The following is a 57,671-nucleotide window of genomic DNA, read 5'->3' on the forward strand; positions in this document are numbered from 1 at the left end:
TAGTTGGTTTTTCTTTTGCTGTATCCGGAATTATAAGACCTGATGCAGTTTTTGTTTCAGCTTCTACAAATGATACAAGAACTCTGTCGTCCATTGGTTTAACTTTCATGGTTTCTCCTATATTTATTTTATGTTTAACAAATTATTAATTTTTGGTTTATCAAACCCAACAATTGGTTTATTGTTTATCAAAATAACCGGAACACCAGTTGTTCCAGCGCGTCTTTGCATATCCAACGCAGCTTTTTGATCTTTTGAAACATCAATTTCTGTAAATCTTATGTTTTTTTCTCTAAAATATCTTTTTGCGGAAACACAAAAACTACAAGTTGGCGTTGTGAACATAATAACTTTTGGTTGTGCAGTTGTACTCATTTTTTCTCCGTCAATTATAGAAAATCAATATAATTTGATGAAGAATTCCGTAAAAAGTTTCAGAAATATAAATTTGTAAGTCAAAATTTACACAAAAAAATATAAAAAAATAGTTAATTTTATTTGATTCAATAACACTTTAGTTATTTATGAAAAATAAAATTTCAATATCAGTAATAATAATCTTCACACTTTTTAATTTTATTAATTGCAAAGAAAATAATATGGAAAAATTAGAAACGATTTTGGATACAATTAAAAATACATATGCTCCTGATAAAAGAACGGCAATTTTTAATATTCAATCGGAATTTAAAGATGGAAAAATTTTTATTACCGGTGAAACAGATAAAGATGAAGCTAAGAATGAACTAATTTATCAACTAAAAATTAATGAACTTGATGCAGAAATTGATTTAAATGTTTTACCGGATGAAAATCTCGGTGATAAAAAATTTGGAATAATTAATTTATCTGTTGCAAATCTTAGAACAAATCCAAATCATTCAGCGGAATTAGCTACCCAAAGTTTGTTGGGAACTATTGTAAATGTTCTAAAAAAAGAAAATGATTGGCATTTAATTCAGACTCCGGATAAATATATTTCTTGGATTGATGAAGATGGAATATTTTTAGTAAATGAAACCGAAGTTGATATTTGGAAAAAAAGTGAAAAATTTATTGTTAATAAAAATTATTCCGTAGTTTATCAAAATCCTTCTTCAGAAAGTGAAATGATTTCTGATTTAGTTTTGGGTAATATTCTAAAATCTGTTGAAGTGAAAAAAGATTTTGTAAAAGTTGAATTTCCGGATTTGCGTCAAGGTTTTATAAATACTGAAGATATTCAAAATTTTGAAATTTGGAAAAAAGATACAATTTCAACAAGTGAAAAAATAATTTCTTCAACAAAAACTTTTATTGGAATTCCATATTTGTGGGGTGGAACTTCATCAAAAGGTTTGGATTGCAGTGGATTTACAAAGACAATTTATTTTATGAACGGAATAATTTTACCAAGAGATGCTTCTCAGCAAGTAAATGTTGGAAAATTGATAAGCTTAGAAAACAATTTTGAAAATTTACTTCCGGGAGATTTATTATTTTTTGGAAGAAAAGAAACGCAAACAGAAAAAGAAAAAATTACTCACGTTGCATTATATATTGGGGAAGGAAAATATATTCACGCTTCCGGAAGAGTTAGATATAATAGTCTTTTTAAAGATTCGGAAGATTTTAATGAATATCGGTTTAATACTTTTATCAGAGCAAAAAGAATTCTTGGGAATTTTGATTCCAACGAAAATTTGGTAAAGAATAATTTATTTTATAAATAAAATTTTGATTAATATAATTTGCTTTTAAAATTTATAATTTGTCATTCTGAGGAGTCCGTTTTTATTGACGACGAAAGAATCTCATAATTTAATAAAGAGATTTCTCATCTAAAAAAACAGATTCAAAATGACAAATTTAAGTTTTACGTAATCTAATTTATACATTAAAAATGAAACTTACATTTAAACCTTATACTTTAGAACTTAAGCACACTTTTACTATTTCTACAAATTCAAGAACTACAACTCCGGTTGTGCTTACACAAATTGAATATGAAGGAATTATTGGATTTGGCGAAGCATCGATGCCGCCGTATTTGGGTGAATCGCATGAAACAGTTTTAAAATTTTTATCAAAAGTAAATTTGGAACAATTTAAAGATCCATTTTTAGCTGATGATATTTTAACATATGTTGATAATTTAGAAGAAAAAAATACTGCCGCAAAAGCTTCTGTGGATATTGCGCTGCATGATTTAATTGGAAAATTATTAAATAAACCTTTTTATAAAATTTGGGGATTTAATAAATCAACAACTCCTTTTACAACTTTTACAATTGGAATTGATACCGATGAAATTATTAAGCAAAAAGTTAAAGAAGCAAATGAATATAAACTTCTAAAAGTAAAATTGGGAACATCAAACGATAAAAGAATAATTAATGCAATTCGTTCTGAAACAAATAAAATTTTAGCTGTAGATATAAACCAAGGTTGGACCGATAAAGAATTTGCATTGGATATGATTTATTGGATGAATGAAAATAACGTTAAAATGATTGAACAGCCGATGCCAAAAGAAAAAATTGATGATATTGCTTGGTTAACAGAAAAAAGTCCGCTGCCAATTTTTGCAGATGAAGGAGTTCAAAGATTAAAAGATGTTGCCTCGGCAAAAGGTGTTTATTCCGGAATAAACATAAAATTAATGAAATGTACCGGAATGAGAGAAGCACATAAAATGTTGAATTTGGCAAAATCATTAAATTTACAAGTTATGATCGGATGTATGACAGAAACTTCTTGCGCAATTTCTGCTGCCGCACAATTATCCCCGCACGTTGATTGGGCAGATTTGGATGGAAATCTTCTTATTAAAAATGATCCTTATGAAGGAATTAAAATTATTGATGGCAAAATTTCTTTGAATGAAAATCCCGGAATTGGTTTAAAATTATCTTAGTTAAATTAATTTAGAAATAAATTATTTTAGAGTTTTTTCAACAAAACCTTTCCAAATAAACAAAGAAACTAATTTTAATTAATATAAATTTGCCGTTATTATTGTAATTAGCTCAAAATGAAATTTTTAATTAAAATTTTGTGATTAGTAACACAAAAAATCTGCATTTATTATCATTTCTTAGTGTTCATAAATTTATTATTATGTTAAAGTTATTTGTTGACAAATTCTTATGCAGAAATTTTCTAAAATATTAACCGGTTTTTCATTCTTAGACCAAAAATGGGGCGGAATTTATCCCGGCGGAAATTATTTAATTATTGGATCTAAAAATGCCGGCAAAACTTTGCTTGCTTTAAAAATGATTGAGAATTTCGTTTCAACAAATTTAACCACTGTATTAATAAGTAATCAAAGAATAAAAAATTTAGAAATTCAAGCTTCATCGCTTTATTTTAATATTGAAGAACCAATTAAAACCGGAAAATTATTATTCCACAAAAATGAAGAAATTTTTAAATCGTTGGAATCATTTAAAAGTTTTTTAAATGAAAAAAATCCGTCAGTAATTTTTGTTGATCAATTATTGCAAAATTCATTTTTCAGTTCTGCTGAAAAATATCTTCAAGTTATAGAATTGTTGGAAGAAAAAAACATCACAATTTTTTCAATAAATTCTTTACCTCAAGATGAAAATTCAAAAAATCTTATAAAAGAAATTATTCAATATTCTACCGGAATAATCCAACTTCAAAGAAGTTCGGAAAAAAGAATTTATTCGGGACAAATTACAATTAAACCCAATATTGGTCATATTGAAGGCGAGTTTGAAACAAATTATAAAGTTGTACCGATTAAAGGATTTGTAACTCTTGCTGATAACGAAAATGATTTGTTGAAATTACTTTCCAAAGTAAATTCTGAGTATGACATTTTATCTCAAAATCAAAAATTTGATTACACAATTATTTATGATTTTGAAGAATTCAAACTTTTAACGGAAAGTAGAAAATCTTACGCACAAAAAACAAATTCGCAAGTAAATATTATTATTTATAAAATTAAGAACGAGATTGTTGGCGCAATTGAGTTATGCAGAATTATTCAAAAAGCATTAAATACCGGCGATAAAATAAGTTATAAAAATAGTACGGTTTTTATTTTACCGCAGAATAATGAAGCTGAAGTTGTTGAAAAGTTATTAAAAAATCTTGATAAAAATATTGCGGATTCGTTTAAACATATTCCTGGCATAGAATTTTTAATTACAAAGCGAAAGGAATTTTTAACTCAAACGTTTAATTTAGATTAAAAATATGACCATAACTGAACAAATATTGAATCTTCTTGAAATAAATGAAAATGCTCCGGCTTTGGTTCTTAACCAATTTGCAGATGTTGTTGCAAAAAATGATGTTTGGTCAAAATATTTTGGCAAAGCAGAAACTGGAAAAAGCTTTTATAATATTTTTGATAAAAATACTTCGCTTTTGATTAAAAGTAGTTTGATTGATTCTAAAACTTTTCTAAAAGTTAAAACAAGAGAAATTCAATATTTAGCTTCCGGAGAAATTAAATATTTTCAATTGGTAATTTCACCGTTCAAAATTCAGAATAATTTATATTTCTACTTTTTAATTTATGATGAAAATCATAAAAATGATTTTATTGTTTATCCCACAATTGATGATTTCAGCTATCATAAAAAATATGAATACATTTTCAATTTGTTAAAAACAGCGGATCCGGAAAATCAAATTATAAATAATCTAAAATATTATACTGAAATTGAGAAAGAACCGATTGCATTAAAGGATTTTTCAAATTTTATTTTGATGAACCAAAGTTTTAAATCATTTATGCTTCCGGAAGAAAGTAACCAAGAAATTCCACTTAATGTTAGAATTAAAACAAGCGAACTTTTGCTTATAATTTATTCTCTCGAAAAAGAAATTTTTGATCCGCAAAATCATTTTATCATTGAAAATACTTTTCCAAATTCGGTAAACATTGCAGAAAGTAACAAAATTTTGGTATTTCCATTTATACGAAAAAATGAAACTCTTATAATTGGCAAGCTGGATTTGCAAGCAAAATTCGGAATAGTACCAAAAACGGAAAATCTTAAAAAAGAAGATCAGCAAATTATTAGCGAGCTGCCGACAATTATTTATGATCCGAATAATTTTGAAATTTTAGATACAAATAAACAGTGCGCAGATATTTACGGATATGATTTAGATGAATTGAAATCGATGAATTTAATTGAATTATTTCTTCCGGAAGACATGCAGAAATTATTAAATCCGGAAGTAGATTTAAATAAAATTGAATATAAACAGCTCAAAAAAGACGGAAATGAAATTCGCATAAATGTAAAAAGAGAAAATGTAGTTTGGGCAAATAGAAATGTAATTTTGGAAACAATTCAAATTATAGAAAAAAATACAAATGTAATTTTGGATGAAAAAATTACCGAATTACAAAAGGATGAAGTAGTTAAAGATATTATTGGAAATGGAATTAATGAAGTAATTTCAGAAGAAACAATTTCGAATATTGAAAATTTTGAAACAGTAAAAATTGAAGAAGAAAAAATTCCCGAAGAAATTTTAGAAAATAAAATTATCGATGAAAAAATTGAAGAAATATCAAATGGAATTTCATCTGAAGTAAATAAAATTTCTGAAGAAATAAAAGTTGATGAGAAATTTTCAGAATCAAAACTTAGTATTGAGCAGAAAGAAATTTTAAAAGATAAAAAAGAAATATCGCCGTTTTTATCATTTCTGTTTCACGAATTGCTGACTCCCGTAAATGTAATTTTAGGATTTGTGCAAGAAATTATTGACAGCGTGGATAATCTTTCGGAAGAGCAGGAAGAATCGGCAAAAATAATAAAAGAAAATCAGCAGCTTCTTCTTCAAACAATGAATTCCGCAGTTCAATATGCAAAATTAGAAGAAAACCTTTTGCCAATTAAAGTTGAAGAATTTGATCTCAAAAATTATATTGTTGATATTGAAGAAAGTGTTTCGAGAATTGCAGATAAACAAAATGTGAAATTAAATTTTACGCATTCCTTTGAAAAATTATTAATTAAAAACGATAAACAAAAACTTTTAGCATCAATAAGTTATTTTCTAAAACTCATTTTAACTCTAACCGAAACTAAAGAAATATTTATTTCATTTTATTCAACTGAAGATAGTTTGATAATTTCTGCAAAAGATAAACTTTCCGGAATTTCTAATAATTTGCTGAATAATATTTTAGAACTTTATAATTCGCCGAAAAGTTTTGAGAATAATAATTTTGGATTATCATCAATTGCATTGCGGCTTTCACAAAAATTGAATGATGTAATTTTTGCAAAAGTTACAAATTTAACAACAGATAAAGAGAATACTGCTGCGTTAATAATTCCAAGCAATATTGAAAATAGTAAAAATATTCTTCATGAAATAAATTTTGTAAACCCAATTTTAAATGAAGAAGTTGAATCTTTGAAAGAAATTACGATTGATAAATTAGATAACGATATTGATGAAATTGTAGAAGCAGAAAATGAATTGCATGAGTTTTCAAATGATATGTTTGATGAAGAAAATGAATTATCTGAATTTACTGATGAAATTATTCATGAAGAAAATGACGAAATAAAACTTGAAGACTCGGAAATTATTTTGGAAAATGAAAAAAATAATTCTGCAAATTCTGAAATGAAATATGAAGAAACCAAAATTATTTTTGAAGAACCCGAAATTGCAAATGAAATTGATGAAAGAATAATTGAAGATTTTAGCGAAGAAGAAATTTTAGAAAATGAAATTGAAACTGTAAATGAAGAGAAACCAATTAACAAATTTAAAATTTCTGATATTTCTTGTCTGTTTATTGATGATTCAATCGATTCGCAATTATTATTTAAATCACAATTACATGATTTAAAACATTTGAGTATGGCATCAAATTTAATTGATGCATTACCGCTTTTAGAAAAATTCACATTTGATATAATTTTGGTTGATATAAATCTTAATCATAAGTTTAATGGTTTTGATGCGCTGAAAATTATTCGTCAATTTAATGATTTTAAAACCACACCAATTGCCGCACTTACCGCATATCCATTTGAAGGCGATAGAGAAAAATTCTTAATGTTCGGATTTACAGATTATTTTGTAAAACCATTGTTAAGAGATAATCTGCTAAATTCTTTCGAAAAAATTCTTTCGTAAAGATTTAGAAAACTTTCTTTCAAATTCCGCAAAAAAATAAAAATGTTGCTCAAATTTTTATTCTTGACAATCTATTATTGTGTTAGTAAATTATGCCATACAACTGTATGGTATTTATTTCGCATACAAAAAAGATTAAGAATAAGATTAAGAGCAAGAGTAAGATTGATTCTAATATTTATATAAAATTTTAGTTTTTCGGAAGTTTCTCAAAATATTTTTTTTCACTTTCTTAATTTCTTAATCATAATCTTACTCCTAATCTTACTCATTTTTGTGACTAACCAGCCGAAGGTGTGCTTATGCCAAAAGAATTAACAAAAACTCAGCAAAAAATTTTAGAATTTTTAACGGAATCCAAACTAAAAGGATTTATGCCTACTCTTGCAGAAATTGCAAAAAAGTTTGGATATAACAATCGCTCAACTGTTCAGCAGCATTTGCAAGCAATTGAGAAAAAAGGTTATATAAAAAGGAATTCAAAATTATCAAGAAGTATTGAACTTTTGCTGGAAGATAAATTTTTTATTCCCAAGCCAATTCTTGGTGAAGTTGCCGCGGGAAATCCGTTAACAATTTATCCCGATGCAATTGATACAATTGAACTTCCTACAATTGTGCATATGCCGAATGATTCATTTTTGCTTCGTGTAAAGGGAGACAGTTTAAAAGATGCGTACATTTTCAGCGGAGATGTGATAATTGTAAATCCGAATTTAGAACCAGTAAACGGAAAAATTGTTGTTGCAATTTTAGATGATGCTGCAGTAGTAAAAAGGTTTTTTAAGAAATCAAATTCAATTGAGCTGCATTCGGAAAATCCGAAATATCAGCCAATAATAATTAAAAAGAATTATGTTAATTTTAAATTAGTTGGAATTGTTGTGGGAATTTACAGAAACATGGAAACAATGGTGGGATGAAAAGAGAAAAGCCTTAACCACAAAGAACACAAAGAAAGGCGCACAAAAGTCACAAAGGAAAGAAAAATGAATGAAGATCAATTATCGAATGTTGTAATAGGTTTAGCAATAAATGTTCATAAAAATTTAGGACCCGGATTATTAGAATCGGCATATGAAGAATGTTTGTTTTATGAATTAAATAAAAATGGATTGTTTGTTGAAAAACAAAAACCAATGCCATTGATTTATGAAGAAGTTAAATTGGATTGTGGTTATAGAATTGATTTAATGATTGAAAGAAAATTAATTTTAGAAATTAAATCAGTTGAAGCATTGAATGATGTGCATTTAGCTCAGATATTAACTTATTTAAAATTAGCTGAATGCAAGCTTGGTTTATTGATTAATTTCAATGTAAAATATTTGAAAGATGGAATCAAAAGAGTTATTCTTTGAGTTCTTTGTGAAAAAAAACTTTGTGTTCTTTGTGGTTAAAAGGAGTAAAATGAAAACTAAATTTGTTACATATATTAAATCCCCAATTGGACAAATAAAACTTTCCGCTGAAGAAAATTTTATTACTTCCATTCTTTTCGTTTTTGACGATACAGAAATGGAAGCGGAAAATGTAAATCCGGTTTTAACCCAATGCAAAAAAGAACTTGCCGAATATTTTATTGGAAAAAGAAATGAATTTACCATTCCAATAAAACAAGAAGGAACAGAATTCCAACAAAAAGTTTGGAACGAATTACTCAAAATCCCTTATGCAAAAACTGTATCATATAATTTTATTGCAGAATCTCTGGGTGATAAAAAATCAATTAGAGCAGTTGGCGTAACAAACGGAAAAAATCAAATATCAATTATAGTTCCGTGTCATAGAGTAATTGGTAGCGATGGAAGTCTTACCGGTTATGCCGGCGGATTGTGGAGAAAAAAATGGCTGCTTAATCACGAAAAAGAATTTTCCGGCGAAGAAAAACAAATGGAGATGTTTTAAAAAACTTAACCACAAAGAACACTAAGAAAAAGATTCACAAAGAATATTAACTTTGTGTTCTTTGTGAATAATCTTTGTGTACTTTGTGGTTTATCTTTTCATTCATTTATTTGAGATCAAATGTATATCCAAACAGAAATAAATCTTAAACCTAAAAATCGCGGATTTCATATCATCACTCGCGAAGTAGAAAATGCAATTCCAGAAATGAAAAATATCAAAACTGGGCTTGCAAATATTTTTATTCAGCACACATCCGCATCATTAACAATAAACGAAAATGTATCGCCGGATGTTCGCAGAGATATGGAAAAATATTTTAATAATATTGTTTCGGAAAATATTTCTTATTTTGAACATACTTATGAAGGCACAGATGATATGCCGGCTCATATAAAATCTTCATTGCTTGGACCATCGCTTACAATTCCAATAAAAGATGGGAAATTTAATCTGGGCACTTGGCAAGGAATTTATCTTTGTGAGCACAGAGATTACGGCGGCTCAAGAAAAATTGTAATTACTTTAATGGGAGAATAATTCCCATCGATTTTGTTATAAAATTGTGATACTTTTATTTTAATTGTCTTCAAAAAAGAAAGTATTTATAAAATGAAAAAAATATTATCAATTTTTATCACAGTATTTTTATTTGCTAATGTTAACAAATCTTTTGCTCAATGTTCAGATGCCGGAGTTTGTCAACTTGGTTTTGAGCATGAAGAATCTAATAAAAATTATAATGTTGGAGTATCTTACTCTTTTGGATCAAGCGGTAAAGATGATGATGTAAAATTTCATTCCGCCAAGTTAAACTTTTTCTATCAACCATTTCGCAATACAAAATTAACAGTAATACTACCTTATAATATGCAATCCGGACCATTAGGTGATGTAAGTGGAATAGGCGATTTAATTTTAAGTTTTACCCAAAATATTTTTAGTGATAGAATCCAATCAGCTTCTTTTACCTTTGGCGGAAAAATTGCAACCGGTGACGATAATCAAAAAAAAATACCTCAGATTTATCAAAGTGGATTAGGTACTAATGATTTGTTACTTGGATTAAACTACTCAAATAGAAATGTTATGTTGGGAGTAGGCTATCAAGTTGCCGGAAATAGAAATGATAATTCCGTTACACGCTTAGAACGCGGTGATGATTTTATTGCAAGAGGAAGTTACATTTTTGAGGTTGATAAATTTAATATTTCTCCGCAATTATTATTGATTAAGAGAATTGGTAAATCAAGTGTTTTAGATTTAACAGTTGCTGAAGAAAAATTTATTGAAGTAGAAGATAGCGATCAACTTCAAATAAACTTTCTTGTAAATGCCGATTATGAAATTAATAAAGATATGATTATAACAGCAGAAATTGCATTCCCATTCCTAAAAAGAGAAATAAATGTTGATGGATTGACTCGGGCATTTTCTGCTGGTGTTGGTATAAATTATTCGTTTTGAATGAACCCCAATTTACAAAACTTCATGTAAATTAATTTTCTCTCATAGGGGGAACATTTTGTTAAAATTTTATAGCAATAGTTTAACACAATAAATCACATTATAATTACACCGTAAAATAACTAAACTCAACTTAAAATCTTTTAAAGGAGGATTTACCATGAAAGAAGGATTAATTGAACAACTTAAAACTCAAGAAACATTTTTTATGAACACAATAAGCTGTTTAACTGAAGCAGACTCCAGTTTTAAACCAAAAGAAGAAATGTACACCGTTGCTCAGCATATTGGTCATGCCGCAGAAACAATTGATTGGTTTTTGGAAGGTGCATTTGGTGAAAAAGGATTTAATATGAGCTTTGATGGTTATGAAGAAAGAATGAAAAAATATATTTCGTTTGAAAAATGTATTCAGCAGTTAAAAGATGCTACAGCTAATGGAATCGAAAAAATAAAATTAGCTCCGGAGACAGAATTAATGGCTCCGATTACAGCAGCGATAATGACCGGTGCACCTAAAATGGCTGTTGTTGGCGCAATTGGGGATCACACTGCACACCACAGAGGAGCATTGGCAGTTTATGCAAGATTATTAGGCAAAAAACCTCAAATGCCTTATGGAGAGATGTAATATTTTTATCTGGGTTAATCATAACATTCTGTGTCATCTGTGTTTTATACAGTAAATTTACTTTATGCAAACTCCAAAACTCTATGTTGGTACAGCCGGCTGGTCTTATAAAGATTGGGTTCCAAATTTTTATCCTTTCGATCAATCAAAAGATATTAGCTGGCTTACTTATTATTCGCGTTACTTTAATATGGTGGAAGTTAACTCAACATACTACACATATTTGGCACTGGAAATTTTGACATGCTTCCCCAAAAGAGATCCAGTTGGTCAAAAGGAGAAAAAATATGGGAAAGGTTAAATTTACAACAGAACAAATCATAAACAAACTGCGAGAAGCAGAAGTAATGCATACGGAAGGAAAGAGTATAGATCTGATATGCAAACAATTAGGAATATATGAACAGACATATTACAGATGGCGGAAAGAATATGGAAGCATACGAATAGATTAAGCAAAAAAATGAAAGTATTGGAACAAGAGAATTTAAGATTAAAGAAGATTCGGGGAACTCATAGGGAGATTAAAACCGGAAGATGAAGAATTAAGACGATTAAGAAGAGAGTTGACAGACGTAAAAGAGGAGCGGGACATATTAAAAAAAGTTGTAGGCATCTTCTCAAAACGCGAGTCATGAAATATAAATTTATTATGGAAAACAGAAAAGAATACAGACTTGGGAAGATGTGTAAAGTATTAAATGTATCAAGGAGTGGGTATCATAATTATGTAAAACGAAGGTTGGGTCGACGGGAAAAAGAAGATAGTGTCTTGCTCATGGAGATAAAAGAGATCCACAGAAATTCTCGAGGATTGTATGGAAGTCCGAGAATATATCAAGATCTGCGAAGACGAGGGCTAAAAATCAATAAAAAAAGAGTAGTAAGAATAATGCAAACAAACGGAATAAGAGCCAAAACAAAGAAAAAGTATAAAGTAACAACAAATTCGAATCACAGTTACCCGGTAGCGAAAAATTTAATTGGACAAGATTTCCGAACCACTGGATCAAACAAGATTTGGGTTTCAGATATAACATACATATGGACTAAAGAAGGATGGTTATATTTGGCATGTATACTTGATTTATTTTCACGAATGATAGTCGGCTGGCATATAGATCAAAGACAGAACAGTTTATTAGTAACAACGGCAATTAGAAATGCATTAGTGCAAAGAGGAAAAAATCCCGGAATAATATTTCATTGGGAACAAGGAAGTCAATATGCATCAAAAGAGGTAAGGGATTTACTGGCTGCCAATGGAATAATTCAGTCAATGAGTAGAAAAGGAAATTGTTATGATAATGCTGTAATGGAAAGTTTTTTTCATACATTAAAAACAGAGTTGATTGGTTTTGAGAACTTTCAAACCAGAGAAGAAGCAAAAATGAAAATATTTGATTATATAGAAATATATTACAACAGGCAGAGAATTCATTCTTCAATTGATTATTTTACTCCTGTTGAATATGATAATAACTTAAATTCTAAATTAGTGGTAGTGTAAAAAGTTTTGTGTAAATGGTTAATAAAGAGGTTTAATTAAATGCTGTGAAGCGTAGCGGAACAGCATTTAATTATGCAAAAAAATCACTAACTTATTAACCAAATCCGAAAGGAGATTACACAATGGAGCTCACCGAAAAAATGATCGAGCAACTAAAAGCCGATCTTACCAAAGCAAAAACATACGATGATTTAATGGGTAAAGACGGAGCTATTAAAAAACTATTAGCTGGAACTTTAGAACAAATGTTAGAAAGTGAACTAACCGAACACTTAGGATATGAAAATATTCACCAGTTGGCAAAAACAATGGTAATTATAGAAATGGGAAAACACATAAATCACTCAAGAATGATCCGTTAGCTAACGGACGGTGAAATTGAGATTTCTGTCCCCAGAGACCGCAATGGTGAATTTGATCCAATAATTGTAAAAAGTATGAAAAAACAATTGGGCCAATAGAGAATAAAATCATATCCATGTATGCAAAAGGAATGACAACTCGAGACATACAAACACATATTACAGAACTTTACGGAATAGATATTAGCCCTACTTTAGTTTCGAATATTACAGATAAAATAGTTGTACTTGCCGAACAATGGCAAAATAGAATTCTTGAGAAAATATATCCTATAGTTTTCTTCGACGCTATCCATTACAAAGTAAGAGATGAATCAAAGAAAGTAGTATCAAAGGCTGCATATACCTGTTTAGCGGTTGATATAGAAGGACACAAAGATCTACTTGGATTATGGGTCGGTGAAGCAGAAGGATCAAACTTCTGGCTTAATGTTTTAACAGAACTAAAGAATCGAGGTGTTGAAGATATTTTCATTGCATCAATTGATGGATTGAAAGGATTCCCCGAAGCAATAAATTCTGTTTTCCCAAAAGCTGAAATCCAGCTTTGTGTTATTCACCAAATTAGAAATACCCTAAAATATGTTGCTTCAAAAGACCAAAAGAAATTTATGAATCAACTAAAAGAAGTTTATAAAGCTCCAACTGAAGAAGCTGCTTTATTAAATCTTGACTCTTTGGAAGAAAACTGGACAAATAAATATTCTCTTGCTATCAGATCTTGGAGAAATAATTGGAATAATCTTGCTACATTTTTCAAATATCCCCAAGAAATTAGAACGGTCATTTATACCACGAATGCAGTGGAATCTGTGCATCGTCAATTTAGAAAAGTAACTAAAAACAGAGCTCTTTTCCCAAACGATGATGCTCTTAAAAAAATGTTATATTTGGCTTACAGAGATTTATCTAAAAAATGGACGATGCCTCCGTTAGCTAACGGATCATAATTGGGCGCTTATTCTTTCTAATTTTTCTGTTTATTTTAAGGATAGATTTCAGGAATTTTAATCATGATAAATCCCATTTACACAAATTATTTTACAGACTCAATTAATTCGGAGTTTTTTATTTCTACAATATTAAAAATTATTTCTTCTCAGTTTCTCCTGGCATTTTTCTGCGTTCATGAACTTTATCGATAATTTTATAATCAACCGCTTCAGAAGCTGACATATAATAATCTCTATCGCAATCTTTCATTATTTGGTCCGTTGTTTTGCCGGTATGATTTGCAAGAATTTTATAAAGTTTATCTCTTGTTTTAATCATTTCTTTAGCGTGAATTTCAATATCTGTAGTTTGACCTTGTAAACCTCCAATCCACGGTTGATGAATCATAATTTTTGAATGAGGAAGTGCAAATCTTTTATTTGCTGCTCCTCCGGAAAGTAAAACAGCTCCCATACTTGCTGCCATTCCAACACAATTCGTTGAAACATCCGGTTTAATAAATTGCATTGTATCATAAATTGCTAAGCCGGCAGAAACACTTCCGCCCGGAGAATTTATATATAAATTTATATCTTTTTCGTGATCTTCAGCCTCAAGAAAAAGTAACTGAGCGATAACAACACTTGCAATATGATCGTCAATTGCTTCGCCTAAGAAAATTATTCTTTCGCGCAATAAACGAGAAAAAATATCCATTCCGCGTTCACCACGACCTGATTGCTCAATAACATAAGGAATTAAAGTATTATAAATTTTATCTGACATTTGATTTCCTAAATTTTAGTTTAGCAATATTTCAGAAATTAGTTATGAAAATTATTTCTTATCTTCGTCTGGATTTTCTTTTTCTTTAGTTTTTGTTTCTTTCTTGCTCTTTGCTTCTTTTGCTTTAGTTTCCGGATCAACTTCTTTTGCTTTGTTATTTTCTCTTATAAACTTAAGAATTTTTTCTTCAACTAAAGATTCACTTCTGTTAGAGTCTTTATAATATTTCAATAATTTTTCTACCGGTATATTTATTTTCTCTGATTCTTCTTTTGCCAATTCTTCTAATTCGGCATCTGTAACTTCAATTTTTTCTTTTTCGGCAATATTTTCTAAAATAATTTGCCACTTGGCATTCCATTCTGCTCTTGGTTGCAAATTCGTTTTTAATGTTTGATCATTTGGAATTGGTGATTTATATTGTTTTGCATTTTGTTTCTCAGTTTCCACCAATCTATTTAGAATTGTTTCAACATAATTTTTTGAAGGTTCAAAATCATTATTTTTCACAATTTGATCAAGTAAAGTATTTTCATAAATTCTTTCAGATTGATCTTTGTAATAATTTTCATAATTCGATTTTGTAAAAGCTTTCAATTCATCTAAAGTTTTTGCATTCTTACCGGATAATTCTTCAATTAGTGTTTCAGTAATTTCCGGAGCAACTAATTTTTCAATCTTTTTTATTACGGCTGTATAGTTAAATTCTTCAATATGCTTATGGTCGCCGTGCATATGTTCATCAACAAAAGAAAAACTAAATTCTTCACCGGCTTTTTTATTTTGTGCGTTTTTTGAAATATTCTCATTAACTTTTTTATCACTTAAATCAATTACAATATTTGCACTTTTGTTTCCTTCTATATCTTTTCCTTCAGAATCAACTCTTTGTAAATCAACTGTAATTTTATAATTGTTATCTGTAATTTCTTCGGCTAATTCATAAGTTGCTTTAGATTTTAATAAATTAGTTACTTCTGCTTCAATATCTTCATCACGAACTTTAAATATTGGTTTTTCAATTTCTAATCCGGTATAATTTTTAAGATCCAAAGTTGGTTTAACTTCGTATTTAACTTTGAAATTAAGATACTCATTCATCTCAAAATTTAACGATGTCATTTGAGGCATACTTAGCGGTTTTAGATTTTGATCTTTTACAATATCCCAGAATTTTTTGTTGGCAATTTCTTCACTGGCTTTGTATTCTATTGCATCGCCGTAAACTTTTTTTAGCATTGAAAGTGGAACTTTACCTTTTCTAAAACCGGGCATTACAATACTTTTTCGTTCTTTGTTATAAGCTTCTTCCAACTCAACTTTAATTTCTGAATAATTTAAATTTACTTCAAGCTCATGCTCAGTATTGTTTAAAACATTAACTTTTGCTTCCAAAAAATACCTCAAATAATTGTTTAAAAAGGAGGAAAATTGGTACGAGAGGGGGGACTCGAACCCCCACACCGTGAGATACTAGATCCTAAGTCTAGCGCGTCTGCCAATTCCGCCACTCTCGCAAAAAATAAAGCGTAAATTTACAGTAATTTTAAGTGATTTACAAATCTAATACATATTAAATAGATTTAGTATTTAACTAAATTCTTTAGTTTTTATTGCGAATATTAAAGTATAAATAAAATTTTATTGCAATAAAAAATTTCTTCTATTATTTAATAGAGACAATAAAAACAAGTGTTATACGTCCCTTGTTAAAATTTATTTGGAAAATTTAAAATAAAAATATGTTTGAATTAGCCCCCAATCCATATTCAGACCCAATCAAGAAATTCCATTCTGAATTGAAAGGAATTCAATGGAAACCACCTTTTATACTTCAAACAATTCAAGCAATTATAAGTTCAATAATTTTAGTTGTATTATCATTATTTTATATTACAGTTGGAGTTGTTGCGCAAATAAGTACTACTTTTTGGGATTTAATCTTAGGATTAGGCGAAAAAATGAGTTTTTCGCAGCCAATTGAAAGTACTGCTTATGCAATTGCTTTGGCCTTATATTTCATTTTATTTTTGCCTTTTTTCATACTTCAATCTCCAATTTGGATGTGCGGTTGGTTAGCAACTAAAATTGGATTAAAACCATTTATTGCAATTGTTTTTATTTTTACAGTTGCAACAACAATATATTTTTACACACCGGAAACAGCCACTCAATCTTATGCAAAAATTATTGAGTTTCAAGATTCAATTAGAAAAGAATATTTTGCTCAAGATTCGGTTAATGTTATAGCAACCGAGGAAATTGCAGAAGAACCGGAAGAACTTCCTAAAAAAATAAGTAAGAAAAAACTTAATTCAAGAAAAAGAAAATAGTTTACAATTATAAACTATTTGCCATTGTTAGTAATTCAAAATCGAATTATATTACGATATAAGTTTTGTTATTTTAAAATGTGCGGTTAGCAAAAATTATTCTTTAGAATAAATTCATTTCCTAATTTGGAGGTGGTTATGCGCATTGAAACTACTCGAGATATTTTAGATCATTCCAAAAAATTTCATCAAATAATTGCCGATTATTACAGAAAACTAAACCAAAGTGAAGATAAGGAAAGAGTAAAACTTTTATTAAATTATCTTGAAGAAAGAGAAACTCAAATTGAAAAAACGATTTCAGAATTGGAAAACTCGGCATCGTCAAACATACTTAATTCATGGTTTCCGCATAGTCAGTGTAAAACAAAGCTAGAGGTTTTATCAACTTTGGTGAGCGAAGAAAAAATTTCTGTTGATGAATTAATTGACCTTTTTGTTTATTTAGATAACTGCTTGATCGAATTATATACCAAACTTGTTGATAATGCAGAAAATGTGGATGTTCAAGAATTCTTTAAAAGTTTAAGTAAATTAGAAGAAAATCACAAAATAAAATCTTTAAAAAGTGCTTCTCAATTTGAAGATATATAGATTTCAAAATTTACAATACTAAAAGTAATTTATTTTCTATTTTGTATAGAACTTCTATATTTAGCACATCAAAATAAATATTAAGGTTATTCATGGATAAGTTTGTAATTCAAGGCGGAAATCCATTAAAAGGATCGGTTGAAGTTAGCGGAGCAAAAAATTCAGCTTTAGCTTTAATGCCTGCTGTTTTATTAAACAATGGCGTAAATAAGATTACAAATGTTCCGGAAGTGAATGATATTTTCACAATGTCAAAACTCCTAAACCAACTAGGAGTAAAATCAGAATTTAATAATCAAGAATTAATATTAGATTCTAAGAATATAATTTCTCAAACTGCACCATACGAACATGTCAAAAAAATGCGTGCATCAGTATATGTTTTAGGTCCGCTTTTAGCAAAATACGGATACGCTAAAGTTTCTTTACCTGGAGGCTGTGCTTGGGGTCCAAGACCAATTAATTTACATTTAGAAGCCATGAAAAAGTTAGGAGCCGAAATTGAATTAGATGAAGGTTATATTATTGCAAAAACAAAAAAACTTATTGGAGCAAGATTGAATTTTGATATTTCCTCAGTGGGAGCAACCGGAAATGCTCTTATGGCAGCGGTTTTAGCGCAAGGGGAGACGATAATTACAAATGCTGCTGCAGAACCGGAAATAACTCAATTAGCACAATTTCTTGTTTCAATGGGCGCAAGAATAGAAGGAATTGGTTCTAATATTTTGGAGATTGAAGGAGTTAATAGTCTTTCTCCGGCAAATGTTTATAATATTCCAGATAGAATTGAAGCCGGAACTTTGTTAATTGCCGCTGCGATGACGAAAGGAAAAATTGAACTTACAAATTCCAACTCAAAACATCTTAATTTAGTTATACAAAAACTTGAAGATTCCGGTGTTAAATTATCTTATAATAATAATTTAATGACTTTAGATGCAAGTAATATTGAAACAAAAAGTATTGATGTTACGACCGGAGTTTATCCCGGATTTCCAACAGATATGCAAGCTCAGTGGACTTCTTATATGGCCATTGTAAATGGTTCTTGCAAAATTACAGATACAATTTATTTGGATAGATTCAAACATATTCCTGAACTTAACAGATTAGGTGCAGATATTGAAATTTTAGGAAACAGCGCAATTGTTAATGGTGTGAAAAAATTAAAAGGTGCAACTGTAATGTCGACTGATTTAAGAGCGAGTGCTTCGTTAGTTTTAGCCGGATTAGTAGCTGAAGGAACAACTGAAGTTTTAAGAATTTACCATTTGGATCGCGGTTATCAAAGAATTGAAGAAAAGTTAAAAAAACTGGGAGCACAAATAGAAAGAGTTAAAACTAAAGAATTTTAACAATGAATATTTCTGATAAATAGTTGAGCAAAATTACCAAATCCATAATACCAATAAGTTCTATATTCTTAATTGTTGTAATCAATTTAATTTTTACAAAGTTTCCGTTATTAAATTTGCTTGGTTACGAATCAAGCGCAGTTAACGGAATTATTTTCTATTTCATTTCTGGAATTTATCAATTCTATTTAAGTATAAATTTTGCAAATTTTTCAATTCCAAAAATTTCTAAACCAAAATATTTTTATCCAATCATAATCATTTTGCCATTAATAATTTTAATTATTTCAACAATTTTATGTCAAAAGTGTCCAATTTCTAATGGAATTTATTTCTATCTAATTTTGGCAATTCCCTCAATTCTTGTTGGAGCAGCAATTGCAGAGTTAGCAATTTATATCTCAAACAAATTTAAGTTTATCATTTTCGCAATAATTTCTATCATTTTGCTATTAGGATTTATTCCGGAATTATATTTCAATCCCCAAATTTATTTTTTTAATCCTATTTTTGGTTATTATCCCGGTGTAATTTACGATCAAAATATTCAGATTTCCGATAAACTTATTTTGTATCGATCAATCACAATTATTGTTTCTTTAACAATTTTAATAGTTTTGAAATTTAAAGATAACTTTAATTATAAATCGCAACTATATGTAATAATTATAATTATGCTGTTATATTTAACTTCAGATTTTACAAAACCTTTTTTCAAATTTTCAACAAACTTAAGCAGAATTGAAAATGAATTACAAGGTAAATTCGAAAATGATAATCTTCTAATTTTTTTTCCAAAAAGTATAAATGATAAAGAGAAAAAAATTCTAATTGCAGAACACTTTTATTTTTTAGAAAAAAATAATCGTTTATTAGGAATTAACTTTGACGAAAAAGTAACTTCAATAATATTTAAATCGGGAGCACAGAAAAAGAAACTTTTCGGATCACAATTCGCAGATGTAACAAAACCTTGGCTAAATCAATTTTATATTAATTTTGATAATTACAAAAATAGTTTAAACCATGAATTGCTTCACGTATTTTCTAAAAAATTTGGTAAAGGATTTTTTAATCTTCCAACTAATTATAATCCCGGTTTAATTGAAGGTTTTGCAACTGCATTTGATAATAATTTTGATGAATTTGATATCGATTATTTTGCGTTTTTAGGTTATAATAATAATTATAAAATTTCTTTAGAAAATTTGTTTACAAATTTCAGCTTTTTCAGCAATGTTTCTTCGCTTTCATATATTTATGCCGGATCATTTATAAAATTTTTATCGAAAAAATATTCGACTGAAAAAGTTTTAGAATTTTATGCAAACCCGGATTTTGAATTTGTATTCAAAAAAAATATTCAAACTTTGGAAAACGAATATTTTAATTATTTGGAAAATCTAAATTTTGATGTGAATATTCACAAAGCAAATTTATATTTCGGAAGAATTCCGTTGGTTAAACAATTTTGTGCGCGAGCAATGGAAAAAGATCTGCAAAATGCTTGGGAATATTTTCATTCAAATAATTTCGAAGAATCGGAAAAATTATTTCGTGAAATTTTTAATTACTCCGATTCTTATGCTGCGCTTAATGGAATTGTACAAAACAAAATTAAATCTCAAAACTTCGCTTCGGCAATTCAACTTTTAGAAAATGAAAAACCAAATTTTCAAAAATCATCTTACTATTATAATATTGAGTATTTATTGGCATTTTTATATGGAAAAACAAAAAATATAAATTCTGCAATTGCAAATTATGATAGTTTAATTTTACAAAATGTTAGTGAATTTTATACAAATAGTTCAGTAGTTTATAAAACAATTGCGAAAAATGATTCTTCAGTTTTTAATAAATTTCTTGATGAAGAATTTTCGCGAAAGAAAATTATTAAAAGTTTTTTAAGTAAAAATGATGATAAAATTTATCAATATTATATTGATAGATATTTGTTAGAAAATATTGATACTTTGGATAATTCCGAATTAGAAAATGAAATGAGCGAAATTGAAAAATCTTTGAAAAGATTTAAACCAAGTTCCGATTTGTATTTTCTAATATCAAAGTATTTTTATAAAAATTTAAACTTTCATAAAGCAATTGAATATTCTAACTTGGCTTTAATAAATGCAAAAAAAGAAAAAAAGGAAATATTAGAAATATTTATACATAAGATGAATTGGATGAAAAATAATATTTATATTTTAGAAAGTTATGAATTTTAGAGAATTTTTAAATACTAAGGATTTTTTCAAAATTATTTCCGAACTGGCTTCAGATCAAAATGTAAAAGTTTTTATTGTTGGCGGTTTTGTAAGAGATTTAATTTTAAATAGAGAAAAACATGAAATTGATTTTCTCGTTATTGGCGATGGAGTTTTATTTGCTGAAAAATTAGCGGAAAAACTTGGTGAGAAAAATGTAAATATTTTCAAAAATTTTGGAACCGCACATTTCAAATATCAAAATATTGATTTTGAATTTGTAGGAGCACGTAAAGAATCTTATAAAAAAGAAAGCAGAAATCCGCTTGTGGAAATTGGAACTTTTGAAGATGATATTAATAGAAGAGATTTTACAATAAACACTTTGGCAATTTCGCTAAATGAAGAAAATTTTGGTGAAATGATTGATAAATTTAACGGAATTGAAGATATTAAAAATAAAATTATCAAAACTCCGATTGATCCAAAAATTACGTTTGATGATGATCCTTTAAGAATTATGCGCGCATTTCGTTTTGCGGCTCAACTAAATTTTGAAGTCGATGAAAAAATTTTAATTGCCGCAGAAGAATTATCTGAAAGATTAAAAATTGTTTCGCAAGAAAGAATTACTGATGAATTTTTTAAAATTTTGGAATCCGAAAAACCTTCAATAGGATTAAAACTTATGCAAAACACAAAAGTTATGCACGTAGTTTTTCCTCAAATTGCAAATTTAGCCGGAGTTGATCAGAGAAAAGATTTTCATCACAAAGATGTATTTCTTCATACTTGTCAAGTTGTAGATAATATTTCTAAAAATACAAATGATGTTTGGTTAAGATTTGCGGCTTTGGTTCACGATATTGCAAAACCTCAAACCAAAAAATTTATTGAAGAAATCGGTTGGACTTTCCACGGGCATGAGGAACTTGGTGCGCGAATGATGAAATCAATTTTCAAACAATTAAAACTTCCTTTACACAAACTAAATTATGTTGAAAAACTTGTGCGTTTACATTTACGACCAATTGCATTAGCATCTGAAGAAGTCACGGATTCAGCAGTAAGAAGATTAAGCGCAAATGCCGGAGAAGATTTAGATGATTTAATAACGCTTTGTCGTGCAGATATTACAAGTAAAGATCAAAACAAAGTTTCTAAATATTTGCAGAATTATGAAAACGTAATGAAGAAAGTTAGAGATGTTCAAGAGAAAGATAATCTTAGAGCTTTTCAGTCTCCGGTAACTGGAAATGAAATAATGGAAATTTGTAATCTTAAACCTTCAAAGAAAGTTGGTGAAATTAAAACTGCGATTGAAGAAGCCATTTTGGATGGAATAATTCCCAATGAATATAACGCCGCATTTCAATATTTGATGAATATAAAAGAAAATTTTCTCAAATAATGCAACTGGTAAGAATATTAGTTGTAAAATAAAAAATAATATTTTGTAACTTTTCTGTAATGCTTTCGTCATAATAACGTATGACTAAAATTTATAAGCTCAATTAACTAAAACTGGAGATTAAATATGAGTAGGATTTGGTTAGTGTTCATCTTTCTGATTAGCACAAATCTATTTGGTCAAAAAATTTTAACATTAGAAGAAGCTGTTAAAATTGCACTTCAAAGAAATTCAAACTTAATAAAAAGTAAAAATGCATTAGAAATTGATAAGTCAACAATTAAAAATGCTTATGGTGATTTATTGCCGGACTTGGGAGTAAGAGGAAGCTGGGGTTGGCAAAGAGTAAGTGATGCGGGCGGTATGCAAATTGATTATTTAGGTAATTCCATTAACACTCCGGAATCGAAAACTGATACAAGAAATTATAGTTTATCTGCTGGCGGAAATATTGTACTTTTTGATGGTTTGGCAAATTATGCAAGAATTTCTCAAGCTCAAGATAATTTAGAATCAGCAGAATTCAGTTTGGAAAAATTGAAACAAGACATAATTTACACAACCACAACTCTTTACTATTTAATTGTAAGTAATGAAGAATTAGTAAAAGTTAGAGAAGATAATGTAAAGTTCAATCAAAAATTACTTGAGCAAATTCAAGAGAGAAATAAACTTGGATCAATTCCAATTGCAGATGTTTACACTCAACAAGTAAGTGTAGGAAATGCTCAACTGCTTTTAATTCAAGCTCAAAATGATTATGAAACCGCAAAAAATAATTTTCTTAATTATTTAGCTTTGGATATTTTTGAAAATTATTCAATGGTCGATCCTTATTCAACATCAAATTTAACGGAAGAAGAATCTCTGCTTAAAGATTTTAACAATATGGAAACGATGGTTAATGAAGCAATTGAATCCAGAGCAGATTACAAAAGTGCAAAACTTTCTTTATCTGCTGCAGAAAAAGGTGAAACAATTGCACAATCCGGATTGTTACCTTCACTTTCCGGAAATTATTCATATGGAACAAGCGCAACAAAACCGGATGCACTTTTTGATCGACAAAATTACAATGTGGGATTGACTTTAAGTCTTCCTATATTTTCAAATTGGAGTACAGAAGCAAGTATGCAAATTGCAGAAGTTAATAAATTAAATCTTCAAGAAGATTTGTTAGCATTAGAAAGAACAATAAAAATCGAAGTAAAAGAGAGTTACCTAAATTTAGTTGCTTCCAAAAAACAATTAGAAGTTACTAACACAAATATTATTGCAGCAAAAGAAAATAGACGCGTAAATAATGAAAGATATAATTTGGGTTCCGGAACTATTTTAGACGTACTTCAATCAGATAAAGATTTAACACAAGCATTAAAAGATAATATAAGTGCTAAATTTCAATATTATCAATATAGAGATAAATTGATGAATGCACTAGGTAAATTAGAAATTGGAAAATATCTATAAAATTGGTTAAAAGGAGATTTATCAATGGGTAAAGTTAACAGAAAAAAGTCAAAGAAAAAGTTGTTTATTTTTGGCGGACTTGGACTTTTATTACTGGTTGTAGTATTATTAGTTTTGTTTAGCGGTGATAAAGAAACTATAGTTTCGGTACAAACTGAAAAAGTTACAAAACGAAATATTACGCAAATAGTTTCTGCAAATGGAACAATCGATCCGGTAGAGAAAGTTGAGTTAAGACCTGAAGTAACTGGAGAAATAGTAGAATTACCGGTAAAAGAAGGTGATAGAGTCAAAAAAGGTCAATTATTAATTAGACTTAAACCTGATCAGTATATTGCGCGAAGAAATGTTGCAAAAGCAAGTTTAAATTTAGCTGAAGCTTCATTAAGGGAACGCGAAGCAACATTAACAGAAGTTGAAGCAAATTATAACAGAACTAAAGAATTATACGAGAAGAAATTATCTAGTGATTCTGATTTGGAAGCTGTAAAATCTGCTTATATTGGAGCAAGATCCAGAGTTGAAGCTCAAAAAGCTTCTGTTCAGCAAGCTCAAGAAAATTATAATGATGCTGTTGTTGAACTTGACAAAACTGCAATTTATGCACCTTTGGATGGAACAGTAAGTGCTCTTAATGTTGAAAAAAGCGAACGTGTTTTAGGAAGCTCATTTAGTCAAGGTACACATTTGATGACAGTTGCGGATTTAAATCAAATGGAAGCAATTGTTGAAGTAGATGAAAATGATGTTGTACTTATATCAATTGGCGATACAGCAACAATAGAAATTGATGCATTTGGCGAAGAGAAATTTACCGGAGTTGTAACTCAAATTGGAAATAGCGCAAAAACTTCAGCAACCGGAACACAAAATGAAGTTGTAAATTTTGATGTGGAAATTAGGTTGGTAAGTCCGAGTGAAAAAATTCGTCCTGGAATGTCTTGCGATGCGGATATTAGAACTGAAACTAGGAAAAATGTTCATTCAGTCCCAATACAAAGTGTAACTGCAAGAATGCCAAAGAATAATGCAAAAAAAGTGGAAACAACAAAACCTGAAGAAAATGGAAAGTCCGAAGAAAACAAAGAGAAAGCAAAACCAGTAGAAGTTGTATTTGTTGAAGAAGGCAATTTAGCCAAAATGGTTGAAGTAAAAACCGGAATTAGTGATGATACTTATATGGAAATTAAAAGCGGCTTGAAAGAAGGGCAAATGATTATAAGCGGTCCATATAAAGCAATTTCTAAAGAATTAAACGATAGCACAAAAGTTAAAATTACAAATAAACGCGGTGAACAAAAACCCGAAGACGAAGAAGAAAGTAATTAACCAATCGGATTAATAATGAACATAATTAATATTGAACATATAGCAAAAATCTATCAAGTTGGAACGGAAGAAGTTCATGCTTTAAGAGATGTATCTTTAAGAATAGATAAAAATGAATACGTTGCAATAATGGGTCCTTCTGGTTCGGGAAAATCAACATTAATGAATATTCTTGGCTGCTTGGATACTCCAACAAAAGGACTTTATACTTTTACTGGTAAAAATGTAAGTGAAATGAATGATAATGAATTGGCTTCAATAAGAAATAAAGAAATAGGATTTGTATTTCAAACCTTTAACTTATTGGCAAGATCAAATGCATTACATAATGTTGAACTTCCATTAATTTATGCCGGAATCGGAAAAGAAGAAAGAAGAGAAAGAGCTAAAGATGCATTGCTAAAAGTTAGTTTGGAAGACCGTATGGATCATAGACCAAATGAACTTTCCGGCGGACAAAGACAGAGAGTTGCAGTTGCAAGAGCGCTTGTAACAAATCCATCAATTATTTTAGCAGATGAACCAACCGGAAATTTGGATACAAAAACCGGTGAAGATATAATGGCTCTTTTTGAAAATCTTTACAAACTTGGAAATACAATTATTCTAGTTACTCACGAAGAATATATTGCGGAACATGCGAATAGAATAATTCGACTTAGAGACGGTTTAGTTGAAAAAGATGAAATTTTAAAAAATAGAAGAGTTGCACAACCTCAACATTTAGAAGTTTAATAAAATGACCAATTTTTTCTTCGAATTGAAAGAAGGTTTACTTATTTCTCTAAATGCAATTAGAGCGAATAAAATTAGGTCTATTCTAACAACTTTAGGAATTGTAATTGGAGTTACTTCTGTTGTTTTAATGTCAAATGCAATAAAGGGAATTGACAAATCCTTTCAAGACGGAATTTCCAGTTTTATGGGAACCGACAATCTTTTCATCGATAGATGGGCTTGGTTCAGTAACCTTCCTTGGTGGGAATTAAATAAAAGAAAGCCTCTTGAAATGAAAGATTTTGAAAGGTATAAGGAACTTGCTGAATTACCGATTGCTGTTGCACCAATGCATGATGCTTCTGAAGTAACAATGATTAAGGAAAATAATTCGATTTCAGATGCTAGAGTTTCCGGAACAAACCAAGATTACATTTATACAACAAATTTAGAATTCGAAGAAGGAAGATTTTTTTCTGAATTAGAAAGTAATGGAGCCAGACGTGTAATTGTTCTTGGTTATGAATATGCAGATAGATTATTCCCATTTGGAAATGCTATTGATCAAAATATTCAACTCAATGGAAAGAAATATAAAGTTGTTGGAATATTAAAGAAACAAGGAAGTTTCTTGATGGGAGCGTTTGATCCAGATAATCAATCTTTTATTCCGATCAGCGTATTATTTAAAGATTTTCATAGCAGATTTGGCGGAAGCGGTATTACAATAATATCGCGTGCTCCCAGTAATCAAATGGTTCCAGTTGTTAGAGAAGAAGCTATAGAAGTTATGAGAAGAATTAGAGGTTTGAAATATGACGAACCTGATGATTTTTCAATAAATCAACAAGATGCATTTTTAGAAATGATAAATCAAAGTGTTGGTGTTATTCAAATTGCCGGTTTGTTTATAACCGGTCTAGCACTTTTTGTTGGTGCAATCGGAATTATGAATATTATGTTTGTTTCCGTAAAAGAACGAACTCATGAAATAGGAATTAGAAAAGCAATTGGTGCTAAACGAAGTGTAATTTTAAGACAATTTTTAGCTGAGTCTGCAATACTGTGTTTACTTGGCGGACTAATTGGACTTTTATTAGCTGTAATTGGAGGAAAAATTATTGAACAATTTAATTTCCCAGTTGAAATGCAAATTGATTCAATAATTCTTGCAATAGGAATTTCTTTACTTACTGGAATACTTTCGGGATTGGCTCCAGCGTGGACTGCAGCAAAAATGGATCCGGTTGATGCTTTGAGGTATGAGTAATGGAAGTATTAAAAATTGCATTACAATCTTTAAAAACAAATAAACTCAGATCATTTTTAACTGTTCTCGGAATTATTGTAGGAATATTTTCAATTATTTCGATAAGTACAATTTTATCTATGCTCCAAAATACAATTGAGTCAAATGTTAATTCTGGTTTAAGTTCAAACATATTTAAAATTTCAAGATTGCCGGCAACAATTATGGGTGAAGAAGAATGGAATAAGGTTAGAAAAAGAAAAGATATCACAATTGATGAATATGAAAAATTAAAAGATAAATTTGAAAACGAAGTACAAAATATTGGAGCAGAACAATCTACCGGTGGAAAAATATTTAAATACGGAAATAAAAAAACTAATCCGGATATTGGATTTGTTGGAGCCACAATAGAATTTTTTCCCAACAATCAATTAGTCGCTGCAGAAGGAAGAAATTTTAATAATCAAGATTATCAAAGATATGGTAAGGTTATTGTGCTTGGAGATGCACTTGCAAAATTTTTATTTGAAGAAAAAAATCCTATTGGTGAAGAAATAACAGTTGATGGAAATAAACTTACGGTTATCGGAGTTTTGGAAAAAAGAGGTGATATGTTTGGACAAAGTCGCGATAATTTTGCAGTTACTCCATTAACAACTTTTCAGAATATGTTTGGCAAAAGAGCAAGAAGTATTACAATAGCAGTAAATCTTTTTAGTAATTCCGACTATGAAAATGTTGTGGAAAAAGCTAAAGGTTATTTTAGAACAATACGAAAAATTGATGCTGGAGACGAAGAAGATTTTTCCATAATATCCGGAGAATCTCTTTTATCTGATATTGACAATATGACAAGAGGAATCAGAATTGGAGCTTACGTAATTGCACTTATTGCGCTTTTGGCAGCCGGAGTTGGAATTATGAATATTATGCTGGTTTCGGTTACTGAACGAACAAAAGAAATTGGAATTAGAAAAGCAATCGGTGCAAAGAAAAAAAATATTCTCGTACAATTTTTAATAGAATCGGTTGTACTATCATTATTTGGTGGTATTATTGGAATAATAATTGGGTTGATCGTTGGAAACATTGCCGGTTCTGCGTTAAATGCTAAAGCAACAATTCCGCTGGATTGGGTTGCAATTGGTGTATTTTTATGTATAATTGTTGGTGTTGGATTTGGTACATATCCGGCTTATAAGGCTTCAAATTTAGATCCAATTGAAGCACTTCGTTACGAATAATAAATTTTACAGAAAGGTTTTTTATGTCACACTTCTTATTTGAACTTAAAGAAGGATTAATAATTGCACTTAATGCAATTAGAGCAAATAAAATTCGTAGTATTTTAACTACTCTTGGAATTGTAATTGGAGTTGCTTCCGTAGTATTAATGTCAACCGCAATTAAAGGGATAGATGAATCGTTTCAATCTAGCGCAACAAGTATTATGGGTACGGATAATATCTTTGTTGATAAATGGGCTTGGTTTGGCACAGTTCCTTGGTGGGAATTGAGGAATAGAAGAGATATTGGCATGGATGATTTTGAAAAATTTAAAGAACAAGCCACTCTTCCATTAGCAGTTTCTCCTAGATCAATAAGAAGAGAAACAACTACACTTAAGGATATTGTTGTTGATGGATGTTTTATTGTTGGTACAAATCAAGATTATGTAAAAACTACAGATTTAAAATTTACCGAAGGAAGATTTTTTTCTGAAATTGAAAGCAATGCCGGCAGAAGAGTTTGCATTGTAGGCGGTGAAATTGCCGATAAATTATTTCCACAAGGAAATGGAGTTAACCAAGTAATTAAAATTGGCGGAAATAAATATCAAGTTGTTGGAATAAATGATAAACAAGGAAGCTTTTTATTTGGTGATTTTAATCCGGATAATATGATTTATATTCCCATTGGCGCAATGTTTAAAGATTTTCAAAATAGACGTTGGGGCGGCGGAATTTCAATATGCGTACGAGCTCCAAATAATCTTTCGGTTCCGGCAGTTAAAGAAGAAGCAATTAGTATAATGAGAAGAATTCGAGGATTAAAATATGATGAGCAAGATGATTTTTCTATCAACCAGCAAGACGTTCTTCTTGATATGATTAATCAGCAAGTTGGTGTAATTCAAATTGCCGGATTATTTATAACCGGACTGGCACTTTTTGTTGGAGCAATTGGAATTATGAATATTATGTTTGTTTCGGTAAAAGAAAGAACAAGAGAAATAGGAATTAGAAAAGCAATCGGCGCAAAAAAACGTACAATTCTCGGACAATTTTTAACTGAATCAGCTGCTATATGTTTAATTGGGGGATTGATTGGTTTATTTATTGCTGTACTTGGTGCAAAGATTATTGAACAATATAATTTTCCGGTTTCAGTTCAAGTTGATGCTGTTGTTATTGCAATTGGAATATCTTTGTTAACTGGTGTATTATCCGGCTTAGCACCAGCATGGACGGCTGCTAAAATGGATCCCGTAGATGCATTGAGGTATGAATAATGGAAATATTATTAGTAGCATTAAATTCGCTTAAGGCGAACAAGTTAAGATCACTTCTAACAATTCTTGGAATTATTGTAGGAATATTTTCTATTATTACAATTAGTACAATAGTTTCAATGCTTCAGAACAGTATTGAAGAAGGAGTTTCTCAATTGGGACAAACTACTTTCCAAATACAAAAATATCCTGCGATGATGGATCGTGGAGATCGGGCAAAATATAGAAACCGTAAAGATTTAACAATTGACGAATATTATGAACTTCGTGATAAACTTCAAGGAGAAGCCGAAGCTGTTGGAGCAGAACAATGGGATTTTGGTAAATTATTTACTTATGAAAACAAGGAAACAAATCCTAATGTACAATTAGTTGGCTGCACTCCGGAAGCATTTCCAAATAATAAATGGATTGCTGAATTCGGTCGTAATTTTAATTACACAGATGTTAATCGATATGAAAAATGCATTGTTCTTGGAAAGACTCTTGCCGAAACACTTTTTGAAGGAGCCGATCCTATTGGAATGGAAGTTAAAGTCGATAATAAAAAATTAAAAGTAATAGGCGTTTTAGAAAAACAAGCAACTTCTTTTGGAAATGATAAAGATAATTTTGCAGCAATTCCATTAACAACTTTCCAAAGTTTTTATGGAAAATATAGCGAAAGCGTAAATATAACTGTTAGTTCATTCAGCAAAGAAGATTATGATGATGTTATTGAAAAATCCGTTGGATATTTTAGAACTATTAGAAAAGTTCCGCCTGGTGAAGAGGATGACTTTGCAATTTTTTCGAATGAGTCTGTTTTAAATGATATAAATAGTATGACTGCCGGAGTTAAAATTGGAGCTTATGTAATTGCACTAATTGCTTTACTTGCTGCAGGAATTGGTATCATGAATATTATGCTTGTATCAGTTACTGAAAGAACAAAAGAAATTGGAATTCGCAAAGCAATCGGCGCAAAAAAGAGTAATATATTAGTACAATTTTTAATTGAATCGGTTGTGCTTTCTTTATTTGGCGGAGTTATAGGAATTATAATTGGATTAATAGTTGGAAATCTTGCCGGTTCTGCAATTGGCGGAGAATTCTCAATTCCTATGGATTGGGTAGCAATTGGAGTTTTACTTTGCGTAATTGTTGGAGTTGGATTTGGAACCTACCCGGCTTACAAAGCTTCCAATCTTGATCCGATTGATGCACTAAGATATGAATAGATGAAATATTAAAAATTAAAAATCTAATTGCAAAATGTGAAACTTAGATTCGTGCATTCGTGGCAAAATAATTAAATTCAAATCCCATCAATTCGGTGGGATTTTTTATTTAATTGACTTGCATAAACTAATCACACCTTTTAGTTTTAATTAATAAAATTATTGCGATACCAAAATAAAGTCCATTTTTGAAATCACTTAAAAAAATAAATATTCTTTTCATACTTACATTTTTACTTTCAACTGTGCACGCACAAATGGATAGCACACAAATTTCAAGAGTTGATACTTTCAAAATTAATTTTGAAAATATTTATGAGCTTAGTTCAGTTCATGTAATTCCATTTTCAGAAAAAGTTAAGATAAATAATAGACTGTTAAATCCAACTCAATACACATTTAACGTTCTTAACAATTCAATTTCACTCTCGGATACTTTAACATATTCAATTTTTGATACATTGTTTATTGAGTATAATTCAATTGATCTAAAATTAAAGAAACATTATAAAAATAGAACTTTAGTAAAATACTTTGATAGCAATTACAATCAATATATTGGAACAGTAAAGAATGAATCAATCGATCTTTCTTCTAAAGGAATTTTCGGGAAAGAATTAAAAAGCAGCGGAACTTTATTGCGCGGATTTACGTTTGGTTCAAATAAAGATTTAGAAGTAAACAGTGGTTTAAGGCTTCAACTTGCCGGGAAAATTTCTGATGAAATTGAAATTGTTGCCGCACTTACCGATGAAAATACTCCAATCCAGCCAGAAGGAAACACCGAAAGATTGGAAGAACTTGATAAAGTCTTTATTGAAATAAAGCATAAAAATGCAAATGCAGTTTTCGGTGATTATAATCTTAAACAAAATATTGGTGAATTTGGAAAAGTTGAACGAAAACTTCAAGGAGTCGTAGGAAATTTCAATATTGAAAATTATAACGGATCAGTTTCGTTTGCTTCATCGAGAGGGAAATTTAATTCAATGCAGTTTAACGGAATTGACGGAGTTCAAGGTCCGTATAGACTTTCCGGAACTAACGGCGAAAATGATATTATTGTAATTGCCGGAAGTGAAAAAGTTTTTATGGATGGAAAGCAATTAAAGAGAGGCGAAAACAGCGAATATACTATAGAATATTCAATTGGAGAAATTACTTTTACACCAAAAATTTTAATAACTTCATTAAGCAGAATTACAATTGATTTTGAATATACAAACCGTCAATATGATAGAAATACAATTTCAGCAAATGCAAATACGAATTATTTTAATAATAAATTAAAATTTTCAATAAATGCATATCAAGAAGGAGACAATAAAAATAATCCGATTGATTTTACAATTTCTAATGAAAGCGAACAAATATTAAATGCTGCTGGAGATAATCAATTGCTTGCTTCGCAGCCCGGCATTATTGAGCTTGAAGGAGATTCGTTAGGATTATATTCAGTAGTTGATACAGTGATTTCTGGTGAAACTTACAAAATTTATTTGTATTCACCCGGATTCGTAAATTCTAAGTTTAATATTATCTTCAGTTTTGTTGGTGAAAATAACGGAGATTATATTCGTGAAAGTATAGGAAAGTTTAAATTTGTAGGAGTTAAAAATGGCTCATATTTACCAATTAAATTATTGCCATTGCCGGAAAAAAATCAGCTGGGAAATTTTGTAATAGATTATTCACCGATTGATAAAATAAATCTTAATTTAGAAATTGCCGGCAGCAGTTATGATAAAAATACTTTTTCAAATATTGATGATAAAGATAATAATGGATTTGCGAGAAATTTAAAAATTAAAATTGCTCCAATTGATTTAAATATTTTTGAAAATAATATTGGAAGTTTTAATGGATCATATCGAGATAGATTTATAAACGAAAGATTTAAAAATATTGATAGAATTAATGAAATTGAATTTGAGCGAAATTATAATACATCAAATTCTTCCGTAAATGAAGAAAAATTACGAGAATTGCAATTTAATTATAATCCTCTTGAGAATATTGATTTTATTGGACAATACGGCAATCTTAAAAAAGGAAATAATTTTTCATCCGAAAGAATTTTAGCAAAAACAAGTTGGCAGAATTATAATAATATCAATTTAAATTATGATTACGATTTTGTGAATTCGGAAAATTCAATTCTTAAATCAAATTGGTTTAAGCAAAATGGAGAGATTTCTTATCAATTGTTAAATCTTCAGCCGGGATTTTCATTTCGATCCGAAAATAAAAAAGAAAATAAAATTAATATTGATTCGTTGCTGAATAGCAGTTTGAATTATACCGAATATTCACCGTTTGTAAATTTAAGTTTAATAAATAATTTAATACTTTCCGCAAAATATACTTTCACAAAAGAATCTTTGCCGAATAAAGGTAAACTAATTGAAGAATCAAAATCATATACACATACTTACTCATTAAGTTGGAATGAATTTAAAGAGTTTTCTACAATTTTAGATTTTTCGTTCAGAAATAAAAAATACTCAGAAACTTTTTCTCAATTGGGATTGAGCAATAATGAAACAATTCTTTTGCGTTCGCAATCAAATATAAATTTGTTCGATCGATTTATTTACGGAAATATTTATTACAACGCCGCATCAGAAAGAACTGCAAAATTAGAAAAAGTTTTTATTCGAGTTATAGAAGGAACCGGAACTTATTCTTACCAAGGTGATTTAAATAATAATGGAATTGCTGAAGAAAATGAATATATAATTGATCCATATGAAGGAGATTATATTCAGTCAACGCTTCCCACTGATGAATTATTTCCGGTTATTGATTTAAAAATAAATTCACGTTTTCAAATTGATTTTGCTAAACAATTTGATCAATCAACTTTTATAAATACAATTTTAAATTCATTGTACAGCGAAACAACTTTCAGAATTGAGGAAAACAGCAAAATCATTGATACGAAGAAAATATATTTGCTCAATTTTAATTCTTTCTTAAATGATTCAACAACAATTCGAGGAACAAATTATTTTCAACAAGATTTGCATATTTTAAAAAATCAAAGAGATTTATCTTTTAGATTAAGATTTACGGAAAATAGAAATTTAAATCAGTTTAGTTCGGGAATAGAAAAATCATATTTAAAGGAAAAAGAGATCAGAATAAAATTTAGAATGGTTGATGAAATTAATAATGAAACTGAATTCAAAAATAAAATTGAAAACGTTCAAGCGCCGATAAATACTAATCGATCTCGACTTGTGAATTCAAATGAATTGCAAACTGATTTTTCATATCGTCCTTATACTAATTTGGAATTTGGGTTCTTAATAAAAGTCAGCAGACTTGAAGATAAATTTCCATCAACTCCTACAATACTTGATGAAAATAAATTAAATTTACGTTTAACTTTATCCTTATTGGAAAAAGGACGTTTAAGATTTGAATTTGAGCGAACAGAACTTCTTGTAAACACAAATCAAAATATTATTCCATTTGAAATTACTAACGGAAATTTAATTGGTAAAAACTATATTTGGAGAACAAATTTTGATTATCGATTTACCGGAAATTTGCAAACAAATATTAATTACTCCGGAAGATTGCAAGGAAAAGGAAAAGTAATAAACACATTAAGAGCAGAAGCGAGAGCATACTTTTGAAAATCATAAGGAATTCAATGAGAATTGTAACGGGTTTAATTGAAGCTCATATTGTTAGAATGAAAAATGAGCAGTTGGAATTTTTATTATTAAAACGAGCGCCGAATGAAAAATATCCACACATTTGGCAAATGGTAACTGGAAAAATAAAACCAAATGAAAAAGCTTACGAAACAGTAATTCGAGAAATAAAAGAAGAAACAAATTTGGAAATCCATGAATTATTTGTGGTGCCCAAAACTAATTCATTTTACAATGAAGTAGATGATACAATTATGCAAATTCCGGTTTTTGCTGCAACTGTAATAAATGAAGAAGTGATAGTGTTAAGCAAAGAGCATACAGAATATAAATGGGTTGAATATAAAAAAGTAAAAAAACTATTAGCATGGCCCGGACAAAAAGGTTCCACGAAAATAATCTCAGATTTTTTTGAACGAAAATATAAATCATTGAATTTTATAAAAATTGAAATTGTCAAATAATTGAAAACAAAATTTCTATTCCCAAAAATAATTTTTTTATTAGTGTTTCAATTCACAATCATATATGCACAAGAAAATATTGAAAAGTCTGATTCATTAAATATTGGCGATAAAATTATTAATGATATTGAATTATCCTTTAATGATAATCTGAATTATTTTATTCGTCCAACTAATTTTAAAGCTTCTGATTGGATGATATTTTCTGGTGTTGTTGCTTCAACCGGTTTGTTAATGACAATTGATGAAGAAGTTAAAACTGTAGTTAGAAAAAACCAAACAAGTTTTCAAAATGACTTTACTAAAATTGGAAAATATTATGGAGAGTCATTCACATTATTGGGTTTACCCTTTATTATTTATGGAAGCGGTTTAATTTTTGATAATAATGAATTTAGAACAACCGGAAGAATTTTAATTGAATCTTTAGCTGCCGCCGGAATTACAACAACTGCGTTAAAATTTATTATTGGTAGAAGTCGACCCCGAAAAAATATGGGCGAATTCGATTTCAATTATTTTGAATTAAAAAATATAAATGTTTCGCTGCCAAGCGGACATACAACAGTGGCTTTCACAATTAGTACGGTTTTATCGGAAAGAATTGATAATATATATGCCAGCATTGCTTTATATGGATTAGCTTCTCTTACAGCTTACCAAAGAATTTATTCAAACAATCATTGGCTTTCCGATACTTTTCTTGGAGCTGCGATTGGAATTACAGCCGGAAAGTTTTTTTCAAATTTAGAAGAAGAAAAAAATGTTAAAGGAAATAATGGAATTAGTTACAAAATTATGCCGAATATTAATTCTTCAAATATAGGATTTGCAATTCAAATTCAATTTTAAAAAAAGTTCAAATAGTAAAATGAGTCAACAATTTTTTATATTTCATTTATAATTTTTGTTTTTATCTGGAGGTAAATTGGATTTATTAGTCGTTGGTTCTGTAGGTTTGGATTATGTTGAAACTCCTTTTGGAAAAATAGAAAATGCCTTAGGCGGTGCAGCAACTTATATTTCTTTAACGGCAAGTTATTTTACTCAGCCAATAAAATTAGTTGGTGTGGTTGGTGAAGATTTTCCAAAGGAACATATTGAAATGTTGGAAAATCATATGGTTGATTTGGAAAATTTGGAAATAATTAAAAATGGCAAAACATTTCGTTGGGGTGGAAAATATCATTATGATTTAAATGTTAGAGATACTTTATATACACATCTAAATGTGTTTGAGAATTTCAATCCAATTGTTCCGGAAAAATCAAAAGAAAATAGTTTTGTAATTTTAGGAAATATTCAGCCATCATTACAGCTTTCCGTAATTGAACAATTAAAGGGAAATAATTTTATTATTTGCGATACAATGAATTTGTGGATTAACACAACTTTAAATGATCTGAAAAAAGTATTGGCAAAAACTAACGTATTGATTATAAATGATTCAGAAGCAAGATTGCTTTCCAACGAAGCAAATTTAATTAAAGCTTCAAGAATAATTAGAGAAATGGGACCGGAATATTTGATAATTAAAAAAGGTGAACATGGTGCATTGCTTTTCCACAATAATACAGTTTTCTCAGCACCGGCTTATCCTTTAGAATCAATATTTGATCCAACCGGAGCGGGCGATACTTTTCTCGGTGGTTTCGCGGGTTATTTGCATAGTACAATAGATAGAAATTTTGATAATGTAAAACGTGCCGTAATTTACGGAAGTGCAATGGCTTCTTTCTGCGTGGAACAATTCAGCACAAAAGGTTTGGAAGATTTAGATAAACTTCAGATACATGATAGATTTATTGAATTTAGGGAGCTTTCAAAATTTGATGACCTTTAATGTTTTACTATATTTTTTAACGTTTCTTTATGTTAGTTAAATTACTACTCTACAATCTCTTAAGTTATTTTATATACAAACAACGTTCTTTAACGTTTTCCAAGAAACAAGATTCTTTGTTGCGATTTTGTTTCACAAAACATTTTTAACTTAAGAGGAAATAAAATGAAAGTAAAAATTTTCGAAAAAAAATTAAATCCAACTAAACTTTTTCCAAAAGGTAGAATTGCTTTATATCTTGATTTTTATCACCAAGGAAAAAGAAAATTTGAAACACTTAATTTATTCATTGAACCGGAAATGAGTAAAATTGAAAAATCCAATATTAGAGAAATTGCTGAGAAAATTCGGAATGAAAGAGCAACTATATTTTATCAGAATGAATTTAGCGTACAACTTGAAACCACATTAAATAAGGACTTTAAAGACTATTTAGAAAAATTTGTTCTTTATAAAAAAAATAAGGGAATTACATTTACAGCCTATCATGGTGTATCGGTTAAGATAAATAAATTCCATAAAGGTAAACTAACTTTTAGAATGATAGATTCTTATTGGATTGAAAGTTTTTTTAATTTCTTACGAGCTGAGGTAAAGTCAAAAAATACTCAAAACGCATATGCAAATAAACTAAGTGCGGTTTTAAATTCAGCTGTAAAAGATAAATTCATTTCTTCAAATCCTATGCTGCATATAAAGAAACCGGAAAAAGTATCTGTACAGAAAGTTTATTTGATTGAAAGTGAAATTAAACAGTTAATCGATACCCCAATAAAACACAAAGAATTAAAATTAGGTTTTTTATTTAGTTGCTTTACCGGATTAAGATATTCAGATATAAAAAAATTAACCTGGAGCGAAATCAAAAATAATCGTATTGAAATAATTCAGAAAAAAACAAAAGAGCCTATTTATCTTGATCTAAGCGATACAGCAATTGCGATATTAAATCAAAAGTATCAATTAGAAACAATAAACAATATTAAACCAATGCCAAATAGAAGAGTTTTTAGGCTACCTGGTAACAAAAGGAATGATTTACTAAGGGAGTGGGCTAAAAAGGCTTGCTTGGATGAAATCCGATGGAAAAAAACTGAAGATTCAAAATCACATCTAACTTTTCACAGTGCACGACATACTTATGCAACTTTAGCAATTACTCAAGGTATTGATCTTTATACAGTGAGCCAATTATTAGGACATACTGACATTAAAACCACTCAAGTATATGCAAAAATTATTAATGAAAGAAGAAAAGAAGAACTTAAAAAACTTCCATTATTTGAATCATTTGCTTAAAGGTAATTAAATGGATAAAACTTTAATAAATATTATTGTTGATGAAATTGAAAAAGAAATTGTTAGTACAGATCAAAGGCATTATTCAGAAATTCAAGAATCTGAACTTTTAAATTTACGATATAGTGAAGAACTTGATAATGATTCAAACTTTTTAGCTTACAAAAATAGAATTTTTTCTCATGGATTTGTTTTAAGAAAAACTAATCAAGATAAATATATTTTCTATAATGAAGTTCTAAAATTTATTAATAATATTTATAAACCGGATATACTAAGAAAAACAATTGGAAATAATAAAATTGTTTCGAAATATGAAACAACTAAGGTTTTATCAATTCTGAATGCTGAACATTATTTAAAAAATGAAATTGAGGAATTGTCTAAATTAATTCAGTTAAATCTTCAGAAAGAAACGAAAGAAGAAATTAAAGAGGAATTACCGGACCTGATAAATGGTCCTGAAGAAAATCCAAGAGAAAGGAAAATTTCAAAATTTATTGAAGACTGTTTTTTACATTTGGATGGTGAAATTGTCAATTTTTTTAATGTGGAATTTGGAAATAAAAAAATTAATAAGCAACAAAAAGCTTTTCTTTGTAATGAAGCTGCAGTTCAAAAATTTAGTTTTGAATCAGATAAAAATTTGATCAAAATGGCAATAGGGAAAAACTTAAAATTAAATTTGGAAAAGGACATCATAAAACAGGTTTCGAACCTTATTCATAATGCTGAAAACAATCATGAAAAAGGGAAAATATTGTTATTTTTAAGTAGTGAACTTGCGAAAAAGATAAATAAATAAAAGGGTGAGCGTCAAACCTCACTTTTTACCTCAAACCTCACTTTTTACCTCAAACCTCACTTTTTACCTCAAATTTTACCTTAAAACGATTTGAACAACTTTATTTAAATAACGTTATTTGAAGTAACATTTTTGGATATTAAATGACTTCAGATCAAGAAAAACAGTTAGACGATTTAAATAAACAAATTCAAGAAATGAAATCAGATAGAATAAAATTTGATAAAGAATTAGAAAAATATAATTACAATCCAAATTATAAGGCAAAAAAAATGGAAGAAAAAAAAAGTGAAATCGAGAAATTAAAACTGGAAGAAAAGCGTATGTTTGATTTGCATCGTGAATATTGGAACAAACCCAATCTTTCACAATGCGAGCTTGGACTTTTTCAAAGAAATGCTACAGAATTAAAGAATATTAGAGTTAAAATTTCTGAAGAGGAGAAAAAATTAAATGGATAATTTAATTGCACGTGTTTATAAAGTTGTTGAAAATATTGATAAAAAAGAAGGTGAAGTATTATTAACTGAAGTCAATGAATTGATTGAAAAGAAAAGATCAACATATTTAAAAGCATTTTATCCTTTACTTGCTAAAGGCGATTTCTCCGGACATGAATTAGCAAATACTTCAGCTGAATCAATTCTTTCAACTCACAGGGCACAATTTACAAGAAATTTGAGTAACACACTTTCAATTATTGAAAATTCAGTTGCTCTAAATAGAATTGATTTTGTGAGCTGCATTATTTACCCTTTAGCTGATTTGTTTGCAGATCAAGTACATCAAAGATCAAGGTTTAATGCAATTAAAAATGAGTTTGAAGCTGAAGAAAATAGAAAACAATTAAATGAAGAGTGGAAAACTTTATTTTCATTGAAAAGAAAATTATTGGCAACATTAGTTTAACATGAATAAAACAGCAACTCAAATTCTATTGGATGAGATCCAAATTCTAAAAAATCAAATTCATTTGATTTCCGGTACAATTGAAACTTTAGTAAAAACTAATGAAGATCTAATGACTTCAGAAAATGCAGCAAAATATCTTGGAATTAGTACCGGAGCACTTCGGCAATTAGTTTTTAAAAATAAGTTGCTCCCAAGAAAATTTGAAGATGGAAGAAAAAATTATTTTCTCAAAAGTGAGATAATTAACATGCTGAAAACAGTAAAATAATCATGATTAGAAAGCTCACACATATTTTATTTAATTATCTAACTGATAAAATTAAAATGGTTTATAATGCTGAAAACATTTATTAAAAAAGATCATGAAACAAAATCAACACAAAAACAATTCTTTTTCTTGTTTCTCTTAAGTACATGCCAAATAAATGCTCCCGTGATCCAAAAGATTACGGAGCATTTTTAGGGGGGAATTGTGGCACGTAACACAAAACAAGGTGTTGATTATTTCCCTTTAGATTGTCGTTTTGATGACAATATTGATCTATATTTGACTGAAAAAGAAAGTAACGGATTAGCCGTCTTAATAACAACTTGGCAGCTTATTTATTCAAATGATGGATATTTCAAAAAGTTTGATGACGATTTGTTGTTAATGATAAAAAAGAGAATAGGTTTAAGTTTGGATGAAATCAGAAGTTGTTTAATGGCATGTATTAAGAGAGAAATATTTGATAAAAACCTATTCGAAAAATTCAACATTCTTAGTTCCAGGACAATTCAAAAAATATATTTTTCATCGGCAAAAAAGAAAAAAGAAATTATTATTGTAAACCTTGACTATTTATTATTTATGCCTGAGAATGATAATTTAATAGATTCCGGCGGAAATAAAATAAATGTTTGCGGAAATCAAATAGATTCCGGCGGAAATACCACAAAGGAAGAGGAAGAAGAAAAGAAAAAGAAAAAGGAAAACCAACCTAATTTATTTCCGGAAAATGAAGTTGAAAAGATAAAAGCATTATTTGAAACTTATACGATACATTCTAATCCATATTACAAAACTTTCATTGAGCCTATTTTAGAGTTAAGAAAAAAAATTCCTGAAGATATGACAATTGAGCAAATTGATGAAGTTATTACATCATATTTTGTAAAATATGGTAAAGATAAACCTATCAATATGGAGTTTTTTTTAGACAATATTTCTAAAGAAATAATAAAAAAGCATGAAGAAATATTAAATATCAAAAAACAAAAACTCTTAAAAGAAGCTGAAAAGGCGAGATTAACATATACAGAAATTAACCATGAAGCCGATGAAATTTTTAAGAAACAGCAATTGTTAAAACAAAAAGAAAATTTTGATAAGAATTATGATAAATTCTCTGAAGCAGAAAAAGAGAAATTTATTCGTTTATTTGAAAATGGACTTTCGATGAGTATAAGTTTGGAATTTCCACAATTACAATGTTAGAACGGTTAATAAAATGAGAAAAAATAAAACTTCACAAAAAACATTTAGCGAACTAAATGAGAAAATTTTAAATCAACTGATACAATTAACAAATCAGTCTTTTGAGCAACATATAACAAATGTCTATGAAGCATCAAAAAAAGAAGAGCTACTTTTTTATCTTCAGGGCTTCGGAAATTATATGGATCAAATATTTAAGAATCTTAAAGAAGATTTTGAAAATAGGTTAATAATCGAACAATGGAGAGATGACTTATTAAAATTGGATCCACTAATTACGGATATTGAACAAAGAAAAAATTGAAAACAATTGAGAACAATCTAAACTTGATTATTTAATCATATTATTTTGAAATGAGTTAAGGACTTTGTGAAACAAAAAGTATATAAAAATGAAATATTATTTTCCATAAGTTATTAAAATGATAAGGTTTATAAAAATCCATGTCAAATGATATTACTAAAACAAAACCTAAAAAAATCAGAAATGTTAAATCGGCTCGAAGATTATTGGCGGATTTGATTTATTATCTTCAGCTTGAAATTATTCCAAGTGAAAAAGCGAAGTCAATCGCATATATGCTTATTAAATATGGTGAACTTTTTAAAACTGAAAATCTATTATCAATTGAAGAGCTTGAAAAAAGATTTAAAATTTTAGAGGAAAAAATAAATGATAAAAAATCTTGATAAGAGACTTTCAAGACTTGAAGCAAAGATGTTTTTATTAAGTGAAAATTTTGATCGTGAATCTAAAATTATGGCAATGTTTAAATTTATGGATGAGTACGAATTGGAATTAATTGTTTCAACAAAAGATAACGTTGAATTAGAATCAATTTTAGATACCATGCTTAAAAAATATGAATATGCATTAAAAGATTTTTCTTTAACAAAAAAAGAAAAATTAGAAATGGAGCTTTTAAAAACACTTCCAATATATCGGTTAAAAAAAATTGCAAATGGTGAAAAAGAAGAAATAGAAATTTTTAATTCAAGATTAAAAGAATTGTTAGAATCATAAAGGAAAAATAAAAAAATGGCAAAGAAAAAAAGTAAAAACTCATCACTAATTACCGGAATTAAAAAAGGCAAGTATTCAATCGGCGCAACTCGTGATCAAATTGCAGCTCGTAAAATTGATAAAAATTCTATTGGTGCAAAAAGTTCACGAGAAAAATAAATTACAAATAGGTTTTAAAAATGGCAAAACTTTTTGAAATAACCGACAATTTAACGAAAGAGGAATTATTTCAATTTCTAAATCAAAATAATTTCTTGGTGAAAGATTTGTTGGATTACTTAACAACTTTGGATCTTGGTGGACTTAATGAAACATTTACAGTTTTAAGAGATGCACATAATGATAGACTATTGATTGAGGAATTAATCACAAAAAAAACTTTAGAAGAAAATCTTATAAATGATTCATTGAAAAAAAATTAGGGATAAAATAAAATGGCAAACGATAATATTAAAGTTGGTTCTGCAGCGATTGAGCTTGGTGTAATTGACAAAACCAAAGAGGGATTTGAAAAAATAAAATCAAATTCTAAAAAAGAAGTAAAAAGTTTAGAAGATAGTTTAAAAAATGTTAAAGTACAGTTAGATACAAGAATTGCTTCAATGCAATTTAAAGAACTTGAAAAATTTCATACTTACCTGAAGAAAAGATTAGAAGAAAAAATAAAATTAAATGTTGATTCAAGAAGCATTGAAACGACAAAAACACAAATTGGAGCTGTAGCAGATAAATTAAATAAGTTAAGAACTGAAGCTTCGTTAATGCAAAAATCTTCAGCTAATATTGGGGATTTATTTTCCGGTGCAATGGGTGTCAAATTATCTACAGCCGGAATAGTTGCCGGTGTTACAGCACTTGGAACGATTGCCGTTGATGCCGCTAAGGCATACATTGAAATTGAGGGTGTTCAAAATGCTTTCAACAAATTAAACAATCCAAATATTTTAGATAAACTTAGAGAAGTTACTAGAAACACAATTGCTGATTCTGAATTGATGCAAATTTCATTGAGAGCTGTAGATAAAAATATTTCGTTTGATAATTTGGAAACAATTTTAGAGTTAGCAAAAAACAAAGCAAGTGAAACCGGAATGTCATTTGATTATTTAGCAATTAAATTAATTGACGATATTGGAAATAAATCAACTTCGGCACTTGAAAATTTTGGTGTATCTGTTAGTGAAATGGAAGCTGAAATTAAGAATGTTGGTAATTATGGTGAAGCCGCTTTTAACATGGTAAGTAAAAGTATTACTAATATGGGATTTGTAGCGGAAACCAATAAAGACAAATTAGAACAAATCTATTCACTAATCAAAAATATAAAAGAAGCATTTGGCGGTTTTGTTTTTGATGCAATTAATTTTACTGTAAAATATTCCTCACCTCAAAATATCATGAATTCTGAAATGCAGGAAGCTTATGAAAAAGTCATGAAAGAATTTACAGCAAAACAGAAACAATTAAATGAATCAATAAAATCAGCACAAAATACAGCAAGTGAAAACAGCATTGGAAAAAGTGAAAATCAAATATTAGACTATATAAAAATTGTTCAGGAAAAAATTAATAATTTTGGTGAAGCAACAACTGAAGAGGAAAAAACAAAGTTAGAACAATTAAACGCAAAATTAAATGTTTATAAAAAAGCACATGAAGATTTAGCTCCATTACTAGAGCCATATAAAAAATCCTTAGGCGATATAGAAGAAAAAATTAAAACACTTCAATCACTTCAAAAAAATTATGCTATTAGCGATTCACAATATTCAAATATCGGAAAAGAAATTGATAGATTAGAGAATATTATAAACCCAAAAAAAACAAAGGTAAAAGTACCAAAAGAGAAAAAAACTAAATTGGATTTTAGTGAATTTGATTTAATTGGCGAAGATCAAGCCTGGATGGATGAACTTATTAAAAATGAAAATGAAGCTGCAAAAATTAGACTTGAAAATCTTCAGCTATATATTGATGCAAGGAATGAATTATCTGAAGATGAGAAAAAAGATTTGAAAGAAAGATTAGAAAGAGAAAAAGAAATTCATGAGTTAAGAATGAATGCACTAGGCGAATTTGGGAATGCACTTGAGGGATTAGGTTCACATGGAAAAACATTTGTATCATACTTCAATACAATACTTCAAACAGCATTAAGAATTTCCGATGCATTAAATACAATGAAAGAAGATCCCTTTTCAGGTGGACTTGGAATTGCTTCAGGAATATTTGGACTTGTAACAAAACTTATTCCCGGCATGGCAAAAGGCGGTTCAGTTTCAAACTTCGGCGGCGGGAATATACAGTTCCAACCTCATCAAAAATTTGCAAGTGGTGTAAATAATTTTGTTGTTCCTCCCGGGTTTAACCGAGATAATTATTTAGTTGGTGTTCAAAGTGGTGAAAGGTTAAATGTTACTCCGGCAAATCAAACCAACAATCTTTCAACTAAATCAATTGAAAATATTTTATCAGGTATTTATGGCAGAATAGGTGCAATGAATTTGAACGTAACTAATGCTATTAGAGGAGGTCTAAGCGATTCTCAAATAATAAACTTGAAGATAGGAGATGAAACTATTAGTAAAGTAATTCAAAGAAGAACTAATAGAAATAATCGTTCAAATACAAAACCAACAACGGATTTATAATAAGTTCTATGAATGAACTTTCTTAGAATGATTGTTCTTTTGCTTTATTCTAAATGAGTTACAGAATTTGTGAAACAAAAATAAATCAAATATTTAATTCTTACTTAATATTTCTGATATATTACTTGAAGCTTTAAATACATCTATTAGATTTGTTCTAAGCATTATTGCAAAAATTTCCTTTTGAGAAAATTGTAAATTATTTTCCTCATTTAAATATTTTCTATTATAAACATCTGCAAAATAATTTAAACCAGATAAATTTATATATAAATCATCAATCATATTCAAGATATTTGCATTATTGCTAATTCTTAAATTAAATCTTTTTAATATTTTATCAAGATGATTTTGAGCCTCACTACAATACTTAATTATTCCATTTATTTCATGTTCTTTGAATTCTAAAGAAATGTCATTTTCTGAAATATCATATTTTAGGTAATTAGTAAAAGTATTTATGAATATATCAGGTTCTTTGAATAGATCCATTTCGTTTATTTGTAGTTTTTTATTTAAGTCTAATGTTACAAATATTTCATAAATATGTAAGTTAAATATGAAATTTAATTCTTTATGAATTTTATTTTCAATTGGTTTCCATTTACTTGCTTCATAATAATTAAACATTATGCCAATGATAATTGTTGAGATCCATATTCCAAGTAATTCAGTTGCAATGTTTAGGTAAATATCTTCAACTTTGATTTCTTCAGAAAAACAAAAATATAATGTAAAAGGAATTAACGGCAATAGGGAAAAATATAAAATCCACATTGGTTTAAAAGGTAAATATTTCATTTTAAAGAAACCAAAAATTTTAGAAACTTTTGATCTAAAGAAATTTGGTATAATTGATAATTCTTTGAACTTTGTTTTTAGTAATTGAAAAAATTTTTGAAGTTTCATTTTTTGCTTCCGTTGGATTTATTCCTATAAGAATTTTTTCAAAATAAAATATTCTTACTTTCAGATTAAACATTTTATTTTCTTCTATAAGATTTGAAGTTATACAGTACTCATGAAATATTTTTAAAAGTTTAAGTGAGGATAAGTCTAATTCCAATTCAATTTCCATGTGAGAGTTTGTTAAAGAAATTACTTTCAAAATTAAAAAAAATATTTTGAATAAGTATTGACTATTTAATATTTGTTTTTTAAGTTTATATCATTCTAAAAACAAGGCTCTATTCAATGCATCAAAATCAAATGAAATTTTATTCAGGAAAAGAGATTGCCTTGATCGTGAGATTTTGGCATAGTCACCTTGACTATTAGAAGATCTCTTTTCCTATAATTCTAAAAACAAGGAGCTCCAAAATGGAAAACACAATCCAACAATCATTTAGCATCAATGAAAAACTTATTGTTTTAAACACAATACTTGAAAAAGTTTGGACTTTAACATCAAGTTTAAAAGAAGATGAAACCGATGCCAATATTGCAGAATCGCATTTAAAAGGTGCACAACTAATTCTAAATTCAGTTACTGAAGATATTCATTCAATACAAGAAAATTTTACAAACAATATTCCGGTAATTGTATAAAAAGAATTATTTATAAGGACTTTGTATAGATTTTGTTTCACATGAACTGAGATTGTAGGTTAAGATATTTTAATTAACTATGTTACAAAATATGAGAGCTTTCAAAATTTGATGACATCTAATTTTAACTCAATTGATTTGATTGATAACCAATTAATTTTGATTGATCAAACAAAATTGCCATTTGAAGAAACCTATATTAAAACTGATGATTATGAGAGAATTGCAATTGCTATCGAACGTCTTGAAGTAAGAGGCGCTCCGGCAATTGGAATTTCTGCGGCATATGCAATAGCTCTAAGTTTTAAAAATGTTTTAGAAAGTAAAAATGTACATTTCGAAAAAGTTTTTTCAAGATTATTAAAAACAAGACCAACCGCCGTAAATCTTTTTTGGGCATTACAACGAATGAAAAATATTTTTGAATCAAATAAAAATTCTAAAGATATTTTTGAGGTTTTGCTGAATGAAGCAAAATTAATTCACGAAGAAGATATTTTAATGTGTGATAAAATTGCTCAAAACGGATTGCAAATATTTGATAAAATTTCTACAGTTTTAACTCACTGCAATACAGGGAAACTCGCTACCGGCGGCGGCGGAACGGCATTTAACGTTATTAAATATGGATTTGAAAAAGGTAAAGTTAAATTTGTTTATGCCGATGAAACTCGTCCGTTATTTCAAGGAAGCAGATTAACGGCATTTGAATTACATAAATCCGGAATACCATTTTCAATTAACACTGATTCAACTGCTGCTTACTTATTGCAAAATTCTAAAATTGATTTGGTAATAACCGGCGCTGATAGAATTGCAATTAACGGTGATTCTGCCAATAAAATTGGGACTTATAACTTAGCAGTGTTATGTAAATATCATAAAATTCCTTTCTACATTGCCGCTCCAACTTCTACAATAGATAAAAATTGCGATACCGGAAAAAAAATCATAATTGAGTTTAGAGATAAAAAAGAAATCAACACTTTAAGAAATGAGAAAATAACCAAAGATGAATACGAAGTTTTTTCTCCGGCGTTTGATGTAACTCCGAATGAATTAATTTCCGGAATTATTACCGAAAAAAAACTTCATTTACCTCCTTACGATTTTACGAAAATCTGAAATTTAAAATGGTTGAAATAGTTAAAAATGAAGCTATCGTTTTAAAGAAAATTAACTTCAGCGATACAAGTTTGATTGTTCATTTCTATACTAAAGAACATGGAAAAATTTCAGCCTTAATTAAAGGTGCAAGAAGCTCAAAATCCAAAATCGGAAGTAAAATTGATTTGTTGAATTGGGTGGAAATTGTTTACTACAACAAGGAAGAGAAAGAACTTCAATTAGTAACTCAAACAAATTTGATTGAACATTTCGCTGTAATAAAATCCGATTTAAATAGAATTAAATATGCAACATCAATTTGTGAGCTGATAGTTAAATTGGTTTTAGAAAAAGATATTAACATTAAACTTTTTAGAGGTGTTACAAAAATTTTAACTATGATGAATAAATCACAAACTGATCCAATTTTATTATTTACTCAATTCTTAGTTTTTTTTATAAAAGAAATTGGTTTTGAACTTTCATTTAATAACTGTTCAATTTGCGGAAATAAATTATTGGAAAATAATCAAAATGCATTCAGCTATTCCGATGGAATTATATGCGGAAATTGCAATTCGGATAAAATAACTACATTCACTTTTTCTAAGGAACTTTTTAATTTATTTATGTGTCTAACCAACAAAAATAAGTCAATTTCTTATAAGAATAACGATTTAGAAAATATAATTTTTATTTTAGAAAAGTATCTCATTTTTCATAATTCAGAATTCAGTGGAATCAAATCATTACAAATATTATAAAGGGAAGGTTTAAAAAATGAAAACCAGAAATTTATTTGGCAAAATTTCTTTAATAATTATAGGAGTTGTATTTGGAGCAATACTTGTTTCAAGTGCAGATTTAATAAAAATAAGCAAAGCAGAACATATAAATATTGGGAGCGAAAATTCTCCGGTTGAAAATTTAACTTTAACAAATTTTAATACGGCATTTATCGAAGTTGCAGAAAAAGTTACGCCATCAATTGTAAGTATAAATGTTGTAAGCACAGTAAAAGAAGATCCACATAAAGATTTATTTAATTTTCCATTTAACTTTCCGGAATTCAAAGATAAAAATCAAGACTTTAAGCGAGAAGGCGGCGGAAGCGGTGTTATCATTTCAAAAGACGGATATATTTTAACAAATAATCACGTAGTGGAAAATGCATCTCAAATAAAAATTCATTTATTTGATAAACGAGAACTTGATGCAAAAATAATTGGAAAAGATCCGTTAACAGATTTAGCAGTTGTAAAAGTTGATGCAGAAAATTTGCCCGCAGCTTATATGGGTGATTCAGACCAATTAAAAGTAGGTTCTTGGGTAATGGCAATTGGAAATCCGTTAAGTTATTTAACTTCAACAGTAACAGCTGGAATTGTTAGTGCAACCGGCAGAAATATCGGAATAATCAAAGATAAAGAAAATTATGGTATAGAAGATTTTATTCAAACGGATGCTGCAATAAATCCGGGTAATAGCGGCGGAGCTTTGGTTGATTTAACCGGAGCTGTTGTTGGAATAAATTCTGCAATTGCTACAAATGGATTTTCTTCAACATATATTGGATATGGATTTGCAATTCCAATTAATATTGCAAAATCTGTTGCGCAAGATTTAATAGAAAATGGTGAAGTTAGTCGTGGCTACATTGGCGTTAGTATTACAGAAGTTGATGCTGCAACAGCAAAGGCAGTTGGTTTGGATAAGCCTATGGGCATAATGATTCAAAATGTTGTTGAAGACGGTTCAGCCGCAACAGAAGATATTTTAGCCGGTGATGTAATTTTGGAAATTGATGGAAAAGAAATTAATAAACCAAATCAACTACAAAGTTATGTTGCAACAAAAAGAGCCGGAACAGAAGTTCATTTAACCTTGTTTAGAGAAGGGAAAAAAATAACGAGAGATGTAGTTTTAAAAGCCAGAGAAAAAGATAAAGAGGAAACAACAGAATTAGTTTCTTCAAAAAAAGAAAAGAAAAAAGATTCTAATAATATTCAAGAAATTAACTTAAAGGAATTGGGATTAACAGTGCAAGATTTAAATGATTCCGGATTAAAAAAATATAAAGTAAAAAATGGCATATTGATTAAAGATGTTGAACAATTCAGTAAAGCCGCTGATCAAAGTTTATTTCCCGGATTGGTAATAACGCAAGTAGATAAAAAGAATATTAGTTCAGCTGAAGATTTTGAAGAAGCTATCAATTCAAAAAAAGGCGAAGCTGTATTGTTAAAATTATATGATGAACAAGGAAACACAAGATTTGTCGGATTGGAAATCCCCGATAATAAATAAATTTCACAAAATATTATTTTTGAAAACGCCTATATCTCATAGGCGTTTTTTTTATATTTAAATGCAAAATAATTAAGGAAAATAAATGATTAGAATTCTTACTTCCGGCGAATCTCATGGGAAATCATTATCAGTAATTGTTGAAGGATTTCCATCAAATATTCCGATTACAAAAGAATTTGTTGATAATCAACTTCGCAGAAGACAAATGGGATATGGTCGCGGTGGGAGAATGAAAATTGAAACCGATCAAGTTGAAATTTTATCCGGAATACGATTTGGTAAAACTTTAGGCTCACCAATTTCTTTTAATATTGAAAATTCTGATTGGAAAAATTGGACTGAAATAATGAGTCATACTCCAATTAAAAGTAAAGTTGAGAAAATTACAATTCCTCGTCCGGGTCATGCAGATTTAACCGGAATAAGCAAATTTAATTTTAACGATATTAGAAATTCAATAGAAAGATCAAGTGCTAGAGAAACAGCGGTAAGAGTTGCCGGCTCAACAATTGCCAAAAGATTTTTAGAAGAATTCGGAATAAATGTTGGAAGTTTTGTAGAAAGCATAGGTAATATTTATTCTAAAAATAATTTTGCTCAAAATTTATTTGATAATAATTTACCGAAGAATTTTTCAGCTCAAAATTTAGCAGATGAAGCTGATAAAAGTGAAGTCAGAGTTTTGGAAAGTGAACAAGAAAAAAAAATTATCAACAAAATTAAATCAGCTAAGAAAAATGGAGACACACTTGGCGGAAATATTATTGTTGTAGCAACTGGCGTTCCGGTTGGGCTTGGTTCATATATGCATTTTGATAGAAAACTTGATGCGGCAATTGCATTCGAATTTATGTCAATTAATGCAATAAAAGGAGTTGAAATTGGTTCTGGATTTTATTCAGCCGGTTTGTTCGGTTCAAAATCTCACGATGAGATAATTTTAGAAAATAATAATTTCTCACGAAAGACAAATCGTGCCGGCGGGATTGAAGGAGGAATATCAACTGGGTTGCCGATTATTGTTAGAGCCGCAATGAAACCAATTGCTACACTTATGCAGCCGATAGAAACTGTTGATTTAAATGAGATGAAATCTGTAAAAGCCAGAAGAGAACGAAGTGATTTTGTTGCTGTTCCGGCTTGCGGTGTTATTGGAGAAGCTGCATTGGCTTGGGTTTTAGCTAAATTTATGTTGGAAAAATTCGGCGGAGATTCTCTTGAAGAAACTAAAATAAATTATAAAAATTATACTAAAAATTTATTTCAAAATATTAAGAAAAATTTTAAATAAGAATTTATGATTGAATTAAAAAAATTTGTTTTTAATCCATTTCAAGAAAATACTTATTTAGTTTGGGATAAAATTTCTAATGAAACAATAATTGTTGATCCGGGTTGTTATACAAATAAAGAAGAAGAATCTTTATCCAAATTTATTGATGAAAATAATCTCCAAATAAAATATCTTATCAATACTCATTGCCATATAGATCATATTTTAGGAAATGCATTTGTTAAGGAAAAATATAAATGCGAATTTTTTGCCCCAGAACTTGATTTACCTTTACTAAATAAATTAAGTGATCAAGCAAAAATGTTTGGAATTTCCGCAAAAAAATCTCCACATCCAGATAACTTTATAACAGAAAATTTAGTACTAAAAATTGGCGAAAGTACTTTCTCGTTTTTGTTTACTCCAGGACATACTCCCGGTGAATATTGTATTTTGTTTGAAACTAATATTTGTATAAGCGGTGACGTTTTATTTCTTGAAGGAATTGGGCGAACAGACTTATGGGGTGGAGATTATAAAACTTTAATTAATTCTATTGAAACAAAATTATTTACATTAGATAATGCTACAAAAGTTTTTCCCGGTCATGGAGATTCAACAACAATTGGTTTTGAAAAATTGAACAATCCATTTTTAAAATAACTTATGTTGATTATCCCAAATTGATTAAATAAATTACATCATCATTCAAATAAATTTATAATGTTAGAAAATAATTTTACAATTCAAAAAAAATATAGTTTAATATTATCATTATTATCCGCAATTATTTTTATTTACATAATATTATTTGAATTTATACTTCCGGTAAATCAATTATTACCGCGACCATCAATTTTAGTAGAGTCAATTCCATCAATACTTAAAGATTATAGTTTTATAAATAATTTTTTATTTACGGTTTCCATCATTTATTCAATATTTCTTGTTTCTTATTTTTTAATAAAATTAGTATTTCCGTATATTTTTATTACCTCAAATCAGTTTCCTAAATTGCTTCAACTTTTTCAAGTTTCAAATTATTTTCTTCCGGTATTTTTAGTTTTTCTATTTAATATATGGTTTAACAATTCCATTTGGGGAGAAATTATTTTCATATTCATTTTGACAATGGGATTACTTAAAAGCGAAGTATTTTTAAGCTCGCATAAAGTTAAAGACGAATATATAATTTCCGCAAAAAGTTTAGGTTTACCTCAAAATAAAATAATTCAAAATGTAATTTGGAAATCATTTCAGCCGCAAATATTTGATGTGTTCAAGAAAAATCATTTTTTAATTTGGACTTACTCAATAGTTTACGAATTTGTAAATAAAACAAACGGATTAGGAAAACAGTTTTATTTATCAATAAAATACGCTGATTTAGTTGTTATTGTTGCAACAATAATTTTGTTGATGATTACATTATTTACTTTTGAATTTTTGATGAATAAGATAAAATTAAAATATTTCTTTTGGGAAAAACTTGATGAATGAAAATATTTTAAAAGTTGAAAATATTTCGAAAGAATATAAAGATAAAGTTGGTTATGTAATTCAACTTTTGGAAAACATTTCATTTTCAGTATTTAAAGGTGAATTTGTTTCGGTGCTTGCGCCAAAGGGCTCTGGCAAAACTTCATTGTTAAAAATTATTGCGAGATTGGAAAATCCATCTTCTGGAAAAATTATTGAAGAGAAGAAAAATATTGTATTTATTCCTTCAAAACCTTCTTCATTTCCTTGGCTAAATGTTTATGATAATATTTCATTCAACAGTAAAATGAATGAAAAAGAAATTGCAGAAATCATTAATTTAGTTGGATTGCATGGTTATGAAAATCATTTCCCAAATGCAAAAAGTGAAGGTTTTAGATTTCGAATTTCTCTTGGAAGAACTTTAGCAAATAATCCGGATTTGATAATTATCGATGAACCATTTAATAATCTAAATGATAAAACTCGTGAAGAAATTTATTTATTGTTGAGAAAAGTTTTTATCGAAAAAAAAATATCAATACTTTTTGGAACAACAAATATAACTGAGGCATTATTCTTATCGGATAAAATTTATTTGATGAAAAAAAATCCCGGTGAAATTATAGAAAAGTTAAAAGTTGAATTATCAGCGAAACGTAATTTAGAAATCTTGGAGTCTGAGCAATTTCAATCTTCAAGAAATCAAATTGAAGATATTTTCAAAAAGAAATTAGAAAGTAAACTTTATCATTTTTCCGTTTAATAATTTTTATGTCTGAAAAAAATATTTATTTAGAAAACTTAAGAAATGAAGCTAAACTTGGCGGCGGTGAAGAACGTATTAAAAATCAGCATGAAAAAGGAAAATTAACTGCGCGAGAAAGAATCGAACTTTTAGTTGATGAAGGAAGTTTTGATGAAATTGATATGTTTGTTAAACACAGATCAAATGATTTTGGATTAGACAAACAAAAATTTTTAGGTGACGGAGTTGTAACCGGATTTGCAAAAATAAATAACAGACCGATTGCATTATTTAGTCAAGATTTTACAGTTTTCGGTGGTTCTCTTTCCGAAGCACATGCTGAAAAAATTTGCAAGCTGATGGATATGGCAATGAAAATCGGCATTCCCGTAATTGGATTAAATGATTCCGGCGGCGCAAGAATTCAAGAAGGAGTTGTAAGTCTTGGCGGTTACGCAGAAATATTTTTACGAAACACATTAGCCTCCGGAGTTATTCCTCAAATTTCTGCAATTTTAGGACCATGTGCGGGCGGCGCTGTTTATTCACCTGCAATTACTGATTTTATTTTCATGGCAAAAAAAACAAGCCATATGTTTGTAACGGGACCAAATGTTGTAAAAACCGTAACTCATGAAGAAGTTTCGTTTGAGCAATTAGGCGGAGCCGAAACACATACATCAAAAAGTGGCGTTGCGCATTTTGCATTTGATAGCGAAATTGAAGTGTTGCACAATATCAGAAAATTAGTGGATTATCTTCCATTAAATTGGAAAGATAAATCTGTTGAAAAAGAATTTGATTTTAATGCAGATTTATTAATTCCGGAGCTTGATGATATTATTCCGGAAAATTCCACCAAACCTTACGATATGCATAAAATAATTTCCAAAATTGTTGATGACGAAGAATTTCTGGAAGTTCATAAAAATTTTGCAGAAAATATTATTGTGGGATTTGGAAGAATTGGCGGAATTTCGGTTGGTGTAGTTGCAAATCAGCCGGCAATTTTAGCCGGAGTTTTGGATATTAATTCATCTGTAAAAGGAGCAAGATTTGTAAGATTTTGTGATGCATTCAATATTCCGCTTTTAGTTTTGGAAGATGTCCCGGGCTTTCTTCCGGGAACCGAACAAGAATGGGGTGGAATTATAAAACATGGTTCAAAATTACTTTTTGCATTTAGTGAAGCAACAGTTCCGAAAGTTACCGTAATTACCAGAAAAGCATACGGCGGCGCTTACGATGTAATGAATTCCAAACATATTCGCGGCGATTTTAATTTTGCTTGGCCAACTGCGGAAATTGCAGTAATGGGACCCAAAGGTGCAGTAGAAATAATATTTAAAAAAGAAATTCAGTCTTCTGAAAAACCGGAAGAAAAATTAAATCAAATGTTAGAAGAATATATTGAAAAATTTGCAAATCCGTATATTGCAGCGGAGCGTGGATATATTGATGATGTTATTAAACCAAGTGAAACCAAACTAAAATTAGTAAATGCATTTCAATTGCTAAAAACAAAAGTTGATACAAATCCAAAGAAAAAACATTCAAATATTCCGTTGTAAATATTTGATTAAAAAATCAGACAAAAACTTCAAATCTATTTTAATAATTGTTGTAAATTTCTTTTTATCAAAATAATTTGTAAATAAATAAAAGGTGAAAAAATGAGATTAAGATATTTTTCACATTCGGCATTTCAGATTAAAACAAATTCCGGAATCACAATTTTAATTGATCCGTTTTTAGATGAAAATCCAACTTCACCGGTAAAATCAAAAGATGTTGATGCAAATTATATTATTTTAACTCACGGACACGGCGATCATATCGGTGATGCATTCAAAATTGCAAAAAGAACAAACCCAATTTTTATTTGCGTAAATGAATTAGCAAATTATTGTATTTCTAAAGGATTTAATGCTCACAATATGCATATTGGCGGAGCACATAATTTTGAATTCGGGCGAATTAAATTTACAATTGCACATCACGGATCACAAACTCCGGATGGAACTTATGCTGGAGAACCAGCCGGAGTTCTTATAACTATTGAAAATAAAACAATTTACCATACCGGTGATACTGCACTTTTTTATGATATGAAACTTATTGGTGAAATGAACAAAGTAAATTATATGCTGCTCCCGATTGGAGATAATTTCACTATGGGAATAAAAGATGCCACAAAAGCTGTAGAATTTGTAAATCCAGATTTTGCAATTCCAATTCATTATAATACTTTTCCGGTAATTGAAGCTGATCCGAATGAATTTAAGAAAAGTGTAGAATCAATTAATAAAAAATGTATTTTAATGAAATTTGGTGAAGAGATTGAATTGTAATTTTAGGAATTTAACGTTAGTTTTTAATTTTAAAAAAGTATTTTAAGTATTTGATTTTTAGGAATTCATGGCAAATATTATAGCAATTGCCAACCAAAAGGGGGGCGTTGGAAAAACATCAACAGCAATAAATTTATCCGCATCAATTGCGGCGGCAGAATTTAAAACATTGCTTATTGATATTGATCCGCAAGCAAATTCATCTCACGGTTTAGGAATTTATAATAATGAATCTTCCGTTTATAATGTAATTATTGGAAATGTTCCGATAGAAAATTGTGTTGTAAATTCTTATATGCCAAATCTTGATATTTTACCTTCGCATATTGATTTGGTTGGTGCGGAAATTGAAATTGTGAATATGGAAAATAGAGAAAAACTATTAAAAAAATCGCTCGCAGAAATAAATTCTGAGTATGATTATATAATTATTGATTGTCCACCTTCCTTAAGTTTGCTAACATTAAATGCATTAACCGGAGCGGATTCTGTTATAATTCCGGTTCAATGTGAGTATTTTGCTTTAGAAGGTTTGGGACAATTGTTAAACACAATCAATATTGTTAAAAAACAATTAAATCCAAGTTTGGCAATTAACGGCGTTTTGTTAACAATGTATGATCAAAGATTGAATTTATCAAATCAAGTTGTTGAAGAAGTAAAAAAATATTTTGGTGAAAAAGTTTTTACAACAATAATTCATAGAAATGTAAAAATATCCGAAGCGCCAAGTCATGCAAAACCAGTAATTTTATATGATGCAATTTCATCCGGAGCTAAAAATTATATTTCGCTTGCTTCGGAAGTTATCAGTAGATGTAATCATAAACAATTGAGCAATTAAAAAATGAATGATAAAAATAAACCGGCACTCGGAAGAGGATTAGAAGCTTTATTAAATCCTTCTATCAAAATTGAAAATCATGAAAATATTGATTTATCAAATCAGAATATTAAAAATGATGACGGAACTTCTCAAGATATTTTGGCAAAAATTGATGTTGAAAATATTTCTCCAAATCCATTTCAGCCAAGAATTGAATTTGACGCCGAAGCTTTAAATGAATTAAAAAAATCTATTTTGCAAAATGGATTAATTCAGCCGATTACGGTTAGAAGAATTTCGGAAAATAAATATGAATTAATTTCCGGCGAAAGAAGACTTCGCGCAGTTAAAGAAATTGGATACAAAACAATTCCGGCTTATATAATTGTTGTTGAATCAAAAGAAGCAATGCTGGCATTGGCTTTGATCGAAAATATTCAAAGAGAAAAATTAAATCCCATAGAAATTGCTCATGCGTATAAAAGATTAATTGATGAATGTAATTTATCCCAAGAAGAAGTTTCCGAAAAAGTTGGAAAAGATAGAACAACAATTACAAATACGATTAGATTGTTAAAACTTCCGGTGGAAATTCAAAATTGTTTGATAAAAGATGAAATTTCTGCGGGACATGCAAGAGCTTTAATTAATATTTACGACGAACGTTTGCAGCTTCAGATTCTTGAAAAAATAAAAAAAGATAATCTTCCGGTTAGAAAAGTTGAGCAGATTGTTAAAACTTTGCTTGA

58 protein-coding genes, 1 tRNA gene and 1 pseudogene (2 of these 60 only partly in view) are annotated in these 57,671 nt (G+C 28.9%); 54 read left to right on the plus strand and 6 right to left on the minus strand.

Annotation, left to right across the window (positions count from 1 at the left end; translation table 11 throughout):
* Together IPH62_14905 and IPH62_14910 are read right to left on the minus strand one after the other, a co-directional pair.
* Positions 1–109, minus strand: partial view of a co-chaperone GroES gene (locus IPH62_14905; protein ID MBK7106562.1) — the 5' portion only. The gene continues 164 nt to the left of window position 1, outside the view; the window shows 109 of its 273 coding nt (coding positions 1–109); it begins with the start codon at positions 107–109; its stop codon lies beyond the left edge, outside the window.
* A gap of 14 nt (positions 110–123) precedes the next feature.
* Positions 124–375 carry an NrdH-redoxin gene (locus tag IPH62_14910; GenBank protein MBK7106563.1) on the minus strand — a complete coding sequence of 84 codons (252 nt, stop codon included), beginning with the start codon at positions 373–375 and terminating at the stop codon, positions 124–126.
* Positions 376–524: 149 nt separating this feature from the next.
* Between IPH62_14910 and IPH62_14915 the strand changes: the two genes are divergently transcribed.
* From IPH62_14915 to IPH62_14980, 14 genes and pseudogenes are all read left to right on the plus strand, one after another.
* Complete coding sequence (locus tag IPH62_14915) at positions 525–1,712, plus strand: C40 family peptidase (protein MBK7106564.1); 1,188 nt, start codon at positions 525–527, stop codon at positions 1,710–1,712.
* Between the two features lie 170 nt (positions 1,713–1,882).
* Entirely contained in the window at positions 1,883–2,896 is a 1,014-nt protein-coding gene (locus IPH62_14920) for a dipeptide epimerase (GenBank protein MBK7106565.1), read from the plus strand.
* Positions 2,897–3,128: 232 nt separating this feature from the next.
* The gene (locus IPH62_14925; GenBank protein MBK7106566.1) at positions 3,129–4,208 is read left to right on the plus strand and encodes a hypothetical protein; all 1,080 of its coding nucleotides are present in this window, start codon (positions 3,129–3,131) and stop codon (positions 4,206–4,208) included.
* 4 nt (positions 4,209–4,212) lie between these two features.
* Positions 4,213–7,137, plus strand: coding sequence for a response regulator (locus IPH62_14930; GenBank protein ID MBK7106567.1), 2,925 nt, complete (start codon positions 4,213–4,215; stop codon positions 7,135–7,137).
* A gap of 302 nt (positions 7,138–7,439) precedes the next feature.
* Positions 7,440–8,060, plus strand: a complete 621-nt coding sequence (gene lexA / locus IPH62_14935; GenBank protein MBK7106568.1) for a repressor LexA — start codon at positions 7,440–7,442, stop codon at positions 8,058–8,060.
* A gap of 66 nt (positions 8,061–8,126) precedes the next feature.
* On the plus strand, positions 8,127–8,498 hold the full coding sequence (locus tag IPH62_14940; GenBank protein ID MBK7106569.1) for a GxxExxY protein: 372 nt from the start codon (positions 8,127–8,129) through the stop codon (positions 8,496–8,498).
* A 49-nt stretch (positions 8,499–8,547) separates the two neighbouring features.
* Positions 8,548–9,045, plus strand: coding sequence for a methylated-DNA--[protein]-cysteine S-methyltransferase (locus tag IPH62_14945; GenBank protein MBK7106570.1), 498 nt, complete (start codon positions 8,548–8,550; stop codon positions 9,043–9,045).
* A 120-nt stretch (positions 9,046–9,165) separates the two neighbouring features.
* Positions 9,166–9,585: a YjbQ family protein gene (locus IPH62_14950; protein ID MBK7106571.1), complete on the plus strand. Its 420-nt coding sequence runs from the start codon at positions 9,166–9,168 to the stop codon at positions 9,583–9,585.
* Between the two features lie 72 nt (positions 9,586–9,657).
* Positions 9,658–10,512, plus strand: a complete 855-nt coding sequence (locus tag IPH62_14955) for a hypothetical protein (GenBank protein ID MBK7106572.1) — start codon at positions 9,658–9,660, stop codon at positions 10,510–10,512.
* Positions 10,513–10,672: 160 nt separating this feature from the next.
* Positions 10,673–11,143 (plus strand): DinB family protein, encoded by a 471-nt coding sequence (locus IPH62_14960; protein MBK7106573.1) that lies wholly within the window; start codon positions 10,673–10,675, stop codon positions 11,141–11,143.
* A gap of 64 nt (positions 11,144–11,207) precedes the next feature.
* Positions 11,208–11,444, plus strand: coding sequence for a DUF72 domain-containing protein (locus IPH62_14965; protein ID MBK7106574.1), 237 nt, complete (start codon positions 11,208–11,210; stop codon positions 11,442–11,444).
* Positions 11,431–11,598, plus strand: coding sequence for a transposase (locus IPH62_14970; protein MBK7106575.1), 168 nt, complete (start codon positions 11,431–11,433; stop codon positions 11,596–11,598). The genes IPH62_14965 and IPH62_14970 overlap by 14 nt, the downstream gene beginning before the upstream one ends.
* 89 nt (positions 11,599–11,687) lie before the next feature.
* Positions 11,688–12,653, plus strand: coding sequence for an IS3 family transposase (locus tag IPH62_14975; protein MBK7106576.1), 966 nt, complete (start codon positions 11,688–11,690; stop codon positions 12,651–12,653).
* 122 nt (positions 12,654–12,775) lie between these two features.
* Positions 12,776–14,026, plus strand: a pseudogene (locus IPH62_14980) (IS256 family transposase).
* A gap of 78 nt (positions 14,027–14,104) precedes the next feature.
* Here IPH62_14980 and clpP read toward each other — a convergent pair.
* The 3 genes from clpP to IPH62_14995 all read right to left on the minus strand — a co-directional run bounded on the left by clpP (position 14,105) and on the right by IPH62_14995 (position 16,251).
* Positions 14,105–14,734 carry an ATP-dependent Clp endopeptidase proteolytic subunit ClpP gene (gene clpP / locus IPH62_14985; GenBank protein ID MBK7106577.1) on the minus strand — a complete coding sequence of 210 codons (630 nt, stop codon included), beginning with the start codon at positions 14,732–14,734 and terminating at the stop codon, positions 14,105–14,107.
* A 51-nt stretch (positions 14,735–14,785) separates the two neighbouring features.
* Positions 14,786–16,129, minus strand: coding sequence for a trigger factor (tig, locus tag IPH62_14990; protein MBK7106578.1), 1,344 nt, complete (start codon positions 16,127–16,129; stop codon positions 14,786–14,788).
* Between the two features lie 37 nt (positions 16,130–16,166).
* A tRNA-Leu gene (locus tag IPH62_14995) sits at positions 16,167–16,251 on the minus strand.
* 225 nt (positions 16,252–16,476) lie between these two features.
* On the opposite strand from IPH62_14995, the gene IPH62_15000 reads away from it, so the two are divergent.
* From IPH62_15000 to IPH62_15135, 28 genes are all read left to right on the plus strand, one after another.
* Positions 16,477–17,067: a hypothetical protein gene (locus IPH62_15000; protein MBK7106579.1), complete on the plus strand. Its 591-nt coding sequence runs from the start codon at positions 16,477–16,479 to the stop codon at positions 17,065–17,067.
* A 138-nt stretch (positions 17,068–17,205) separates the two neighbouring features.
* On the plus strand, positions 17,206–17,661 hold the full coding sequence (locus tag IPH62_15005; protein MBK7106580.1) for a hypothetical protein: 456 nt from the start codon (positions 17,206–17,208) through the stop codon (positions 17,659–17,661).
* Between the two features lie 92 nt (positions 17,662–17,753).
* On the plus strand, positions 17,754–19,019 hold the full coding sequence (gene murA, locus IPH62_15010; GenBank protein MBK7106581.1) for a UDP-N-acetylglucosamine 1-carboxyvinyltransferase: 1,266 nt from the start codon (positions 17,754–17,756) through the stop codon (positions 19,017–19,019).
* A gap of 23 nt (positions 19,020–19,042) precedes the next feature.
* On the plus strand, positions 19,043–21,250 hold the full coding sequence (locus IPH62_15015; protein MBK7106582.1) for a hypothetical protein: 2,208 nt from the start codon (positions 19,043–19,045) through the stop codon (positions 21,248–21,250).
* Positions 21,240–22,640 carry an HD domain-containing protein gene (locus IPH62_15020; protein ID MBK7106583.1) on the plus strand — a complete coding sequence of 467 codons (1,401 nt, stop codon included), beginning with the start codon at positions 21,240–21,242 and terminating at the stop codon, positions 22,638–22,640. The genes IPH62_15015 and IPH62_15020 overlap by 11 nt, the downstream gene beginning before the upstream one ends.
* Before the next feature lie 126 nt (positions 22,641–22,766).
* On the plus strand, positions 22,767–24,110 hold the full coding sequence (locus IPH62_15025; protein MBK7106584.1) for a TolC family protein: 1,344 nt from the start codon (positions 22,767–22,769) through the stop codon (positions 24,108–24,110).
* Positions 24,111–24,134: 24 nt separating this feature from the next.
* Positions 24,135–25,439 (plus strand): efflux RND transporter periplasmic adaptor subunit, encoded by a 1,305-nt coding sequence (locus IPH62_15030; protein MBK7106585.1) that lies wholly within the window; start codon positions 24,135–24,137, stop codon positions 25,437–25,439.
* A gap of 21 nt (positions 25,440–25,460) precedes the next feature.
* On the plus strand, positions 25,461–26,174 hold the full coding sequence (locus IPH62_15035) for an ABC transporter ATP-binding protein (protein MBK7106586.1): 714 nt from the start codon (positions 25,461–25,463) through the stop codon (positions 26,172–26,174).
* Positions 26,175–26,178: 4 nt separating this feature from the next.
* Positions 26,179–27,426 (plus strand): ABC transporter permease, encoded by a 1,248-nt coding sequence (locus IPH62_15040; protein MBK7106587.1) that lies wholly within the window; start codon positions 26,179–26,181, stop codon positions 27,424–27,426.
* Positions 27,426–28,652, plus strand: a complete 1,227-nt coding sequence (locus IPH62_15045) for an ABC transporter permease (protein ID MBK7106588.1) — start codon at positions 27,426–27,428, stop codon at positions 28,650–28,652. Before IPH62_15040 ends, IPH62_15045 begins: the two co-directional genes overlap by 1 nt.
* Before the next feature lie 23 nt (positions 28,653–28,675).
* Positions 28,676–29,920, plus strand: a complete 1,245-nt coding sequence (locus IPH62_15050) for an ABC transporter permease (protein ID MBK7106589.1) — start codon at positions 28,676–28,678, stop codon at positions 29,918–29,920.
* Positions 29,920–31,140 (plus strand): ABC transporter permease, encoded by a 1,221-nt coding sequence (locus IPH62_15055; protein MBK7106590.1) that lies wholly within the window; start codon positions 29,920–29,922, stop codon positions 31,138–31,140. The genes IPH62_15050 and IPH62_15055 overlap by 1 nt, the downstream gene beginning before the upstream one ends.
* A 188-nt stretch (positions 31,141–31,328) precedes the next feature.
* Positions 31,329–34,784, plus strand: coding sequence for a hypothetical protein (locus IPH62_15060; GenBank protein MBK7106591.1), 3,456 nt, complete (start codon positions 31,329–31,331; stop codon positions 34,782–34,784).
* Positions 34,785–34,801: 17 nt separating this feature from the next.
* Positions 34,802–35,269, plus strand: coding sequence for an NUDIX domain-containing protein (locus tag IPH62_15065; protein MBK7106592.1), 468 nt, complete (start codon positions 34,802–34,804; stop codon positions 35,267–35,269).
* Complete coding sequence (locus tag IPH62_15070; GenBank protein MBK7106593.1) at positions 35,270–36,121, plus strand: phosphatase PAP2 family protein; 852 nt, start codon at positions 35,270–35,272, stop codon at positions 36,119–36,121. It abuts the gene before it with no gap.
* A 76-nt stretch (positions 36,122–36,197) separates the two neighbouring features.
* A complete protein-coding gene (locus tag IPH62_15075) occupies positions 36,198–37,112 on the plus strand; it encodes a sugar kinase (GenBank protein ID MBK7106594.1) in 915 nt (304 codons plus the stop codon).
* Between the two features lie 165 nt (positions 37,113–37,277).
* Entirely contained in the window at positions 37,278–38,411 is a 1,134-nt protein-coding gene (locus IPH62_15080; protein ID MBK7106595.1) for a site-specific integrase, read from the plus strand.
* Positions 38,412–38,421: 10 nt separating this feature from the next.
* Positions 38,422–39,216 (plus strand): hypothetical protein, encoded by a 795-nt coding sequence (locus IPH62_15085; protein MBK7106596.1) that lies wholly within the window; start codon positions 38,422–38,424, stop codon positions 39,214–39,216.
* Positions 39,217–39,359: 143 nt separating this feature from the next.
* On the plus strand, positions 39,360–39,677 hold the full coding sequence (locus IPH62_15090; protein MBK7106597.1) for a hypothetical protein: 318 nt from the start codon (positions 39,360–39,362) through the stop codon (positions 39,675–39,677).
* Complete coding sequence (locus IPH62_15095; GenBank protein ID MBK7106598.1) at positions 39,670–40,125, plus strand: hypothetical protein; 456 nt, start codon at positions 39,670–39,672, stop codon at positions 40,123–40,125. The genes IPH62_15090 and IPH62_15095 overlap by 8 nt, the downstream gene beginning before the upstream one ends.
* Before the next feature lies 1 nt (position 40,126).
* Complete coding sequence (locus tag IPH62_15100) at positions 40,127–40,396, plus strand: helix-turn-helix domain-containing protein (GenBank protein MBK7106599.1); 270 nt, start codon at positions 40,127–40,129, stop codon at positions 40,394–40,396.
* Between the two features lie 204 nt (positions 40,397–40,600).
* Complete coding sequence (locus IPH62_15105) at positions 40,601–41,605, plus strand: DUF4373 domain-containing protein (protein MBK7106600.1); 1,005 nt, start codon at positions 40,601–40,603, stop codon at positions 41,603–41,605.
* 13 nt (positions 41,606–41,618) lie between these two features.
* Positions 41,619–41,909: a hypothetical protein gene (locus IPH62_15110; GenBank protein ID MBK7106601.1), complete on the plus strand. Its 291-nt coding sequence runs from the start codon at positions 41,619–41,621 to the stop codon at positions 41,907–41,909.
* A gap of 140 nt (positions 41,910–42,049) precedes the next feature.
* Entirely contained in the window at positions 42,050–42,295 is a 246-nt protein-coding gene (locus IPH62_15115; GenBank protein MBK7106602.1) for a hypothetical protein, read from the plus strand.
* Positions 42,279–42,629, plus strand: a complete 351-nt coding sequence (locus IPH62_15120) for a hypothetical protein (GenBank protein MBK7106603.1) — start codon at positions 42,279–42,281, stop codon at positions 42,627–42,629. The genes IPH62_15115 and IPH62_15120 overlap by 17 nt, the downstream gene beginning before the upstream one ends.
* Before the next feature lie 15 nt (positions 42,630–42,644).
* Complete coding sequence (locus IPH62_15125) at positions 42,645–42,788, plus strand: hypothetical protein (GenBank protein ID MBK7106604.1); 144 nt, start codon at positions 42,645–42,647, stop codon at positions 42,786–42,788.
* A gap of 20 nt (positions 42,789–42,808) precedes the next feature.
* Positions 42,809–43,051 (plus strand): hypothetical protein, encoded by a 243-nt coding sequence (locus IPH62_15130; protein MBK7106605.1) that lies wholly within the window; start codon positions 42,809–42,811, stop codon positions 43,049–43,051.
* 12 nt (positions 43,052–43,063) lie between these two features.
* A complete protein-coding gene (locus tag IPH62_15135) occupies positions 43,064–45,280 on the plus strand; it encodes a hypothetical protein (GenBank protein ID MBK7106606.1) in 2,217 nt (738 codons plus the stop codon).
* A 93-nt stretch (positions 45,281–45,373) separates the two neighbouring features.
* Here IPH62_15135 and IPH62_15140 read toward each other — a convergent pair whose 3' ends face one another.
* The gene (locus IPH62_15140; GenBank protein MBK7106607.1) at positions 45,374–46,189 is read right to left on the minus strand and encodes a hypothetical protein; all 816 of its coding nucleotides are present in this window, start codon (positions 46,187–46,189) and stop codon (positions 45,374–45,376) included.
* Positions 46,190–46,600: 411 nt separating this feature from the next.
* On the opposite strand from IPH62_15140, the gene IPH62_15145 reads away from it, so the two are divergent.
* The 12 genes from IPH62_15145 to IPH62_15200 form a co-directional block, all read left to right on the plus strand.
* A complete protein-coding gene (locus IPH62_15145; GenBank protein ID MBK7106608.1) occupies positions 46,601–46,828 on the plus strand; it encodes a hypothetical protein in 228 nt (75 codons plus the stop codon).
* A 111-nt stretch (positions 46,829–46,939) separates the two neighbouring features.
* Positions 46,940–47,953, plus strand: coding sequence for an S-methyl-5-thioribose-1-phosphate isomerase (mtnA, locus tag IPH62_15150; protein ID MBK7106609.1), 1,014 nt, complete (start codon positions 46,940–46,942; stop codon positions 47,951–47,953).
* 8 nt (positions 47,954–47,961) lie between these two features.
* The gene (gene recO / locus IPH62_15155) at positions 47,962–48,699 is read left to right on the plus strand and encodes a DNA repair protein RecO (protein ID MBK7106610.1); all 738 of its coding nucleotides are present in this window, start codon (positions 47,962–47,964) and stop codon (positions 48,697–48,699) included.
* Positions 48,700–48,715: 16 nt separating this feature from the next.
* Positions 48,716–50,242: a Do family serine endopeptidase gene (locus IPH62_15160; GenBank protein MBK7106611.1), complete on the plus strand. Its 1,527-nt coding sequence runs from the start codon at positions 48,716–48,718 to the stop codon at positions 50,240–50,242.
* Between the two features lie 88 nt (positions 50,243–50,330).
* Complete coding sequence (aroC, locus tag IPH62_15165) at positions 50,331–51,536, plus strand: chorismate synthase (protein MBK7106612.1); 1,206 nt, start codon at positions 50,331–50,333, stop codon at positions 51,534–51,536.
* Between the two features lie 6 nt (positions 51,537–51,542).
* Positions 51,543–52,181 carry an MBL fold metallo-hydrolase gene (locus IPH62_15170; GenBank protein ID MBK7106613.1) on the plus strand — a complete coding sequence of 213 codons (639 nt, stop codon included), beginning with the start codon at positions 51,543–51,545 and terminating at the stop codon, positions 52,179–52,181.
* 60 nt (positions 52,182–52,241) lie between these two features.
* Entirely contained in the window at positions 52,242–53,018 is a 777-nt protein-coding gene (locus tag IPH62_15175; GenBank protein MBK7106614.1) for a hypothetical protein, read from the plus strand.
* Entirely contained in the window at positions 53,011–53,763 is a 753-nt protein-coding gene (locus IPH62_15180; protein MBK7106615.1) for an ABC transporter ATP-binding protein, read from the plus strand. Before IPH62_15175 ends, IPH62_15180 begins: the two co-directional genes overlap by 8 nt.
* 8 nt (positions 53,764–53,771) lie before the next feature.
* Positions 53,772–55,316 carry an acyl-CoA carboxylase subunit beta gene (locus IPH62_15185; GenBank protein ID MBK7106616.1) on the plus strand — a complete coding sequence of 515 codons (1,545 nt, stop codon included), beginning with the start codon at positions 53,772–53,774 and terminating at the stop codon, positions 55,314–55,316.
* A 102-nt stretch (positions 55,317–55,418) separates the two neighbouring features.
* The gene (locus IPH62_15190) at positions 55,419–56,096 is read left to right on the plus strand and encodes a metal-dependent hydrolase (GenBank protein ID MBK7106617.1); all 678 of its coding nucleotides are present in this window, start codon (positions 55,419–55,421) and stop codon (positions 56,094–56,096) included.
* A gap of 67 nt (positions 56,097–56,163) precedes the next feature.
* Entirely contained in the window at positions 56,164–56,940 is a 777-nt protein-coding gene (locus IPH62_15195) for a ParA family protein (protein ID MBK7106618.1), read from the plus strand.
* A 3-nt stretch (positions 56,941–56,943) separates the two neighbouring features.
* On the plus strand, positions 56,944–57,671 hold the 5' portion of the coding sequence (locus IPH62_15200; GenBank protein ID MBK7106619.1) for a ParB/RepB/Spo0J family partition protein. 220 nt of this gene lie beyond the right edge of the window; only the first 728 of its 948 coding nucleotides appear in the window; the start codon lies at positions 56,944–56,946; the stop codon falls past the right edge of the window.

The sequence above is a fragment of the Ignavibacteriota bacterium genome (genome assembly GCA_016708125.1).
Taxonomy (GTDB): Bacteria; Bacteroidota; Ignavibacteria; order Ignavibacteriales; family Melioribacteraceae.

Excerpts from the sequence above, each read along its gene's own strand:
- IPH62_15175 (MBK7106614.1), top strand. The coding sequence starts at position 52,242 with ATGTTAGAAAATAATTTTACAATTCAAAAAAAATATAGTTTAATATTA.
- IPH62_15180 (MBK7106615.1), top strand. The coding sequence starts at position 53,011 with ATGAATGAAAATATTTTAAAAGTTGAAAATATTTCGAAAGAATATAAA.
- IPH62_15190 (MBK7106617.1), top strand. The coding sequence starts at position 55,419 with ATGAGATTAAGATATTTTTCACATTCGGCATTTCAGATTAAAACAAAT.
- IPH62_15095 (MBK7106598.1), top strand. The coding sequence starts at position 39,670 with ATGGATAATTTAATTGCACGTGTTTATAAAGTTGTTGAAAATATTGAT.
- IPH62_14950 (MBK7106571.1), top strand. The coding sequence starts at position 9,166 with ATGTATATCCAAACAGAAATAAATCTTAAACCTAAAAATCGCGGATTT.
- IPH62_15005 (MBK7106580.1), top strand. The coding sequence starts at position 17,206 with ATGCGCATTGAAACTACTCGAGATATTTTAGATCATTCCAAAAAATTT.
- IPH62_15170 (MBK7106613.1), top strand. The coding sequence starts at position 51,543 with ATGATTGAATTAAAAAAATTTGTTTTTAATCCATTTCAAGAAAATACT.
- lexA (MBK7106568.1), top strand. The coding sequence starts at position 7,440 with ATGCCAAAAGAATTAACAAAAACTCAGCAAAAAATTTTAGAATTTTTA.
- IPH62_14910 (MBK7106563.1), bottom strand. The coding sequence starts at position 375 with ATGAGTACAACTGCACAACCAAAAGTTATTATGTTCACAACGCCAACT.
- IPH62_15055 (MBK7106590.1), top strand. The coding sequence starts at position 29,920 with ATGGAAATATTATTAGTAGCATTAAATTCGCTTAAGGCGAACAAGTTA.
- IPH62_14960 (MBK7106573.1), top strand. The coding sequence starts at position 10,673 with ATGAAAGAAGGATTAATTGAACAACTTAAAACTCAAGAAACATTTTTT.
- IPH62_15130 (MBK7106605.1), top strand. The coding sequence starts at position 42,809 with ATGGCAAAACTTTTTGAAATAACCGACAATTTAACGAAAGAGGAATTA.
- IPH62_15090 (MBK7106597.1), top strand. The coding sequence starts at position 39,360 with ATGACTTCAGATCAAGAAAAACAGTTAGACGATTTAAATAAACAAATT.
- IPH62_15115 (MBK7106602.1), top strand. The coding sequence starts at position 42,050 with ATGTCAAATGATATTACTAAAACAAAACCTAAAAAAATCAGAAATGTT.
- IPH62_15185 (MBK7106616.1), top strand. The coding sequence starts at position 53,772 with ATGTCTGAAAAAAATATTTATTTAGAAAACTTAAGAAATGAAGCTAAA.
- IPH62_15145 (MBK7106608.1), top strand. The coding sequence starts at position 46,601 with ATGGAAAACACAATCCAACAATCATTTAGCATCAATGAAAAACTTATT.
- IPH62_14945 (MBK7106570.1), top strand. The coding sequence starts at position 8,548 with ATGAAAACTAAATTTGTTACATATATTAAATCCCCAATTGGACAAATA.
- IPH62_14930 (MBK7106567.1), top strand. The coding sequence starts at position 4,213 with ATGACCATAACTGAACAAATATTGAATCTTCTTGAAATAAATGAAAAT.
- IPH62_14925 (MBK7106566.1), top strand. The coding sequence starts at position 3,129 with ATGCAGAAATTTTCTAAAATATTAACCGGTTTTTCATTCTTAGACCAA.
- IPH62_15100 (MBK7106599.1), top strand. The coding sequence starts at position 40,127 with ATGAATAAAACAGCAACTCAAATTCTATTGGATGAGATCCAAATTCTA.
- IPH62_15135 (MBK7106606.1), top strand. The coding sequence starts at position 43,064 with ATGGCAAACGATAATATTAAAGTTGGTTCTGCAGCGATTGAGCTTGGT.
- IPH62_15120 (MBK7106603.1), top strand. The coding sequence starts at position 42,279 with ATGATAAAAAATCTTGATAAGAGACTTTCAAGACTTGAAGCAAAGATG.
- IPH62_15030 (MBK7106585.1), top strand. The coding sequence starts at position 24,135 with ATGGGTAAAGTTAACAGAAAAAAGTCAAAGAAAAAGTTGTTTATTTTT.
- recO (MBK7106610.1), top strand. The coding sequence starts at position 47,962 with ATGGTTGAAATAGTTAAAAATGAAGCTATCGTTTTAAAGAAAATTAAC.
- IPH62_15140 (MBK7106607.1), bottom strand. The coding sequence starts at position 46,189 with ATGAAACTTCAAAAATTTTTTCAATTACTAAAAACAAAGTTCAAAGAA.
- IPH62_14955 (MBK7106572.1), top strand. The coding sequence starts at position 9,658 with ATGAAAAAAATATTATCAATTTTTATCACAGTATTTTTATTTGCTAAT.
- IPH62_14965 (MBK7106574.1), top strand. The coding sequence starts at position 11,208 with ATGCAAACTCCAAAACTCTATGTTGGTACAGCCGGCTGGTCTTATAAA.
- IPH62_14920 (MBK7106565.1), top strand. The coding sequence starts at position 1,883 with ATGAAACTTACATTTAAACCTTATACTTTAGAACTTAAGCACACTTTT.
- IPH62_14915 (MBK7106564.1), top strand. The coding sequence starts at position 525 with ATGAAAAATAAAATTTCAATATCAGTAATAATAATCTTCACACTTTTT.
- IPH62_15065 (MBK7106592.1), top strand. The coding sequence starts at position 34,802 with ATGAGAATTGTAACGGGTTTAATTGAAGCTCATATTGTTAGAATGAAA.
- murA (MBK7106581.1), top strand. The coding sequence starts at position 17,754 with ATGGATAAGTTTGTAATTCAAGGCGGAAATCCATTAAAAGGATCGGTT.
- mtnA (MBK7106609.1), top strand. The coding sequence starts at position 46,940 with ATGACATCTAATTTTAACTCAATTGATTTGATTGATAACCAATTAATT.
- IPH62_15020 (MBK7106583.1), top strand. The coding sequence starts at position 21,240 with ATGAATTTTAGAGAATTTTTAAATACTAAGGATTTTTTCAAAATTATT.
- IPH62_15080 (MBK7106595.1), top strand. The coding sequence starts at position 37,278 with ATGAAAGTAAAAATTTTCGAAAAAAAATTAAATCCAACTAAACTTTTT.
- IPH62_15045 (MBK7106588.1), top strand. The coding sequence starts at position 27,426 with ATGGAAGTATTAAAAATTGCATTACAATCTTTAAAAACAAATAAACTC.
- IPH62_14970 (MBK7106575.1), top strand. The coding sequence starts at position 11,431 with ATGGGAAAGGTTAAATTTACAACAGAACAAATCATAAACAAACTGCGA.
- IPH62_14940 (MBK7106569.1), top strand. The coding sequence starts at position 8,127 with ATGAATGAAGATCAATTATCGAATGTTGTAATAGGTTTAGCAATAAAT.
- IPH62_15195 (MBK7106618.1), top strand. The coding sequence starts at position 56,164 with ATGGCAAATATTATAGCAATTGCCAACCAAAAGGGGGGCGTTGGAAAA.
- IPH62_15000 (MBK7106579.1), top strand. The coding sequence starts at position 16,477 with ATGTTTGAATTAGCCCCCAATCCATATTCAGACCCAATCAAGAAATTC.
- IPH62_15125 (MBK7106604.1), top strand. The coding sequence starts at position 42,645 with ATGGCAAAGAAAAAAAGTAAAAACTCATCACTAATTACCGGAATTAAA.
- IPH62_15110 (MBK7106601.1), top strand. The coding sequence starts at position 41,619 with ATGAGAAAAAATAAAACTTCACAAAAAACATTTAGCGAACTAAATGAG.
- IPH62_15050 (MBK7106589.1), top strand. The coding sequence starts at position 28,676 with ATGTCACACTTCTTATTTGAACTTAAAGAAGGATTAATAATTGCACTT.
- clpP (MBK7106577.1), bottom strand. The coding sequence starts at position 14,734 with ATGTCAGATAAAATTTATAATACTTTAATTCCTTATGTTATTGAGCAA.
- IPH62_15160 (MBK7106611.1), top strand. The coding sequence starts at position 48,716 with ATGAAAACCAGAAATTTATTTGGCAAAATTTCTTTAATAATTATAGGA.
- IPH62_15040 (MBK7106587.1), top strand. The coding sequence starts at position 26,179 with ATGACCAATTTTTTCTTCGAATTGAAAGAAGGTTTACTTATTTCTCTA.
- IPH62_15025 (MBK7106584.1), top strand. The coding sequence starts at position 22,767 with ATGAGTAGGATTTGGTTAGTGTTCATCTTTCTGATTAGCACAAATCTA.
- IPH62_15085 (MBK7106596.1), top strand. The coding sequence starts at position 38,422 with ATGGATAAAACTTTAATAAATATTATTGTTGATGAAATTGAAAAAGAA.